This window comes from Erwinia mallotivora, assembly GCF_000590885.1.
In the GTDB taxonomy this organism is placed as follows: domain Bacteria; phylum Pseudomonadota; class Gammaproteobacteria; order Enterobacterales; family Enterobacteriaceae; genus Erwinia; species Erwinia mallotivora.
On sequence record NZ_JFHN01000018.1, the window covers coordinates 1 to 55,641 of the forward strand.

Annotated in this window: 58 protein-coding genes and 1 other RNA gene (1 of these 59 only partly in view); 27 read left to right on the forward strand and 32 right to left on the reverse strand. The window is 52.1% G+C overall.

Going from position 1 to position 55,641, the window contains the following annotated elements:
- Positions 1–19: 19 nt before the first annotated feature.
- From BG55_RS01190 to ykgO, 3 genes are all read left to right on the forward strand, one after another.
- Positions 20–1,236, forward strand: a protein-coding gene (locus tag BG55_RS01190; RefSeq protein WP_235192696.1) for an IS3 family transposase whose coding sequence is annotated in 2 segments (ribosomal slippage) — positions 20–364 and positions 367–1,236 — 1,215 coding nt in all. Because the reading frame shifts where the segments join, the coding sequence is not laid out codon by codon here.
- Between the two features lie 169 nt (positions 1,237–1,405).
- Positions 1,406–1,663, forward strand: coding sequence for a type B 50S ribosomal protein L31 (locus BG55_RS01195; protein WP_034933430.1), 258 nt, complete (start codon positions 1,406–1,408; stop codon positions 1,661–1,663).
- Positions 1,664–1,672: 9 nt separating this feature from the next.
- The gene (gene ykgO / locus BG55_RS21640) at positions 1,673–1,813 is read left to right on the forward strand and encodes a type B 50S ribosomal protein L36 (protein WP_034912820.1); all 141 of its coding nucleotides are present in this window, start codon (positions 1,673–1,675) and stop codon (positions 1,811–1,813) included.
- Between the two features lie 210 nt (positions 1,814–2,023).
- Here ykgO and BG55_RS01200 read toward each other — a convergent pair whose 3' ends face one another.
- The 3 genes from BG55_RS01200 to BG55_RS01210 are packed head-to-tail and all read right to left on the reverse strand — an operon-like array spanning position 2,024 to position 4,454.
- Positions 2,024–2,902: a metal ABC transporter substrate-binding protein gene (locus BG55_RS01200; RefSeq protein WP_034933434.1), complete on the reverse strand. Its 879-nt coding sequence runs from the start codon at positions 2,900–2,902 to the stop codon at positions 2,024–2,026.
- Positions 2,899–3,771 (reverse strand): metal ABC transporter permease, encoded by an 873-nt coding sequence (locus BG55_RS01205; protein WP_034933438.1) that lies wholly within the window; start codon positions 3,769–3,771, stop codon positions 2,899–2,901. The genes BG55_RS01200 and BG55_RS01205 overlap by 4 nt, the downstream gene beginning before the upstream one ends.
- Positions 3,768–4,454, reverse strand: coding sequence for a metal ABC transporter ATP-binding protein (locus tag BG55_RS01210; RefSeq protein ID WP_034933939.1), 687 nt, complete (start codon positions 4,452–4,454; stop codon positions 3,768–3,770). Before BG55_RS01210 ends, BG55_RS01205 begins: the two co-directional genes overlap by 4 nt.
- A 906-nt stretch (positions 4,455–5,360) precedes the next feature.
- Between BG55_RS01210 and tomB the strand changes: the two genes are divergently transcribed.
- Together tomB and BG55_RS01220 are read left to right on the forward strand one after the other, a co-directional pair.
- Positions 5,361–5,741, forward strand: coding sequence for an Hha toxicity modulator TomB (tomB, locus tag BG55_RS01215; RefSeq protein ID WP_034933441.1), 381 nt, complete (start codon positions 5,361–5,363; stop codon positions 5,739–5,741).
- A 27-nt stretch (positions 5,742–5,768) separates the two neighbouring features.
- Positions 5,769–5,987, forward strand: coding sequence for a hemolysin expression-modulating protein Hha (locus BG55_RS01220; RefSeq protein WP_034933443.1), 219 nt, complete (start codon positions 5,769–5,771; stop codon positions 5,985–5,987).
- 34 nt (positions 5,988–6,021) lie between these two features.
- On the opposite strand, the gene ffs is transcribed toward BG55_RS01220, so the two are convergent.
- Positions 6,022–6,118: signal recognition particle sRNA small type (gene ffs, locus BG55_RS21645), an RNA gene on the reverse strand.
- A 224-nt stretch (positions 6,119–6,342) separates the two neighbouring features.
- Between ffs and BG55_RS01230 the strand changes: the two genes are divergently transcribed.
- Complete coding sequence (locus tag BG55_RS01230; protein WP_052018641.1) at positions 6,343–6,690, forward strand: MGMT family protein; 348 nt, start codon at positions 6,343–6,345, stop codon at positions 6,688–6,690.
- Here BG55_RS01230 and BG55_RS01235 read toward each other — a convergent pair.
- Positions 6,677–7,234 (reverse strand): YbaY family lipoprotein, encoded by a 558-nt coding sequence (locus BG55_RS01235; protein WP_034933448.1) that lies wholly within the window; start codon positions 7,232–7,234, stop codon positions 6,677–6,679. The two genes, BG55_RS01230 and BG55_RS01235, sit on opposite strands and share 14 nt — an antisense overlap.
- 218 nt (positions 7,235–7,452) lie before the next feature.
- Between BG55_RS01235 and tesB the strand changes: the two genes are divergently transcribed.
- Positions 7,453–8,313: an acyl-CoA thioesterase II gene (gene tesB / locus BG55_RS01240; RefSeq protein WP_034933450.1), complete on the forward strand. Its 861-nt coding sequence runs from the start codon at positions 7,453–7,455 to the stop codon at positions 8,311–8,313.
- A gap of 91 nt (positions 8,314–8,404) precedes the next feature.
- Here tesB and amtB read toward each other — a convergent pair whose 3' ends face one another.
- The 5 genes from amtB to BG55_RS01265 form a co-directional block, all read right to left on the reverse strand.
- On the reverse strand, positions 8,405–9,694 hold the full coding sequence (amtB, locus tag BG55_RS01245; protein ID WP_034933943.1) for an ammonium transporter AmtB: 1,290 nt from the start codon (positions 9,692–9,694) through the stop codon (positions 8,405–8,407).
- 30 nt (positions 9,695–9,724) lie between these two features.
- Complete coding sequence (gene glnK / locus BG55_RS01250) at positions 9,725–10,063, reverse strand: P-II family nitrogen regulator (RefSeq protein WP_026742851.1); 339 nt, start codon at positions 10,061–10,063, stop codon at positions 9,725–9,727.
- A 267-nt stretch (positions 10,064–10,330) separates the two neighbouring features.
- The gene (locus BG55_RS01255) at positions 10,331–12,097 is read right to left on the reverse strand and encodes a SmdB family multidrug efflux ABC transporter permease/ATP-binding protein (RefSeq protein ID WP_034933452.1); all 1,767 of its coding nucleotides are present in this window, start codon (positions 12,095–12,097) and stop codon (positions 10,331–10,333) included.
- Positions 12,090–13,859 carry a SmdA family multidrug ABC transporter permease/ATP-binding protein gene (locus BG55_RS01260; RefSeq protein ID WP_034933453.1) on the reverse strand — a complete coding sequence of 590 codons (1,770 nt, stop codon included), beginning with the start codon at positions 13,857–13,859 and terminating at the stop codon, positions 12,090–12,092. Before BG55_RS01260 ends, BG55_RS01255 begins: the two co-directional genes overlap by 8 nt.
- Positions 13,860–13,905: 46 nt before the next feature.
- A complete protein-coding gene (locus BG55_RS01265) occupies positions 13,906–14,364 on the reverse strand; it encodes an Lrp/AsnC family transcriptional regulator (RefSeq protein ID WP_034933454.1) in 459 nt (152 codons plus the stop codon).
- 111 nt (positions 14,365–14,475) lie between these two features.
- On the opposite strand from BG55_RS01265, the gene BG55_RS01270 reads away from it, so the two are divergent.
- Together BG55_RS01270 and queC are read left to right on the forward strand one after the other, a co-directional pair.
- Positions 14,476–15,516, forward strand: coding sequence for a PLP-dependent cysteine synthase family protein (locus tag BG55_RS01270; RefSeq protein ID WP_034933455.1), 1,041 nt, complete (start codon positions 14,476–14,478; stop codon positions 15,514–15,516).
- A 66-nt stretch (positions 15,517–15,582) separates the two neighbouring features.
- The gene (queC, locus tag BG55_RS01275) at positions 15,583–16,278 is read left to right on the forward strand and encodes a 7-cyano-7-deazaguanine synthase QueC (protein ID WP_034933456.1); all 696 of its coding nucleotides are present in this window, start codon (positions 15,583–15,585) and stop codon (positions 16,276–16,278) included.
- Here queC and BG55_RS01280 read toward each other — a convergent pair.
- The 5 genes from BG55_RS01280 to lon form a co-directional block, all read right to left on the reverse strand.
- Positions 16,264–16,674: an acyl-CoA thioesterase gene (locus BG55_RS01280; protein WP_034933457.1), complete on the reverse strand. Its 411-nt coding sequence runs from the start codon at positions 16,672–16,674 to the stop codon at positions 16,264–16,266. The genes queC and BG55_RS01280 overlap by 15 nt on opposite strands.
- A gap of 105 nt (positions 16,675–16,779) precedes the next feature.
- Positions 16,780–17,178 carry a helix-hairpin-helix domain-containing protein gene (locus tag BG55_RS01285; protein WP_034933458.1) on the reverse strand — a complete coding sequence of 133 codons (399 nt, stop codon included), beginning with the start codon at positions 17,176–17,178 and terminating at the stop codon, positions 16,780–16,782.
- 139 nt (positions 17,179–17,317) lie between these two features.
- On the reverse strand, positions 17,318–19,189 hold the full coding sequence (gene ppiD / locus BG55_RS01290; protein ID WP_034933459.1) for a peptidylprolyl isomerase: 1,872 nt from the start codon (positions 19,187–19,189) through the stop codon (positions 17,318–17,320).
- A 200-nt stretch (positions 19,190–19,389) separates the two neighbouring features.
- Positions 19,390–19,662 (reverse strand): nucleoid-associated protein HU-beta, encoded by a 273-nt coding sequence (gene hupB / locus BG55_RS01295; RefSeq protein WP_034933460.1) that lies wholly within the window; start codon positions 19,660–19,662, stop codon positions 19,390–19,392.
- 217 nt (positions 19,663–19,879) lie between these two features.
- Positions 19,880–22,234 (reverse strand): endopeptidase La, encoded by a 2,355-nt coding sequence (gene lon, locus BG55_RS01300; RefSeq protein WP_034933461.1) that lies wholly within the window; start codon positions 22,232–22,234, stop codon positions 19,880–19,882.
- Here lon and BG55_RS22395 point away from each other — a divergent pair.
- Entirely contained in the window at positions 22,209–22,409 is a 201-nt protein-coding gene (locus BG55_RS22395; protein ID WP_152542575.1) for a hypothetical protein, read from the forward strand. The two genes, lon and BG55_RS22395, sit on opposite strands and share 26 nt — an antisense overlap.
- 18 nt (positions 22,410–22,427) lie before the next feature.
- Here BG55_RS22395 and clpX read toward each other — a convergent pair whose 3' ends face one another.
- The 4 genes from clpX to bolA all read right to left on the reverse strand — a co-directional run bounded on the left by clpX (position 22,428) and on the right by bolA (position 26,621).
- Positions 22,428–23,702, reverse strand: a complete 1,275-nt coding sequence (gene clpX, locus BG55_RS01305) for an ATP-dependent protease ATP-binding subunit ClpX (protein WP_034933462.1) — start codon at positions 23,700–23,702, stop codon at positions 22,428–22,430.
- A gap of 117 nt (positions 23,703–23,819) precedes the next feature.
- Positions 23,820–24,443 (reverse strand): ATP-dependent Clp endopeptidase proteolytic subunit ClpP, encoded by a 624-nt coding sequence (gene clpP / locus BG55_RS01310; protein WP_034933463.1) that lies wholly within the window; start codon positions 24,441–24,443, stop codon positions 23,820–23,822.
- A gap of 235 nt (positions 24,444–24,678) precedes the next feature.
- Entirely contained in the window at positions 24,679–25,983 is a 1,305-nt protein-coding gene (gene tig, locus BG55_RS01315) for a trigger factor (protein WP_034933464.1), read from the reverse strand.
- A gap of 323 nt (positions 25,984–26,306) precedes the next feature.
- Positions 26,307–26,621: a transcriptional regulator BolA gene (gene bolA, locus BG55_RS01320; protein ID WP_034933465.1), complete on the reverse strand. Its 315-nt coding sequence runs from the start codon at positions 26,619–26,621 to the stop codon at positions 26,307–26,309.
- Positions 26,622–26,788: 167 nt separating this feature from the next.
- Between bolA and BG55_RS01325 the strand changes: the two genes are divergently transcribed.
- Complete coding sequence (locus BG55_RS01325; RefSeq protein ID WP_034933466.1) at positions 26,789–27,367, forward strand: lipoprotein; 579 nt, start codon at positions 26,789–26,791, stop codon at positions 27,365–27,367.
- Between the two features lie 170 nt (positions 27,368–27,537).
- A complete protein-coding gene (gene ampG, locus BG55_RS01330; protein ID WP_034933467.1) occupies positions 27,538–29,016 on the forward strand; it encodes a muropeptide MFS transporter AmpG in 1,479 nt (492 codons plus the stop codon).
- An 18-nt stretch (positions 29,017–29,034) separates the two neighbouring features.
- Here the strand turns inward: ampG and BG55_RS01335 are convergent, their stop codons facing one another.
- Genes BG55_RS01335 through BG55_RS01360 form a run of 6 tightly spaced genes read right to left on the reverse strand, consistent with a single transcriptional unit; the run spans position 29,035 to position 35,354 of the window.
- A complete protein-coding gene (locus BG55_RS01335) occupies positions 29,035–30,996 on the reverse strand; it encodes a TonB-dependent receptor plug domain-containing protein (RefSeq protein ID WP_034933468.1) in 1,962 nt (653 codons plus the stop codon).
- 39 nt (positions 30,997–31,035) lie between these two features.
- A complete protein-coding gene (modD, locus tag BG55_RS01340) occupies positions 31,036–31,887 on the reverse strand; it encodes a ModD protein (RefSeq protein ID WP_034933469.1) in 852 nt (283 codons plus the stop codon).
- Positions 31,884–32,564 carry a class I SAM-dependent methyltransferase gene (locus tag BG55_RS01345; RefSeq protein WP_034933470.1) on the reverse strand — a complete coding sequence of 227 codons (681 nt, stop codon included), beginning with the start codon at positions 32,562–32,564 and terminating at the stop codon, positions 31,884–31,886. The genes modD and BG55_RS01345 overlap by 4 nt, the downstream gene beginning before the upstream one ends.
- Positions 32,558–33,337, reverse strand: a complete 780-nt coding sequence (locus tag BG55_RS01350) for an ABC transporter ATP-binding protein (protein WP_034933472.1) — start codon at positions 33,335–33,337, stop codon at positions 32,558–32,560. The genes BG55_RS01345 and BG55_RS01350 overlap by 7 nt, the downstream gene beginning before the upstream one ends.
- A complete protein-coding gene (locus BG55_RS01355) occupies positions 33,334–34,341 on the reverse strand; it encodes a FecCD family ABC transporter permease (protein ID WP_152542577.1) in 1,008 nt (335 codons plus the stop codon). The genes BG55_RS01350 and BG55_RS01355 overlap by 4 nt, the downstream gene beginning before the upstream one ends.
- On the reverse strand, positions 34,323–35,354 hold the full coding sequence (locus tag BG55_RS01360; RefSeq protein WP_034933475.1) for an ABC transporter substrate-binding protein: 1,032 nt from the start codon (positions 35,352–35,354) through the stop codon (positions 34,323–34,325). The genes BG55_RS01355 and BG55_RS01360 overlap by 19 nt, the downstream gene beginning before the upstream one ends.
- Before the next feature lie 85 nt (positions 35,355–35,439).
- Between BG55_RS01360 and BG55_RS23365 the strand changes: the two genes are divergently transcribed.
- The 7 genes from BG55_RS23365 to BG55_RS01390 all read left to right on the forward strand — a co-directional run bounded on the left by BG55_RS23365 (position 35,440) and on the right by BG55_RS01390 (position 42,482).
- Entirely contained in the window at positions 35,440–35,562 is a 123-nt protein-coding gene (locus BG55_RS23365; RefSeq protein WP_268745043.1) for a hypothetical protein, read from the forward strand.
- 486 nt (positions 35,563–36,048) lie between these two features.
- Positions 36,049–36,975: a cytochrome o ubiquinol oxidase subunit II gene (gene cyoA, locus BG55_RS01365; RefSeq protein WP_034933477.1), complete on the forward strand. Its 927-nt coding sequence runs from the start codon at positions 36,049–36,051 to the stop codon at positions 36,973–36,975.
- A 4-nt stretch (positions 36,976–36,979) separates the two neighbouring features.
- The gene (gene cyoB / locus BG55_RS01370; protein ID WP_034933478.1) at positions 36,980–38,971 is read left to right on the forward strand and encodes a cytochrome o ubiquinol oxidase subunit I; all 1,992 of its coding nucleotides are present in this window, start codon (positions 36,980–36,982) and stop codon (positions 38,969–38,971) included.
- On the forward strand, positions 38,961–39,575 hold the full coding sequence (locus BG55_RS01375; protein WP_034933480.1) for a cytochrome o ubiquinol oxidase subunit III: 615 nt from the start codon (positions 38,961–38,963) through the stop codon (positions 39,573–39,575). Before cyoB ends, BG55_RS01375 begins: the two co-directional genes overlap by 11 nt.
- Positions 39,575–39,904, forward strand: a complete 330-nt coding sequence (locus tag BG55_RS01380) for a cytochrome o ubiquinol oxidase subunit IV (RefSeq protein WP_034889739.1) — start codon at positions 39,575–39,577, stop codon at positions 39,902–39,904. Before BG55_RS01375 ends, BG55_RS01380 begins: the two co-directional genes overlap by 1 nt.
- 14 nt (positions 39,905–39,918) lie before the next feature.
- Entirely contained in the window at positions 39,919–40,806 is an 888-nt protein-coding gene (gene cyoE, locus BG55_RS01385; protein WP_034933482.1) for a heme o synthase, read from the forward strand.
- Between the two features lie 314 nt (positions 40,807–41,120).
- Positions 41,121–42,482, forward strand: a complete 1,362-nt coding sequence (locus BG55_RS01390; RefSeq protein WP_034933483.1) for an MFS transporter — start codon at positions 41,121–41,123, stop codon at positions 42,480–42,482.
- A gap of 74 nt (positions 42,483–42,556) precedes the next feature.
- On the opposite strand, the gene BG55_RS01395 is transcribed toward BG55_RS01390, so the two are convergent.
- On the reverse strand, positions 42,557–43,471 hold the full coding sequence (locus BG55_RS01395) for a LysR family transcriptional regulator (RefSeq protein WP_034933486.1): 915 nt from the start codon (positions 43,469–43,471) through the stop codon (positions 42,557–42,559).
- Between the two features lie 121 nt (positions 43,472–43,592).
- Here BG55_RS01395 and hpxD point away from each other — a divergent pair, with 121 nt between their 5' ends.
- Together hpxD and BG55_RS01405 are read left to right on the forward strand one after the other, a co-directional pair.
- Positions 43,593–44,630, forward strand: coding sequence for a molybdenum cofactor-independent xanthine hydroxylase subunit HpxD (gene hpxD, locus BG55_RS01400; protein WP_420889600.1), 1,038 nt, complete (start codon positions 43,593–43,595; stop codon positions 44,628–44,630).
- 11 nt (positions 44,631–44,641) lie between these two features.
- Positions 44,642–45,607, forward strand: a complete 966-nt coding sequence (locus BG55_RS01405) for a PDR/VanB family oxidoreductase (RefSeq protein ID WP_034933488.1) — start codon at positions 44,642–44,644, stop codon at positions 45,605–45,607.
- 4 nt (positions 45,608–45,611) lie between these two features.
- On the opposite strand, the gene BG55_RS01410 is transcribed toward BG55_RS01405, so the two are convergent.
- From BG55_RS01410 to BG55_RS01420, 3 genes are read right to left on the reverse strand one after another with little or no spacing between them, the layout of a single operon-like run.
- Entirely contained in the window at positions 45,612–46,118 is a 507-nt protein-coding gene (locus tag BG55_RS01410) for a DUF1543 domain-containing protein (protein ID WP_034933490.1), read from the reverse strand.
- 14 nt (positions 46,119–46,132) lie between these two features.
- Positions 46,133–46,774 (reverse strand): LysE family translocator, encoded by a 642-nt coding sequence (locus tag BG55_RS01415; protein ID WP_034933491.1) that lies wholly within the window; start codon positions 46,772–46,774, stop codon positions 46,133–46,135.
- Positions 46,771–47,556 carry a YqcI/YcgG family protein gene (locus tag BG55_RS01420; RefSeq protein WP_034933494.1) on the reverse strand — a complete coding sequence of 262 codons (786 nt, stop codon included), beginning with the start codon at positions 47,554–47,556 and terminating at the stop codon, positions 46,771–46,773. Before BG55_RS01420 ends, BG55_RS01415 begins: the two co-directional genes overlap by 4 nt.
- A 113-nt stretch (positions 47,557–47,669) precedes the next feature.
- On the opposite strand from BG55_RS01420, the gene BG55_RS01425 reads away from it, so the two are divergent.
- The 4 genes from BG55_RS01425 to BG55_RS01440 all read left to right on the forward strand — a co-directional run bounded on the left by BG55_RS01425 (position 47,670) and on the right by BG55_RS01440 (position 51,284).
- Entirely contained in the window at positions 47,670–48,581 is a 912-nt protein-coding gene (locus BG55_RS01425; RefSeq protein ID WP_034933497.1) for a LysR family transcriptional regulator, read from the forward strand.
- A gap of 237 nt (positions 48,582–48,818) precedes the next feature.
- Positions 48,819–50,162, forward strand: a complete 1,344-nt coding sequence (gene hutW / locus BG55_RS01430) for a heme anaerobic degradation radical SAM methyltransferase ChuW/HutW (RefSeq protein WP_034933500.1) — start codon at positions 48,819–48,821, stop codon at positions 50,160–50,162.
- Positions 50,143–50,637 (forward strand): heme utilization cystosolic carrier protein HutX, encoded by a 495-nt coding sequence (gene hutX / locus BG55_RS01435; protein WP_034933502.1) that lies wholly within the window; start codon positions 50,143–50,145, stop codon positions 50,635–50,637. The genes hutW and hutX overlap by 20 nt, the downstream gene beginning before the upstream one ends.
- Positions 50,637–51,284 (forward strand): SDR family oxidoreductase, encoded by a 648-nt coding sequence (locus tag BG55_RS01440; RefSeq protein ID WP_034933505.1) that lies wholly within the window; start codon positions 50,637–50,639, stop codon positions 51,282–51,284. The genes hutX and BG55_RS01440 overlap by 1 nt, the downstream gene beginning before the upstream one ends.
- Positions 51,285–51,419: 135 nt before the next feature.
- On the opposite strand, the gene BG55_RS01445 is transcribed toward BG55_RS01440, so the two are convergent.
- Positions 51,420–51,911 carry a YajQ family cyclic di-GMP-binding protein gene (locus tag BG55_RS01445; protein WP_034933508.1) on the reverse strand — a complete coding sequence of 164 codons (492 nt, stop codon included), beginning with the start codon at positions 51,909–51,911 and terminating at the stop codon, positions 51,420–51,422.
- Positions 51,912–52,049: 138 nt separating this feature from the next.
- Here BG55_RS01445 and panE point away from each other — a divergent pair, with 138 nt between their 5' ends.
- Positions 52,050–52,970, forward strand: a complete 921-nt coding sequence (gene panE / locus BG55_RS01450; protein ID WP_034933509.1) for a 2-dehydropantoate 2-reductase — start codon at positions 52,050–52,052, stop codon at positions 52,968–52,970.
- Entirely contained in the window at positions 52,930–53,529 is a 600-nt protein-coding gene (yajL, locus tag BG55_RS01455; protein WP_034933946.1) for a protein deglycase YajL, read from the forward strand. The genes panE and yajL overlap by 41 nt, the downstream gene beginning before the upstream one ends.
- A gap of 129 nt (positions 53,530–53,658) precedes the next feature.
- Here yajL and BG55_RS01460 read toward each other — a convergent pair whose 3' ends face one another.
- Positions 53,659–53,994 carry a nuclear transport factor 2 family protein gene (locus BG55_RS01460; protein WP_034933511.1) on the reverse strand — a complete coding sequence of 112 codons (336 nt, stop codon included), beginning with the start codon at positions 53,992–53,994 and terminating at the stop codon, positions 53,659–53,661.
- A gap of 254 nt (positions 53,995–54,248) precedes the next feature.
- Positions 54,249–55,641 carry the 3' portion of a tRNA uracil 4-sulfurtransferase ThiI gene (gene thiI, locus BG55_RS01465; RefSeq protein WP_034933512.1) on the reverse strand. Its footprint extends 56 nt past the window's final position, so only the last 1,393 of its 1,449 coding nucleotides appear in the window; its start codon lies beyond the right edge, outside the window; the stop codon is at positions 54,249–54,251.

Genomic DNA, 55,641 nt, shown 5'->3' on the forward strand with positions numbered 1-55,641 from the left:
CGATTCTGAGGAGAATGTGATGAAGCAATATGTTAAACGTACACAACGCGACTACTCTCTGTCCTTTAAACTGGCCGTCGTTGAGCAGGTTGAAAAAGGTGAGATGACTTATCGTCAGGCTCAGGAGCGCTACGGTATCCAGGGGTGCTCCACCGTTCTGAAGTGGCTGCGTAAATATGGCCAGCTGGACTGGCACTCTTCAAAGCAGCGCAGCGCACGTGGAGGACTCATGAAAAAATCCCTTCCCCTTACGCCTGAACAACGAATCAAAGAGCTTGAGCAGCAGCTGGCTGAATCCGAAGTGAAGGCGCAGTTCTTTGAGGCCGTCGTGAAGGTCATGAACACTGAGTTCGGTGCCACGCTGACAAAAAAGCAGTTAGCTTCGTTATCGCGCAGGCAAAAACACCCGGACTGACCATCGTCAGGGTCTGCCGGTTTTTAAAAATAAGCCGTCAGGCCTGGTATCAGGGGTGTCAGCGCGTGCAACGTAAGTCAGAGCAGGCCTGCCGCATTACTGAGGAAGTGAAAAACCTCAGGATGCAGCAACCGCGCCTGGGCACGCGCAAGCTGCACCATATCCTTAACTGTCGGGATGCACCTGAACTGCATATCGGGCGGGACAGCCTGTTTACCGTACTCCGGGAGGCCGGGCTGCGGGTACGTCCGGCCAGGGCTTATCATAAAACAACCCACAGCCATCATCGCTTTTATAAGCATCCAAACCTGCTGAAAGACGGGCCGGGGCGGACCGTCATCTCCGGCCCGGAGCAGGTTTGGGTGGCGGACATTACCTGGCTTCCGGTCAGAACCGGCACGGCTTACGTGAGCCTGGTAACCGACGCATTCTCACGGAAAATAGTGGGTTACCATGTGCATGAAAGTCTTCATACAGAGCACGTGGTGAAGGCGCTACAGATGGCACTGAAAAACCGGCATGGCAGGGCACCGCTGATCCATCACTCCGATCGCGGCATACAGTACTGCTCAGCGATGTACCAGTCGGTGCATGAAAGACACGGGCTAATCTGCTCAATGACGGATGGGTATGACTGTTATCAGAACGCCATTGCGGAGAGGGTCAACGGAATACTGAAAAACGAGCTGCTGATAACGCGCCCGGCAGACATCGTTCAGGCAGAAATAATGGTGGCGGAGTCGGTAAGAATCTACAATAGCCAGCGACCGCATCTGTCGCTGAAATATAAAACGCCAGATGCAGTACATCAGGCGTTTTGAGGGCGTAAAGTGTCAACCTATGCCAGGACTAGTCACGGTGAACAAAAAACCGTGGTTTAAAAGATCCCACTCATCATTTCCCCTACCCCGCTTTTAACGGTTGCAATTCTGAAATGCCATGCGCATAATATTTGTTATGTTATAACATAACTAAATTCAACGAGGATTCATGAAACAAGGTATTCATCCTGGCTACCGAACTGTGGCATTCCACGACACCAGTGCAGATACGTATTTTATCGTTGGTTCCACTATCAAAACTGAGCGGACAGTTGAACTCAATGGCAAGGTGCTGCCTTACGTGGCGTTGGATGTCTCGTCTGCTTCGCATCCTTACTACACGGGCAAGCAAAAAGAGTTTACGAAAGAAGGCAGCGCTCACCGCTTCAATCAGCGCTTCGGCCGCTTCTTCACCTCAGCGAAATAAGGATTCAACATGCAGGTACTCAGTTCACTGGCTTCAGCCAAAAAGCGCCACAAAGATTGCAAAGTCGTACGCCGCCACGGACGTGTCTACGTTATTTGCAAAAGTAACCCACGCTTTAAAGCCGTACAGGGCAGGAAGAAAAAGCGTTAAGTGTTAGTTCAACGGCTGCACCAGCTGCTTTAATCCGATACAGCTGGTGCGGTGGCTTGCAACACCCTCTCATCACAAGACTTCTATACTCTATCCACAGCGCTAAATGTGCTTCATGTCAGATTTTTAACTTAGCTTGATGCACTACCGTCAATGGCCCAGCCGGTGACACTTTACGTCTTAAAAGGAGCGTCCCTGCCCCCTTTCTGCTTATTTCATACTACTTATCATGGCATTAACGTTATGTTTAAAAGCTGCGACGTAGCTGTCCGCCTCACCACCTTTTTTAGTCAGTGCCTCCGGAAAGAGTTCGCCTCCCGGCTGAGCACCTGTTGCTGCGGCAATTTGTTTTACCAGCCGCGGGTCGGTCTGATTTTCAATGAAATAGCTGCGAATATGTTCTTTTTTCAGTTGCGTAATCAATCCCGCAACATCTGATGCGCTGGCTTCTGACTCGGTAGAGAAACCAACCGGTGACAGGAAGCTGACGCCATAGCGTTCACCAAAATAGCCAAAGGCATCGTGGCTGGTTAGTACTTTCCTTTTGGCAACCGGCACAGCAGCAAAGCTACTTTGCGCCCATTTATCCAGCTTCTCCAACTGCTCCAGATAAGCCGAGCCGCGTTGACGGAAATAAGCGGCATCCTGAGGATCAGCAGCAATCAATGCATTCATCACGTTACTGGCATACACCTCGCCGTTTTTCATGCTGTTCCAGGCATGGGGATCGGTAATGGTTTTACCATCTTCTTCCATTTTACGGGTGGTAATCCCGTCTGATGCAACAACCACTTTACCTTTGTATTCAGACGCAGAAATCAGACGATCCATCCATCCTTCAAGTCCCAGACCACTGACAAACACCACATCAGCTTTTGAGAGTGCCTGGCTGTCCTGAGGCGTGGGTTCAAAACTGTGTGGATCGCCATTAAAACCCACCAGGCTTTTCACTCTCACATGGTCACCACCGACCTCTTTAACAATATCGGCCAGCACCGAAAAGCTCGCTACTGTATCAACCGTTTTTGCCATCACCAGGGGCGTGACGAAAAACGCTGCAACCGCCAGCGCTACAGGTATTTTCTTCATACTCTCTCCTTACCAACTGAAAAAGGGCGCGTGCGGAAAATTCCGCCCTGAGGCCCAACTAAAACCGAGAAAAAAAACAGTATGGCGGCACTGAGCACAACCGCCGGACCGGCAGGAAGTGACCAACAGTAAGAGACGACTAATCCGCAACAGCTGGCAATCACCGCAATAATCATCGCTGAGGCAATCATGCCAGGCAGTCCGGCAGACCAGAAACGCGCAGCAGCAGCAGGCAGCATCATCAGCCCTACACACATCAACGTACCAAGCACCTGGAAACCAGCAACCAGATTGGTTACCACCAGAATGAGAAAAATGCCGTGAACCAATGCAGGCACCCAGCGGCTTTGCGCACGTAAAAATGTGGGATCAAAAGCATCCATCACCAATGGGCGATAAATCAATGCCAGCACCAGTAAGGTGCACCCGGCAATACCGCTGACCAGTAAAATCGACGGATTATCAACCGCCAGTAGAGAACCGAACAGGACATGCAACAGATCCACACTCGATCCACGCAGTGAAACCAGTGTGACGCCCAGTGCCAGCGAGCCCAGATAAAATCCGGCAAAGCTGGCATCTTCCCGTAGCGGCGTGTAGCGGCTTACCGCACCGGAAAGCAGTGCCACTGATAAACCCGCAATCACCCCGCCCGTGCCCATCGCCACCAACGACAAGCCGGATATCAGGTAGCCGATGGCGGCACCGGGAAGCACAGCATGTGATAGTGCATCGCCAACCAGGCTCATTCTGCGCAGCAGCAGGAAAACACCCAGGGGCGTGGCACTAAGCGATAAGGCAATACAAGCCACTAACGCACGGCGCATAAAGCCAAATTCGAGAAAAGGCTGAACCAGGATAAGGCTCATCTGCCCTCCCTGATATGCGTAAAATTAAGCCGGGTGATGGGTGCGCCCTGTGCTGACCATTCAGCATGGCTCTGTTTCAGCCGCAGAGTTTGTGGAAAATGCTTCTCAACAGCAGCCATATCGTGCAGTACCACAATCAGGGTGCATCCCGCCCGATGCCGCTCTTCCAGTAATGTCATCAGCAATGCCGTCGTCTGACTGTCGATGCCGGTGAAAGGCTCATCCAGCAACAAAAGCGCTGCATCCTGGACAAGCAAACGAGCAAACAGCACACGCTGCAACTGTCCTCCAGACAGGGTGCCCGGCTGAGCGGTAGCATAATCCAGCATATTGACCTTCTCCAGCGCACTCATCACCGTCCGGCGCATGTCACGGTTAATTGCCCCGAACCAGCCGCAACGCTTCCAGCCCCCCATGGCCACCAGATCGAAAACACTGATCGGAAAGGTTCGCTCAATTTCCGATTGCTGAGGCAACCATGCCATGCTGGAGCGAGGTTGATGCTTAATGACCTGTCCCGTGACCGGAGGCAGCATACCGGCCATTGTTTTAAGCAGAGTAGATTTTCCTGAACCATTGGCCCCAACCAGAGCCGTCATGGTGCCCCGTGAAAATTGACCATTAAGGGTTGGAGTGACAGCCCTGCCCCGGTAGCCAGCAGTAAGATTGTCGAGCGTAATCATCCGCAGACAGCCCAGTAAGTCAGGGTCAACAGCAGTAAAATCAGACAGCTGGCCAGAGAGAGTCGTAACAGAGCTGACTGTGTCAGCAAAGTTCCCTTGCGAACCAGAGATAAACAGGCAGACATTGCATGAACCATGGATGTTATAACGTAACAATACTCTACGCTGGCGTTGGTTAATATGCCTGCACAAAGTGTATCTAAGTATGTCCTGCTGTATTGGCGCAGATGTACAAAGATCATATAAAAAAATTTTAACTTAAAGACTTTTTCTATCGCAGAAAACGGTTTTATCTACTAAAATAATTAACAATAAAATCATGAAGATAGTTAAATCATAATTTCAGCCACTTGATAATTTAGCTTTTGAGAACAATTATCTCTATAGCGTTTATTATATCTGTGTAGAAAAAACACTCAGTATTATTACAGTTACGATATAATCTGATTGCCGGTGGACGTTTAGAGAGATGAAAATATTCAGCAGATAATTCTCAAAGTATAAATTGCGCAAAAGCTGGTATTGTTAAGGCTTTCACAAAATGCACAATATGTTCCCGGGCGTGTTAAATTTATTTTTATAGAATATTTAAATGAATCGCGTTATAAGTCATACATTGTCTGGCGGACATGCTTGGAATACCACTGTGGTATATTGACCATGAAATGGTAACCTCTGGAACAATAAATTTCGTATCTCAGTTCAACACGTTGATTTTGATTTCGTTACTTCATTTAGATACGTTTTTTTGGCTAACTGTAACTTTTAGTAAGGATAACAAAAATTCGTTTTTAAGCAGGCTATATTTAATTATGTCTGAGTAGGGTTTTAATATCGCTTCCTGGCACACCATTAGCAGAATGCCCAAACTGATGGCACCTCACACTCGCTATGGAGGGGAAAAAGATGGACGAGTACTCACCAAAAAGGCATGATATTGCCCAGCTGAAATTCTTATGTGAAAATTTGTATGACGAAAGTATGGCTACACTGGGTGACAGTCACCATGGTTGGGTTAACGATCCAACTTCAGCCATCAATTTACAGCTTAATGATTTGATCGAACATATTGCTGCCTTTACGATGAATTACAAAATCAAGCATATTGAAGATAGCGATCTGATTAGTCAGATTGATGAATATCTTGATGACACATTTATGCTGTTTAGCAATTACGGCATTAATGTTCAGGACCTGCAACGCTGGCGAAAATCAGCAAAGCGGCTGTTCCATATTTTTGCAGAGGAATGTGCTCATGCTGTAGTTCAGACGAGCCATTCGTTTTAAACACTCTATTTTTTCAACGGCTTAACAATGACAGATAAAGTTCTGACTAAAACCGATTATTTGATGCGTTTAAGAAAATGTCGCTCTATTGATACTCTTGAACGCGTTATAGAAAAGAACAAATATGAATTATCAGACAATGAGCTGGCGGTATTCTACTCTGCCGCCGATCATCGTCTGGCTGAACTGACCATGAATAAGCTTTACGATAAAGTACCGGTTTCCGTGTGGAAATTTATACGTTGAAGAAACAGAAGTGCAGGGCTTGAATTGGTGGAGGCCCTGCCAGCTACATCCCGGCACACACGACGTCTGCTGCGGCTGCTTCCTTCCGGACCTGACCGAGTTCACAGATTAGTGTTGCGGGAGAACCAACAGGGCCTCCATTGACAAACTCCAGTGACTGGAGCGAGGGCATTATCAATGAAGCCCAGGGTAATTGCAAGCCCGCACCTGGCAACCGTTTGTTTCTTGCGCAAATCCTTTATCTCTTTGTTTTGCAAGCCAAACTGCATTAATTTTTTTTTGCGGCATAACTGCATGAAATCACTTCAGATGTTTTCCATTTTCCATTACCCTGGCATCTGAAGAGGAAAAAACAATGAGCGAACAAGATAATTTTTGTCAGAGAATCTGGCAAATCGTTGCGGCTATTCCCTTCGGCAGAGTGACTACCTATGGTGAAATAGCCCGACTTGCGGGGTCTCCCCGTGCGGCGCGGCAGGTCGGCGGCGTACTGAAAAGATTACCGCGAGGCAGTAAATTACCCTGGCATCGGGTGATAAATCGCCAGGGTCAAATTTCATTGTCGGGAGATGATCTTCAACGCCAGCGTCAGGCGCTACTGGCAGAAGGGATTGAGGTCAGTGCTGAGGGCAAAATCGCCCTCAGCCAATACCGCTGGGATATAAATGCAGACCAGACGGATACCGGAATTACAGTGAGGTAGGCGCAGGCACGGAAGATGATGGGCTAACCTGGGTTGGTGAACCAGGAGGCACTGTCGTGGCAGCTCCGCTTTGCGTCGGCACCGCAACCGAAGGAACCGGGACCAGTATCAACTCCTCCTTGCTTGCGCCATTAGTAATAGCGGGTTTTACTGCCTCAGTAATAAAGGTCATTTTGCCGTCAACGGTAATTGCCGCACTCAACAAAATCCGCGCACCAGGCTGAATATCGCCCGGAGTGAAAGGCAGTATAAATTTGAATGGAGCCTGCTTTCCGTCAGTTCGAACTGCCCGCTGTGCAATAACTTTAGAAGGTGCATTGGCAACAGAGGCATCTGAAAGCGTCACGGTCAATACCGCGTCAGGCGGCAGCACTACCTTCTGTCGGATGTACACGGTGCCACTGACATTGGGCTGGCGCAGCGTAGTTTGTTGTCCCGCCACCTTAGACGCCAGCGTCGCGGTAGGAACATCTTGTCCTTTGTCAGAGCAGCCTGCAAGTGCAACAGCCACAGCTGCGCCGGTAAGTAATGGCCAGAATTTCATTGATTTATTCTCCTTTTGATCAATGTGCAAGGTTTATCTCATTGAGCCATGAAAGACAGAGGTTCCCTGTCACGTACCCGTTAAGTCTGGCACAACTTACTGAAATTGCCTGGAAGCCTGTTAAACGCCCACTGTAATTTGAAATCCCAGGTCGCCCATTGACGAAAACTGGTCGGATCTCGCAAACTGACCTGAAGATGACTTTTGAGGACGCCCTGATGAGCCGCGCATTGCATGACCTGTTAAATTTGTTGGATCTCGAAAAGCTTGAGGAAGGTCTGTTTCGTGGCCAAAGTGAAGATATTGGACTGCGCCAGGTATTTGGAGGCCAGGTCGTTGGACAGGCTATCTGTGCTGCGAGACAGACCATTCCATCCGAACGGATAGCCCATTCTTTCCACAGCTATTTTTTGCGTCCGGGCGACAGTCAGAAAGCGATTATTTATGAAGTTGAAACATTGCGTGATGGTCACAGCTTCAGTGCCAGGCGAGTCAGTGCAATACAAAACGGTCAGCCGATTTTCTATATGACCATCTCATTTCAGGCACCGGAAACCGGCTTTGAACATCAGAAAACCATGCCAAAAACGCCAGGCCCGGATCATCTTCCAGCCGAAAGTGATATTGCCAGGCAGCTCGCGCATTTAATTCCACCACAGGCACGGGAAAAATTTCTTGCGGAGAAACCGTTAGAAATCCGCCCGGTAAAATTCCATAACCCGTTGAAAGGCGAGGTCGATCAACCTTTACGCCATGTATGGTTGCGAGCGAACGGTACGCTTCCACCGGATCAACAGATTCACCAGTATTTACTGGGCTACGCATCTGATTTCAATTTTCTGCCGGTTGCACTGCAACCCCACGGCAAAGGCTTTCTTGAGCCAGGTATGCAGGTCGCCACTATCGACCATTCAATGTGGTTCCATCGCCCCTTTGATCTGAACCAGTGGCTGCTGTACAGCGTGGAGAGTACATCAGCCTCCGCGGCCAGGGGATTTGTTCGGGGAGAATTTTTTACTCAGGATGGGACTCTGGTCGCCTCAACGGTACAGGAAGGTGTAATACGTATGCGTCAGTGAACCAGATGGCAGGCGGGAATATTTAGTGGAAAATAACAAAACGGCCCTCTCAGGGCCGTTTGTTATTATGAACAATGCTTAGAAAGTGAACTTACTGGTTGTAAGCATTCTCACCGTGACTGTTCACATCAAGACCTTCGCGTTCCTGATCTTCCGGCACGCGCAACCCAACGATCATGTCAGCCACTTTGAAAGCAATAAAGGCAACTACGCCAGTCCAGACAATAGTAACGCCCACGCTCAGCAGCTGGATCCATACCTGATGGCCCATCGTCACACCCTGAGCATAACCCACACCGCCCAGAGAAGAAGATGCGAAAACACCCGTCAGGATACAGCCCACAATACCGCAAACACCGTGCACCCCGAAGACGTCACAAGGGTCATCTACGCGCAGCCATTTTTTCAGGGTGGTGACGCCCCACAGACCAGCAAGACCACCAACGATACCGATAATCAACGCCCCGCCGACACCAACGTAACCACAGGCTGGCGTAATGGCAACCAGACCGGCAATCACCCCGGAGCAGACACCCAGCAATGAAGGCTTGCCACGTAATGCCCACTCGCCAAAGGTCCAGCTCAGCATGGCACCGGCCGTAGCCATAACGGTATTCAGGAATGCCAGACCCGCAATTTCATTAGCCGCACTGGCTGAACCAGCATTAAAGCCAAACCAGCCCACATACAGAATGGCAGTACCGGTGAAAACCATAGGCAGGTTATGTGGTTTAAACGCTTCTTTACCGAAGCCAGCACGTTTACCCACCAGGTAAGCCCCCACCAGGCCGGCAACCGCTGCGTTAATATGCACCACGGTACCACCAGCGAAGTCCAGCGCGCCATCCTGTGCCAGTAAGCCACCTGACCAGACCATATGGGCGATAGGCAGATAGGAGAAGGTCAGCCAGATGGCAACAAAAATCAGCACCGCTGAAAAGCGAACACGTTCGGCGATGGAACCTACGATCAGGCCAACCGTGATGCAGGCAAAAGACGCCTGGAAAGAGACGTGAATATATTGATAAAACGTACCCACCAGCGCAGTGAGCTGAATGTTTTTCAACATCGCCATACTGAAGCCGCCGAAAAATGCGTTGCCTTCACTGAACGCCAGTGAATAGCCGTAAACCATCCACAACACGCAGACCATCGCAAAAGTAACAGAAACCTGGGTCATCATCGAAAGGACGTTTTTAGCGCGGATCAGACCGCCATAAAACAAAGCAATACCGGGCAGGGTCATAAACAGCACCAGCGCGGTGCAAATCATCATAAAGGCGTTGTCAGCTTTATCTGCCACTGGCGGGGTCGCGGCCATCGCAAGCGACGGTAACAGGGCCAGGCTGGCAAGGCCAAATACAGCAAGTTTTTTATTCATTTTATCCCATCCCATCACAATTCTTCGCTTCTACAGCGCAGCTTCGTCAGTTTCGCCAGTGCGAATACGGATCACTCGCTGTAGCTCTGCAACAAAAATTTTGCCATCACCGATTTTACCGGTGTAGGCAGCCTTGCTGATTACATCAATCACTTCATCAAGCTGATCTTCTGCAATGGCAATGTCTATTTTTACTTTTGGCAGGAAGTTCACGCTGTACTCAGCACCGCGGTAAAGTTCTGCATGCCCTTTCTGGCGACCAAAACCTTTTACTTCGGTAACGGTCAGCCCCTGAATGCCGATAGAAGAGAGCGCCTCGCGCACATCCTCTAATTTAAATGGTTTGATTACCACGGTAACCAGCTTCATACGATCCCCTCCAGGTATTGAAATAGTTGTTTCACCCGACACGGAATCAGTTAAGCAAAGGCTGTGCCATAAATTAAAAAGTGGAATTTTTCAGATGATTAGTCAGACAGGCCCTGAATCAGCCTGTTGCGACAAAAAAGCTGAGAGTGAGGTGAAAGCAGGCACCGGGCCACATCAGTGCACCTTAACAGTGCATTGTGACTCAATGGTGTGCAAAACTACTTTTCAACGCGCCTCTCTGCATGATGTTGGTGCAGCGAAGCGGCATTATTGTGCTGTTGCACTCGCTTCTAACTCTTCCCCCACCAGTTGAAGCTGATACATTTGCCAGTAGCGGCCTTGCTCTGCCAGCAGCTGTCGGTGATGGCCCTGCTCAACCACGCGGCCACGATGCAGTACATAAATGGTATCCGCCTCAATAATGGTAGAGAGGCGGTGGGCAATAACTATCAGCGTGGTTTGCTGGCGCACCAGCCGCAACGCTTTCTGAATCGCCTGCTCGGTACCGGAATCAATATTAGCCGTCGCTTCGTCCAGAATAAGAATCTGCGGAGAGTCAACCAGCACCCGAGCCATTGCCAGCAGCTGCTTCTGCCCTGTTGACAAGGTATTCCCCTGCTCACCCAGTCGGGTATGGATCCCTTGATCCAGACTTCTGGCCAGTTCTGCCAGTTGGACGGTTTCCAGCGCCTGCCATACCGCATCTTCGCTGATATCCCGTCCCAGCGTCACATTGGCAAAAAATGTATCGGCCAGCACCACGGGATCCTGCTGAACCAGCACCACCCCCTGTCTTAAAACAGGGTGAGACAGCGTATTCAGCGGCCTGCCATCAAGGCTAATCTCTCCCTTTATCACCGGGTAGTAGCCCATAATCAGATTGGCCAGCGTACTTTTTCCACTGCCGGTGTGCCCGACAAGTGCCACGAAATGGCGGGATGGAACGGTGAGATTAATATCACTCAGCACCTGCCGATCTTCACGATAGGCGAAGGCCAGATGACTGATATCAACACGGCCCGAGCACAACGGCCGATTGTCGCTGCCATAGGGTTGCCGTGGCGCATCCATCAACTCAAAAATTCGCTCCCCCGCCACCACGGCCTGTTGCAGCATTGACTGCTGCGTGGTCAGCTCGATTAGCGGTTCATTCAGCCTGCCCAGATAGTTAATAAAGGCATACAGCACGCCGACTTCGATACTTCCCTGTCCGGAAAAACCGAATAACATCATCAGGCCGCAAAGGATCAATGCGGAAAACAGACTGAGCAGAGGACGTAACAGGAAACCATCCAGCCGCAATGTTTCCATTCTGGCCAGATAATGCGAACGACTGGCCTCCCCCATCCGCTCGCCAAACCGTGCCTGCTGACGAAATTGCTGGATGACACTCATTCCGTTGATCACTTCATTAAAGCCGTTATTAATGTCGGCCAGATAACTGCGCACCCGCCGCACGATGGGTGTACTGAGACGTTGATAAATCAGCATGACGATAATGACCGCCGGGAAGATAGCTACAGCGACCAGCGCCATCTTCCAGTTGAGGCTGAACATGGCTACCAGCATCGCGCCAATCAGCGCTGCGCTGCGCAACACGGTTGCCACGACCGTCACATAGAGATCGCGTACCACTTCCGTGTCATTGGTGACACGCGAGATGATTTGCCCCACCGGCTGTGTATCGAAGGCGCTTAGCGGCTGGCGTAACGCAGCATCCATAACATCAGTTCGTAAGCGCTGAACGACGCCTACCGCAGCCCGGTTAAACAGCAGGGACTGGCAGTAATGCAGCAAACCGGCCAGCATCTGCAACAAAATATAACTGACCGCCAGCCCGCTGACTAAGCCCAGCGGCATACGATGTTTCGCCACCAGATGGTCGATAAAATAGCTGACCAGCACCGGACCCAGAACTTCAGCAGCTGCCGAAATCCACAGCAACAACACCGCCAGACCAAGAGATTTTTTCCAGGGCTTTCCATAGCTCAACAATCTTTTCAGCGTCGGCCAGAATTGAGTCAGATTAGCCATGAGGAACACCTTTCTCGGTTTCATCCTCGTCCAGTGCGGCCTCAAGCTGCTGATAGCGATACATGTCCTGATACCAGCCGGGGTGTTCTGTCAGCTCAGCGTGCTGGCCGCGTTGCACCACCATGCCGTTCTGCATCACCAGGATTTCGCTGGCTTCCTGTAACGCGGACAGGCGATGAGCGCTGATTATTACCGTTCTCCCCGCTCCCCACTTACGCAAATTCTGCAAAATGAGATGTTCTGTCCGACCATCCACTGCCGACAGCGCATCATCCAGCAACAAAATTTCGGCATCCAGCAGCAGCGCTCTGGCAATCGAAATACGCTGCTTCTGACCTCCTGACAGCATCACACCGCGCTCGCCCACTTCAGTTGCATAACCCTGCGGCATGCGCAAAATATCTTCGTGCACGTTTGCCATTCTGGCAGCCTGTTCTATTTCATGCTGACTGGCCGTTGGCCGCCCGAGCGCAATGTTATTCGCCACCGTATCGGAAAACAGAAAAGGTGTCTGACTGACAACGGCCAGACGGCTGCGCCAGCTGTCCAGATTGATCTCGGGCAGTGGAATACCGTGATAACAAATCTCACCGTTTTCAATATCAAAATGTCGCTGGATCAGACGGAGCAGGGTCGTTTTTCCTGAACCGGTCGGCCCGCACACCCCCAGCATTTCACCCGGTTTGAGACTGATATTCACCTGCCTTAGTGAAGAATGCTGAGTGCCGGGATAACAGAACTCGCCAACACCAATCTGCAACGGCCCTCGCTCTGCGGGTAGCACTTTACTGCCATCTGTCACCGCAGGCGTTTCAGCCAGCAAAGACTGGATCCTGACCCAGGCTGCACTACCCCGCTCAACAATATTAAACATCCACGCCAGAGCCAGCATCGGCCAGATCATCAGCCCCAGATACATGACAAAGCTGGTTAACTGACCAAGCGACATTTGCCCATGCCAGACCAGCCAGCTTCCCCCACCAACGGCCAGCAAATTAGACATTCCAATCGCGACGTAGATGGTGGGATCAAAACGCGCGTCAACGCGCGCCACCCGAAGATTTTTTTCTCCGGTATCACGAGCGATATCTGCAAACTGGCCGGACTGATGGTCTTCCAGTCCAAATGCTTTGATCATGCGGATACTGGTCAGACTCTCCTGAGTTTGATCATTAAGGGATGAGAATGCTGCCTGCGCCAGTTTAAAGCGGTGATGCAACTGTTGCCCGTAACCTTTGATTATCAGAGCCATCAGCGGCATTGGCAGCAGTGCCAGAAGGGTAAGTTGCCAGCTGATTTGCGTACTCATTACCACCAGAACAGCCAGCCCCATCACCAGCGAGTCCACCAGCGTCAGCACCCCTTCCCCGGCGGCAAACACCACGCGATCCACGTCATTGGTGGCACGGGCAATCAAATCTCCGGTTCGATGACGCAGATAAAACTCCGGATGATGGCGACTTAGCTGGCGATAAAAATCCTGGCGGAGTTCAACCGCCAGTTGGTAAGACGCACCGAACAATAATACCCGCCAGACGTAGCGCAGCAGATAAATAACCACGGCGGTTGCCAACATCACGCCTGCCCACATCATTAACCGGGATCCACTCATCTGCTGATGCGTGACACCGTCAACAATAGTCCCGACCACTTTGGGCGGCAGGAGCTGAAGCAGCGCAATGATAATCAACAGAAACACCGCGCCAAGGTAGCGCCGCCATTCCCGAATAAAAAACCAGCTTAACTGGCTAAACAGTCGCACAGTAAACGTCCTGGTTAAAATTGAGCGAAATTTTCATAAACAACCATCAGTTGAGCGGCAATGCCGTGGTGTATTTGATCTCTTCCATCGCGAAGCTCGACGTTACATCCAGTAAACCCGGAACCCCGTTAACCAGACGTTTATAAAAGGCATCATAGGATTTCATATCCGCCACCTGAATACGCAACAGGTAGTCATATTCTCCGGCCATACGGTAACAGCCCATGACTTCGGGCATTTCCTTAACAACCATGACGAACTGCTGATACCAGCTGCTGCTGTGTTGCTGCGTTTTAATCAGCATAAAAGCCGTCAGCGGCAGGGAGAGTTTCTCCGCATCTAACAGTGCCACACGGCCGCGAATATAGCCTTCATCTTCCAGCCTTTTCAAGCGTTTCCAACATGGGGTGGTCGTAAGATGTACCGCATCTGCCAGCGCCTGCAATGATAATGTGCAGTCATTCTGCAATAGTGCCAGTAACTTCAGGTCAGTTTTATCTGTCATTCCTCTCCCCACGAGAATAACTTTCTCCAGAAAGACGATTATAAAGTAAAAAGAGAAAACTTTTTTCCTGTGTATAGCTTACTCTCTAACAAATTTTACCAGGACATAAAAATGAAAAATCAGTGGGTTTCCCGTGCAATACAAGAGATTAATGCCGACATTCAACGTTCAGCGGATACTCACCTGATTCGCCTGCCATTACCTGGCTATCCCGGTATCTGGCTCTACCTGAAAGATGAAAGTACCCATCCCAGTGGCAGTCTGAAGCACCGTCTGGCACGTTCACTGTTTCTCTATGGTCTGTGCAATGGCTGGATCAAAGAAGGCACACCCATTATTGAGGCGTCCTCGGGGAGCACTGCGGTCTCAGAAGCCTATTTCGCCCGGCTGCTGGGTTTGCCATTTATTGCCGTGATGCCAGCCACTACCGCCAGACGAAAAATAGAGCAAATTACCTTCTACGGAGGCCGCTGCCACTTTGTCAGCGACCCCTGCCAGATGTATGCCGAATCAGAGCGGATGGCGCGTGATCTTAACGGCCATTTTATGGATCAGTTCACCTATGCTGAGCGTGCAACCGACTGGCGTGGTAATAACAATATCGCCGACAGCATTTTTCAACAGATGAAAAACGAACCGTTCCCCATTCCAGAAACCATTGTCATGAGTGCCGGAACGGGTGGAACCTCGGCAACTATTGGCCGTTATCTGCGTTACCAGGGCCACTCCACCAGACTGATGGTGGTGGATCCTGAAAATTCAGTATTCCTGGATTACTGGCATCAGCGTGACCGGTCACTACGTAACACCACTGGCAGTAAGATTGAAGGAATTGGCCGCCCACGGGTTGAGCCTTCTTTTATCGTCGATGTGGTCGACGAGATGATGCGAGTGCCCGACGGGGCGAGCATCGCTACTATGCTCTGGCTGGAAAAGCAGTTGGGACGCAAAGTGGGGGCTTCCACAGGCACAAACGTGTGGGGAGCGCTCCAGGTGGCAAAAAGTATGCTGGCAGCCGGACGCAAAGGCTCAATTGTTACTTTGTTATGTGACAGTGGAGAGCGCTATCTTGACACTTATTACCATCCGGACTGGGTTGCAGAGCACATTGGTGATATCAGCCAATGGCAGCAGCCAGATACGCTGGCATGAGCAGAACTACCCTTCATTGCTTTCAGCAAGTAGTATACCGCGCAGAAAATTAAGAAGGTGAAGAACATGAAACGTGCAGTAATGGTTTTCAGTGGCGGTCAGGATTCAACAACCTGCCTGATTCAGGCAGTACAGCAATATGAAGAAGTACACTGTGTCACTTTTGATTATGGTCAGCGGCACCGTGCAGAAATTGAAATTGCACAACAGCTCAGCCAAAAACTGGGAGCAAGAGCGCATAAGGTACTGGATGTTACCCTGCTAAACGAACTGGCTATCAGTAGCCTGACCAGAGACAGCATCCCGGTTCCGGCCTGGAATCCCGACGCCAGCGGCCTGCCCAGTACTTTTGTACCGGGCAGAAATATTCTTTTTCTGACTCTGGCATCCATCTATGCATACCAGGTCGAGGCTGAATCGGTTATTACCGGGGTATGCGAAACAGACTTCTCAGGCTATCCCGACTGCCGGGATGAATTTGTTAAAGCGCTCAACCAGGCAGTAACCCTGGGGATGGCTCGCCAGCTACGCTTTGAAACGCCGCTTATGTGGCTGAACAAAGCAGAAACCTGGGCGCTGGCCGACTACTGGCAGCAGCTCCCGCTGGTACGCGATGAAACCCTGACCTGTTATAACGGCATCAAAGGTAGCGGTTGCGGCAAGTGCGCGGCCTGCAATTTACGTGCTAATGGCCTGCGTGAATATCAAAACAACACCGCCGCCATTATGCAGAGCATGCAAAGTAAGTCAGGCCTTGATTGAGAACATCTCTTCCATTCTGCGTTTAAGCTCTCCTTCCACAGGCTGAGCTTTTTGTGTCAGCAAATCGATACAAACAAAGGTGAGTCGCGCATCTGCCACCGCTTCACCACCGGAAGCCAGCGTGACTGTCTGAGCTATTACGCCACTTTTACCACTCAGTTCCAGTAGCTCACTGTTTATATTCAGCTCGTCGCCCAACACGGCCGGGCGACGATAGTTAATATTGATGTTGACCAGCACAAACGCCAGCCGGTTTTCCGTCATCCAGTTAAAAACGTCCAGCTGCTCAAGCCAGGCCCAGCGGGCTTCCTCAAGAAACTCCAGATAACGAGCATTGTTGACGTGCTGATAAACATCAAGATGGTAGCCGCGAACCTTTATCGTGGTCTGATGCATGAATCTGCTCCTGTAAACTGAGATCACCCAAACTGGTATGACCTCATACAGGCTAGCAGAGTGGTGATGCTCAGGAGCCGCCCGGCAACAGACTCACGAGAGCGATCACAATTTTAACCGGGAAAGATTTCGCTCCACCAACGCATTCCCGATTCCCGGCACCTCCTTCAACTGTTCAACCCCCGTAAAATCGCCATACTCTTCACGATAACTCACGATAGCCTGAGCCTTTTTCAGGCCAACGCCATTCAGTGCCGCAGCCAGTTCTTCCGCTGAAGCCTGATTGATGCTGACCTTGCCTGCTTCCTGATCTGCCGTTTCGTTTGCAGAGAGAGTCTGACCGTGTAGCGAACCCCGTTGAACTGACTGGTTCTCAGATATCGGGTTGGACTGCTGAGGCCGATCGGCTGTTGCCAGCGTACTGGTTGACTCTGCCTGGACGTTGCATGCCGCCAGACCAATTAACATCGCCAGGCCTGTAGCTGAAAATCCCCTCTTCTTCATGCTGTTTTCCTCCATGTGTTTGACAGCGAATCCAGGGTACGTCACTCCCCTCAGACGGGCAAATACCAGAAAACAGAAATGGAAAAGGCCGCAGAAGCGGCCTTTGATTTTGCAAAACGTTGCAGAAAAATTGCGAGGCTTACTGCGCCTGAGCTGCTGCACCGTATTTAATTTTAGCGTCCTTACGGAGGTTGCTCAGCAGCGCAGCGAAGGCAATTTGTGCATTATTCTGCGTCACACCCTGCACCATCGCTTTCTTTTGCCCTTCAGCCATGGTGCCGCTGTTGACCTTATCCAGCGCCAGCAGAACCACATTCCCTTCGCCGTCTTCGCTGATCGCATAGCCAGGCTTGTCTTTTTGCGGCAGCGGCATGGCAAATGCGGCCTGGGTAATAGCATCCTGCCCCGCGCGGCTTAACGTTTTCTGTGCACTAAAGCTTAATCCAGCCGCTTTCATCGCTTCATCACCTTTGCCGGCTTTCAGTTCGGCCAACAGTTTTCCTGCCTGATCCTGCGCCTCTTTTTGCGCTTTTTCAGTTTTCAACGTATCGGTGATTTGCGCTGTGACTTCACTGAGCGGTTTAACCGTTTCAGGCTTGTGTTCAGTGATACGCAGGACGAAAGCGCGATCGCCATCAACAGTGATAATGTCAGAGTTGCTACCCGGCGCACCGTTTTCTCCCACCAGGCCGCCGTTGAAAATGGCCTGCTCAACCGGTTTAAAGTTAAGCTCTGCTGGCAAAGAATCGTGGCTGAACCAACCCGTTTCTACAGCTTTAGTGCCTGCTGCGGCTTCAGCACCTGCCAGCGACTCATTATCATTGCTGGCGGCATCACTGACTTTTTGCTGCAATTTGTACCAGGCGTCCAGTGCTTTTTCCTGTTTCACCTTAGCAGCGATATCATCATGAACCTCAGTGAGAAGCTTGATTTGTTGCGGCTTCACATCATCCAGCCGGGCGACAATAAAGCCAACCGAAGACTTAATTACACCTGAGAGCTGGCCTTTACTGGTCAGCCCGGCATTTTTGAGTTCATCAGGGGTGGTATCCGGTTCCAGCCAGCCCATATCTCCCCCCTGACGAGCAGAGATGGGATCGGCTGATTTCTGTTTTGCCAGCGCAGCAAAATCAGCGCCTTTATTCAGCTCGGCCAGCACGTCTTTGGCTTCAGCCTCAGTTTTGCTCTGAATAATACTGAAACGACTACGTTGAGGCTGGGTGTAATCCTGCTGGTGCTGATCGTACCAGCTCTGAATATCCGTTTCGCTGACCGGTTGCTGCAATGCAGCGGCGTCCAGTTTGATATAGCTGACGCGGAACTGCTCTGGCGACATGAAATTGTTTTTATTCTGCTGATAGTTGTTACTGATTTCCTCTTCGCTAACCGCCTGTTTAGCGGTCAGCGCAGCAACATTAATCGTTGCTTCGCGTACCAGACGCTGCTGAGAAACCAGTGAGGCCAGCGCATCCGTTTCACTGGCAAGCATGAAATCGGTGCCGGTAACGGCAGTAATCAGTTGTTGGGTGGTCAGCTGATTACGTAATGCTTCTGCATAACGATCAGCAGTAAATCCCATGTTGTTGATAATGCCAAGGTATTTGCTGTTATCAAATTTACCGTCAGTCTGAAAAGCAGGCTGGCTGAAAATGGCCTGCTTAACCTGGTCATCGCCAATTGCCAGTCCCAGATTTTTGGCATATTGATCCAGCAAACGCTCATCAATAAGTTGTGAAAGGGCCTGCTGGCGAATTTGCTGCATGTAGCCGGGGTTGCTGGCCAGTACAGAGAACTGATCGCCAAGCATCTGCTGCTGGCGGTTACGCTCATTAGAAAATGCGCTTTCAAGCTGACTACGACTGATTTCCTGACCGTTCACTTTTGCCGCAAAATCGCCATTGCCGCCGATCAGGTAGTTGCCCACCCCGGTCAGAACGAAAGACAGGATGATCAGACCCAGTATAATTTTGAGCACGACATGGTTCGACGCCGCGCGTAAATTGTCCATCATGGTGTGACAACACTCCGCTGTAGTGTGAATGTAAACCTTGAGCTTCGTCCCACATTCCCAGGAACGCTCCACGCCGCTGCGTATCAGGCTCGTTTGTCATTAAACATAAAAAAGGCACATCAGAATTCTGACGTGCCCTTATGGTACAGGAGAACACCTTAACAGTCCTCACTACAACCCGAGAAATTACTCAGAATGCCTTAATTAACGGCATCTTTCAGTGCTTTGCCCGCACGAAAACCGGGCACTTTGCCAGCAGGGATAGTAATTTCTTTACCTGTTTGTGGATTGCGACCGGTACGCTCTGAACGCTCACGAACAGAGAAAGTGCCAAAACCGACCAGTGCGACTTCATCGCCCGCTTTCAGAGAATCAGAAACCGAGTCCATGAAAGCATCAAGCACACGTCCAGCAGCTGCTTTAGAAATATCAGCACTGGCGGCGATTTTGTCGATCAATTGTGACTTATTCACTCAATCATCCCCTCTTAAATTATCCACCTCGCAATCGGGTTTACCCCATCACGGATGCGCATCAGTTATATAAGTTTTGTCTGTTGAGCCATAGCAAATATCGCGAGCTCTGGCCTTCACTGGCTAAACAGCACTCTAAATTAGCGGCACAAAAAAAAGCTGGCAAGCCCGAATTTACCTGCCAGCGGTGGTTTTAAGGTGTTTTTGTCTTAAATCACTATTTTGCAGTGGCTACCTGCATGCCATAAGGGGCATTCTGCAACGCCAGCGCCAGCACTTCTTCAATCCGTTTAACCGGATGGATCTCCAGATCGGCAATCACGTTATCCGGGATTTCTTCCAGATCGCGTTTGTTTTCATCCGGGATCAGCACGGTTTTGATTCCGCCGCGATGTGCCGCCAACAGCTTCTCTTTCAAGCCACCGATAGGAAGAACCTGACCACGCAGGGTAATCTCACCCGTCATGGCCACATCGGCACGCACCGGATTACCGGTCAGGCAGGAAACCAGCGCGGTGCACATCGCGATACCGGCACTCGGTCCATCCTTCGGCGTAGCCCCTTCAGGGACATGCACATGGATATCACGCTTTTCGTAAAAATCACCGTTGATACCCAGTTTCTCAGCTCTGGCCCGCACGACGGTCAGCGCAGCCTGAATCGATTCCTGCATCACTTCACCCAGCGATCCGGTATAGGTCAGTTTACCTTTACCCGGCACGCAGGCGGTTTCAATCGTCAGCAGATCGCCGCCGACTTCAGTCCATGCCAGCCCCGTCACCTGACCTACACGGTTTTCGCTATCGGCACGTCCATAATCGTAACGCTGTACACCCAGATAATCTTTCAGATTATCGCCATCGATCCTGATGTGTTTGACCGCTTTGTCCATCAGCAATGATTTAACGGCCTTACGACACAGCTTGGACAGTTCACGCTCAAGGCTACGTACTCCTGCCTCACGCGTGTAGTAACGAATGATGCCCACTATCGCACTGTCATCCACCGTCAGTTCTGTCTGCTTCAGCGCGTTGCGCTCAATCTGCTTGGGCAGAAGGTGTTGCTTCGCGATATTCAGCTTCTCGTCTTCGGTGTAGCCAGAAAGACGGATAACCTCCATGCGATCCAACAGCGGAGCCGGAATATTCATGGAGTTTGAGGTTGCAACAAACATCACATCAGAGAGATCGTAATCTACTTCCAGATAGTGATCGTTAAAGGCAATGTTCTGTTCAGGATCAAGCACTTCCAACAGGGCGGATGCCGGATCGCCACGCATATCCGACGACATTTTGTCGATCTCATCCAGCAGGAACAGTGGGTTTTTCACCCCGACTTTTGCCATTTTCTGAATGAGTTTACCCGGCATAGAGCCAATGTAGGTACGGCGGTGACCGCGAATTTCGGCCTCATCACGTACACCACCCAGCGCCATACGCACATACTTACGTCCGGTTGCTTTGGCAATAGACTGGCCCAGAGAGGTTTTACCCACGCCTGGAGGCCCCACCAGACAGAGGATAGGCCCCCTGATTTTACTCACGCGACTCTGTACCGCTAAGTATTCCAGGATACGGTCTTTTACCCGCTCCAGCCCGAAGTGGTCGGTATCCAGTGTTTCCTGCGCCTTGACCAAATCCTTCTTGACCTTACTACGCGCATTCCACGGAACCTGCACCATCCAGTCGATATATCCGCGAACGACGGTTGCTTCTGCTGACATCGGTGACATCATCTTCAGCTTCTGCAATTCGGCTTCCGTTTTTTCACGGGCTTCTTTTGGCATTTTCGCCGCGTCAATTTTGCGTTTCAGCGCTTCATTTTCATCCGGGGCATCATCCATCTCTCCCAGTTCTTTCTGAATCGCCTTCATCTGTTCGTTCAGATAATATTCGCGCTGACTCTTCTCCATCTGTTTTTTAACGCGGTTACGGATGCGTTTTTCAACCTGTAAAAGGTCGATCTCCGATTCCATCATCGCCATCAGATATTCGAGACGCTCGTTGACATCAGACATTTCGAGCACTGACTGTTTATCGGCCAGTTTCAGCGGCATATGGGCAGCCACCGTGTCAGCCAGGCGGGCCGCGTCTTCAATGCTGTTAAGCGAAGTCAGTACTTCCGGAGGAATTTTTTTGTTGAGTTTGATGTAGCCCTCAAACTGATTAATCGCCGTGCGCACCAGCACTTCCTGTTCGCGCTCGTCAATTTCCATTGAGGCCAGGTACTCTGCCTGAGCAGTGAAGTGATCGCCATTATCTGCAAGAGTGGTGATATGCGCACGTTGCAGGCCCTCTACCAACACTTTTACCGTGCCATCAGGCAATTTTAACATTTGCAGGATGGAAGCTACGGTGCCAACAGAGAAAAGATCGTTAATGCCAGGTTCATCCGTTGAAGCCTCTTTCTGAGCGACCAGCATGATTTTTTTATCATGATCCATGGCGGCTTCGAGACAGCGAATTGATTTCTCACGACCAACAAACAACGGAATTACCATGTGCGGATAAACCACTACGTCACGCAACGGCAACACAGGGATTTCAATGCGTTCAGAACGCTCAGCATTCATAGAGCTCTCTCTCAGTTTAATTTCCGCCAGGGTGATGGGGACTGCTAAAAACAATGTAAAAGGCAGTTTTACCCAACAGGTTTCTGAGTATATGGGGATGGATGCGACACATTCAATGTTAAGTGCGCGAGAAAAACAAAAGGGAGAAAATTTTCTCCCTTTTTGCGATAACTGACTGGAAAGGTTTGGTTAATTATTCGCCAGAAGCCTGCTGTGCCTCGTGCTTACCATAGATCAACATCGGTTCGGTCTGACCGTCGATCACCGAATCGTCAATCACCACTTTTTCCACGTCATCCATTGATGGCAGGTCGTACATGGTGTTTAACAATGCGCCTTCAACGATCGAACGCAGGCCACGTGCGCCGGTTTTGCGGGACATGGCTTTTTTAGCAATTGCCGTCAAAGCTTCATCACGAAATTCCAGTTCCACACCTTCCAGATTGAACAAGGCCTGATACTGCTTGGTGAGCGCATTCTTCGGTTCACGAAGGATCTGAATTAATGCTTCTTCACTCAGCTCGTTCAGGGTGGCAACCACCGGCAGACGGCCAATAAATTCAGGGATCAGACCGAATTTGATCAGATCTTCTGGCTCTACCTGCTCCAGCAACTCACCTTCTGTCGCCTTTTGCGATTTACCTTTTACCGTAGCGCCAAAGCCGATTCCGGTACCCGTTTCCACTCGCTGAGAGATGACTTTATCCAGGCCGGCAAATGCGCCACCGCAAATAAACAGAATTTTAGAGGTATCAACCTGCAAAAATTCCTGCTGTGGATGTTTACGTCCACCCTGTGGCGGAACGGCCGCAACCGTACCTTCAATCAGTTTCAGTAACGCCTGCTGTACACCTTCCCCTGATACGTCACGGGTGATGGAAGGATTGTCTGATTTGCGGGAAATTTTATCGATTTCATCGATATATACGATCCCGCGCTGCGCTTTTTGCACGTCATAGTCACATTTTTGCAGCAGTTTCTGAATAATGTTTTCGACGTCCTCGCCGACATAACCCGCTTCGGTGAGGGTGGTGGCATCCGCCATAGTAAAGGGGACGTCCAGCAGGCGGGCAAGCGTTTCAGCCAACAGCGTTTTACCACTACCGGTCGGCCCAATCAGCAGAATGTTACTTTTGCCAAGCTCAATGCCATTGCTGGTATCACCATTACGTAGACGTTTGTAATGGTTGTAAACCGCAACCGCCAGCACCTTCTTCGCTCTTTCCTGACCGATAACGTAGTCGTCAAGATGATGGCGAATTTCATGTGGCGTTGGTAAGGCACTGCGCTCACGATGCGGTGCAACTTCTTTTATCTCTTCGCGAATGATGTCGTTACATAAATCCACGCACTCATCGCAGATATACACTGACGGGCCGGCAATCAGCTTACGCACTTCATGCTGGCTTTTGCCGCAAAAAGAGCAGTACAGCAGCTTTCCTGAACCGTCTTTGCGCTTATCTGTCATCAGTTAACCTCTTCTGTTATCTTCGTCCGCTTTGTACGCGGCGATGATGCCTTAAGTCGGCATCCTCATTCGTCGCTCATGCCCCTCAATAACTATAGACGACAGAGGGGCTATGGCTTAGCTGCGATGCGTCAGAATTGAATCGACCAGACCATACTCTACAGCTTCGTTGGCAGACAGGAAACGATCGCGTTCAGTGTCACGCTCTATTTCTTCAAGAGTTTTGCCCGTATGTTCCGCCATCAGCTCGTTCATTCGCTGTTTGACCTTGAGAATTTCACGCGCATGGATTTCAATATCCGTCGCCTGGCCCTGATAGCCCCCCAGCGGCTGGTGGATCATCACGCGTGAATTTGGCAGACAGTAACGCTTGCCTTTTGCACCGGCGGTCAACAGGAAAGCACCCATTGAACATGCCTGGCCCATACAGATGGTGCTGACGTCTGGTTTAATAAACTTCATGGTGTCGTAAATCGACATGCCTGCGGTGATCACACCACCTGGCGAATTAATATAAAGATGGATATCTTTTTCCGGGTTCTCGGCTTCCAGAAACAGCATCTGGGCGACGATGAGATTTGCCATATGATCTTCAACCTGACCGGTCAGGAAGATGATACGCTCCTTGAGCAGGCGAGAAAAAATGTCGTAAGAACGCTCTCCACGAGAGGTCTGTTCTACCACCATCGGCACTAATGCCATATGAGGTGCTGTTTGTTCACGTTCGCCACTGTATGACATTATCTGTCTCCTGGATAAATTTCACTTGGCCGGACTCCTATCTGGGGATGCTGCCCCACTGATTCAAGCATAACAACGTTTTTATCAACTGCTAACCAGGAAAAATAGCTTAGTCGATAATTTGCCGGTTTAATGAGCGAATAACGTCAGGAATGTCGCTGTGCGCAATGGATAAAACAAAAAGCCCGCGGTTGTCACAACCGCGGGCTTTTATTTATCCTTGAGAATCAGTGAATCAGGCAGTCTGTACCTGGTTCATCAGTTCCTGGAAGTTTGTTGCTTTTTCCGTCACTTTAGCTTTTTCCAGTACGGCTTCAACCGCCTGTTCTTCCAGAGCAACATTACGCATATTGTTCATCAGCTCGTTGTTTTTGCTGTAGAACTCGACTACTTCAGAAGGATCTTCATAAGCTGAAGCCATTTCTTCAATCAGTGCTTTAACACGGTCTTCGTCGGCTTTCAGCTCGTGGGTGCGAATAACTTCACCCAGCAGCAAGCCAACCACGACACGGCGCTTAGCCTGCTCTTCAAACAGCTCACGAGGCAGTTCCAGCGCCTGCTTCTCGTTGCCACCAAAACGCTGCGCGGCCTGACGCTTGAGCACGTCAATTTCGCTGTCAATCAGAGCAGCAGGCACGTCGATGGCGTTAGCATTGACCAGACCATCGATAGCCTGAGTCTTAACACGGTTACGCACAGCGCCTTTCAGCTCGCGCTCCATGTTTTTACGCACTTCAGTGCGCAAACCTGCGACTGAACCATCTTCGACGCCGAAACGCTTGATGAATTCTTCAGTGAACTCGGGCAGTTCACGTTCTTCAACTTTTTTCAGCACGATATCAAACTTCGCTGCTTTACCTTTCAGGTTTTCAGCGTGGTAATCTTCCGGGAAGTTGACGTCGATAGTGAAACTTTCGCCCGCTTTGTGACCCACAACACCTTCTTCAAAGCCCGGGATCATCCGGCCCTGGCCCATGGCCAGAACGAAATCAGAAGCTTTACCGCCTTCAAACTCTTCGCCGTCTACAGAACCGGAAAAATCCAGGGTAGCACGATCTTCAGCTTCAGCCGCACGGTCGGTCTCTTTCCAGGTCGCCTGCTGTTTACGCAGGGTTTCCAGCATCGTGTCCACATCAGCATCGGTCACTTCTACCAGCGGTTTTTCAACCTCGATTGCTTCCAGACCTTGCAGCTCGACTTCCGGATAGACTTCGAACTCAACGGCATAGGTGAAATCTTCACCCATTTTGTAATCGCCCGGAACATAAGAAGGCGCACCGGCTGGATTGATTTTTTCTTTGATGATGGCGTCAACAAAGTTGCGCTGCATCAGGTCGCCCAGAACATCCTGGCGAACGGAAGCGCCATAACGCTGTGCAACGACGGTCATCGGCACTTTCCCTTTACGGAAACCGTCGATACGAACTTTTTTTGCTACGTTGACCAGCTCACTTTTCACCGCGTTCTCGATTACATCTTTCCCGACGGTAATCGTAACGCGGCGGCCCAGGCCCTGAGTTGTTTCTACTGAAGCTTGCATCTTAATTACCTCAAAAAATCACGTGCTCGGTCAACTTCAGACCCTACCCGCGCTATGAAAAGCGGAGTTAGAGACTAAGAACCGGGGCGGCTTCTGATATCAGAACCGCACTCCCTGTATCAGAAGCGTCCCGAAGACATTCCGGAAAAAAACAGACGCAGCATTATAGCGGCAACGTCAAAGCGAGTCGAGGCCACACCCACACCCGATTTCAGTATCCCGACAAGTTTTGTCTGATAAAACCGTTGAAACCCCAAATCGGGGGGATTTTGTGGCAGGCAGAAAAAAGCGGCCCGCAGGCCGCCAGAGGTAGTGATACGGGATCACGCCAGAGTACTGGCCCCGCGACAATTGGGTGAGGCCGGAACCGTATCCTGCAACCCCTCCCACTCCTTCCTGGTGTAGGTATGCAGAGCCAGCGCATGGACGCTGCCAGCCAGTTCATCCGCCAGTACGCCGTAAATAGCACGATGGCGCATCAGAAAACGCTGATTAGTGAAACTGTCGCTGACAATTACGACTTTGAAATGGCTTTCTGCACCTGCGGGAACATTATGACGATAGCTCTCGTCATGGACTTCCAGGTGCACGGGAGCAAACGCTGCACTTAACTTTGCTTCTATTTGTTCGCGAACCATACCTTTACTCCTCATGACCGTGAATGACGTGCCTTAACAAGGCGTTACTGGCTGAAAATGCAGGACGATGAATTTACGTCTTATCAGGGCTTCAACTTGTGAAAAGCGATGTTATGATGACCGCCGTAGTGTCTGCACCACACCTTTAAGTCACCGAGAAAATAAGCATGTTAAAAAAAATCATTTTCCCTCTGCTGGCCATCTTCGTTCTGGCCGGTTGTGCAAACAACAGCAACACGCTGACTATTTCCCCAAAAATTCAGTTGCCTCAGCAGGATCCAAGCCTGGGCGGCGTCACCGTCAGCATTAACGGTGCCGATCAGCGCAGCGATCAGGCGCTGGCAAAAGTGAATCGCGATGGTCAGCTGGTGACGCTGACCGCAACCCGCGATCTGCGCTTCCTGCTTCAGGAAGTGCTGGAGAAGCAAATGGGCGCACGTGGCTACATGATTGGACCAAACGGCGCAGTTGACCTGCAAATCGTCGTCAATAATCTGTATGCCGATGTCACCCAGGGCAACGTGCGATACAGTATCACTACCAAAGCGGATATTTCTATTATCGCCACCGCCAAAAATGGCAACAAGCAGGTTAAAAATTACCGTCAGACCTACAGTGTTGAAGGCGCATTTAATGCCACCAACGATAAAATCACCAATGCGGTTAACTCCACCCTCAGCGACGTAATTTCAGATATGGCTCAGGACACCAGCATTCATCAGTTTATCAGGCAGAATGCCCACTGACAGAGGATAGTTTAGTCCTGTTTAGCCAGCCCGGGCGGGATATCAGCCGTTACCGCAGTGGGCTTAAGGGATCGTCAGGGATGACGCTTAATCTTTTCAAGTTGCCGTCGCATTCTGAGCCAGTAATCCTGTGACGTCTTACGCCTGACGCAGCGTGCTTTAAGGTTCTTATGACCCGTCATTATCTGCAAATTTTTACCCAACGTAATGCCGCCCTGCTGCTGGTGCTGGGCTTCGCTTCTGGTTTACCCCTTGCACTGAGTTCCGGCACCTTGCAGGCATGGATGGCCGTGGAAAACGTCGATATTAAAACCATCGGTTTTTTCTCGCTGGTCGGTCAGGCTTATGTTTTCAAGTTTCTCTGGTCGCCGCTGATGGACCGCTATACTCCGCTTTTTTCAGGGCGGCGTCGCGGCTGGCTGTTGGTGACGCAAATCCTGCTGATAATCGGCATTGCGCTGATGGGGTTTATGCAGCCCTCGCGTGATTTGACGCTGCTGGCCGCGCTGGCCGTGCTGATTGCCTTCTGTTCCGCATCCCAGGATATCGTTTTCGACGCCTGGAAAACCGATGTGTTGCCCGCAGAAGAACGGGGCAGCGGCGCAGCGATTAGCGTACTGGGCTATCGTCTGGGCATGCTGTTTTCCGGCGGGCTGGCCTTGTGGATTGCCGATCGTTATCTCGGCTGGCATGCCATCTGGTGGCTGATGGCGTTGATGATGGTTCCGGGCGTTGTCGCCACCCTTATCGCCAGAGAGCCGGATAGCGCCATCGCCGTACCGGCAACGCTGGAAGAAGCGGTCATCGCCCCGCTGCGTGATTTTTTTAATCGCAATAATGCCTGGCTGATCCTTTCGTTAATTGTCCTTTATAAGCTGGGAGATGCTTTTGCCCTCAGCCTCACCACGCTGTTTCTGATTCGTGGCATGGGATTTGATGCCGGAGACGTTGGCCTGATTAATAAAACGTTGGGGCTGAGCGCGACCATCCTGGGTGCGTTAACTGGCGGTGTGCTGATGCAGCGCATGAGCCTTTTTCGTGCGCTGATGCTGTTTGGCATCCTGCAAGCCGTCTCTAACCTCGCTTACTGGGGACTGTCGGTCACCGACAAACATCTGTACAGCATGGCTGCGGCGGTATTTGTGGAAAATCTGTGCGGCGGTATGGGCACGGCAGCTTTTGTCGCCCTGTTAATGACATTGTGCAATAAATCCTTTTCAGCCACGCAGTTTGCCCTGCTCTCTGCACTGTCAGCGGTGGGCCGGGTGTATGTTGGTCCCCTCGCGGGCTGGCTTGTCGAAGCCTGGGGATGGTCGAACTTTTATGCCTTTTCAGTGCTTGCGGCCCTGCCGGGTCTGATGCTGTTAGCAGGATGCAAAACCACGCTTACACGGGCACAAAGCGGCGAGGATTTTGCCGTCCGTACGCATTTCCCCCAGGGCTACCGTTGGGCATTACACGCGCTGAAAACGGGGGCAATGCTGATAGCGGTGGGGCTGATAATGCTGGCACTCAGGGCAACCGGGCTGTTCGATGCAGGTAAAGCAATTGGCCTGCTGTGGCAAAGCGGCATGGCGCTGGCAACGCTTGGGATTGTCTGCGGTAGTATGCTGGACTATCTGGCCCTGCAAAAACCATCTTCCCGCTGAATACCGGGCTGGCAGCGTTTAAAAACGGTATTCAATGCCAGCCCAAAATTGCCTTCCCGGTTCGACAAAGCCTTCGGTCAGTTCATATTTTCTGTCGAAGACATTTTTAATTGCCGCGTTCAAAGTAACCCCTTTGCCCGTCAGCAGATCCATGCGCAGATGGCTTATCGCATAGCCTGCGGCCCGACGTGTGCCCCCACTGTCACTGTCGCTGGCAGAGCGCGCTTCTTCGGTCAGCGTCAGGCTCCAGTTATCATTTGGGGCAAAGGTCACCCAGCTGGTCAGCGTCTGCGCAGGCAGATCGGTGATATTACCCGCTGAACGCTGTTTTACCCGATGATTGATGCCGCCATAATTCAGGCCCACTTTTACTTTTTGCCCGACAGCGCCGTGCAGACCGATATCCAGACAGTAATAGTCCACCTCGCCACTGTTGCGGTTCTGGACCGTTTGCGCATCAATATCAATACTGAGAATGGCCCGACTCAGGCGTTGGTAACAGGTGCTGAGTTCAAGACGCCACGCCGGTGTAATCACGGCGCTCCAGCTTAAATCAACACCGAGCGCGCGCTCTGGCCTGAGATGTGGATTGACTAGCGCACTCAGGGCATAAGCCGGACGCGAGGTGGTATAGCGTTCCTTCAGCGTCGGAAAGCGAGTGCGATCAAACAGCGTAAAGGAGAGCGCATCCCCACCCGTAAAGTGGTATCTGAACATGCTTTGCCAGTTAAACGCTCGCTGACGGTTAGACGCGTAACGAGTGATGCTGCCGTCACTTTCATGTTTCAGACCTTCCCGGCTGTCCCGCCAGTCATAGCTGAAGCCCGCCACCACCTCCAGCATCTCCGTTGCTGCCCACTGATATTCCGTCGCCAGCGACCAGGTTCTGTCGGCATAGCGATCGACCGGCCCTTTTTTAGCGCTTTTTTCCCGGTGAACGTCATCTTTCCAGTGAGCGGCAAAAGAGAGCAAATCGCCGTCACGCAGTCCGGCAGAGAGCTGTAACGCAGCCCCGTTGCTGTAGTCATCATAATGGCTGTAACTTCCCTGCTTTTTTTGTCGGGCGGCAGCGGAGTTATACATCAGCAGGGTATTCCTGAAAGTGTCGTGATAAAGGCGACTTTTCAGTGAAAAAACGTCGTTGAGGCGTGAATTTCCCTGATAGTAAAGGCTTTGTTTGTCATATTCCGGCCACTGCCAGTAACGCGACTGAACATTGCCGTTTCCGGCCCAGGGCGGACTGTTTTTTTCACCCTGTTGGTTATTCCAGCTGAAAAGATACTCATCACCCTCACGAGGGGTCCACCCGAGCCTGACCAACCCATGATTATCCTCAGAGGCCGAATTATCCCGTCGGCCATTTTTTCCGGCAGTTCGATTGCTGATCCCCTGAGGCAGAGCGGTAAAGTCCGTTTTTAACTGGCTGGCGCTGAGTTGCAGAAATCCGCTTTCGCCTTTCATTCCCAGCGAGGCATGACTTTCTCTGGCATTCGCTCCCGCCCGGCTCCATCCCTGACGAACGCCAACGCGTCCCTCAAGGCTTTTCTCTGGTTTGCGGCTGGCGAGATTAATCGATCCGCCCAGCTGATTCGGCCCCTGCAATAACGAGGTGTAGCCTTTGGAAACCTCCAGCGAGGAGAGATCGGCGCTCAGGAAGCGTCCCAGATCGAGATTGCCATCGTAGGGGATATAAACCGGAATACCGTCGAGGTAAACCGGTACCTGGCGGCTGTTGAAGCCCCGAACCCTGACCTGCATTTCGTTACGGTTTCCCGATTTCTCCAGCGTTACTCCGGCTACGGTCGCCAGTGCTTCCGCAGCATTATGTTTTTCCAGCTGGGTTATGGTCTCTGCGGTCAGTATGTCCCGACTGGCGGCAACCGGGCTTGACCAGACTTCCAGGGTCGGTTCCGCCGCCAGCAGCCTGCCGAAAGAGGCCAGAGCGAGGATGAGAAACAGATTGAAAAATGACGTTTTCATGATCTTTTCCCTGATCGATGGCGGCCACCCGCCCAGGCGTTATCCGTCTGAGGGTTCCATCACCACAGCAAGATCTGCCGGAGCCGCATGATAAGGCGCCGAAGTCACCAGCAACCCCACACCGGTCTGCGCCCAGGCTTCAACGTTATCCAGCGTAATCCCCCCCGCAACGGCAAGCCGACAGGAAGGCGCAATTCTTGCCGCAAGCGGCTGTAGCTGTAATACCTGCTGCGTGGTGAACTTGTCCATTTGCAACACATCCGGCAGAGCCTGCAAGGCCGTCTCTGCCTCCTCCGGGGTGGCGACTTCAACAACGATCGCCTTTTCCGGTGCCTGCTGGCGCAGTCTGACCATCATCGCCCCCCAGTCCTGTGGCTGAGGGTAAAAACGGCGATGGTTGGCGAACAGCAGCACCGTTTCCGCGCATCCTGCACGATGAATAATGCCGCCACCGTCCAGCACTGCCTGCATCGACAGCAGCCGGGTGCCGGGGATGATTTTACGGGTACAGGCGATCTGCCCGTGTGCCACATAACGTTGCAGCCGCTGGCGTAGCTGATAAACATAATTTGCCACGCCACAGCTCCACTCGAGCAGATTCTGGACTGCTTTCCATCCCTGATGCAGAGCCGCTGCCTGGCCGGTTGCACACAGCAGGCTGGCCCCTGCTGCCACCACCTCACCATCACTGACCGCATATTCAATATGCAGATCCAGACGCTTGAGTATGCGTTGTGCCAGAGCCAGCGCACTGACACAGCCGCCCTGCCGGTGAATAAAGGTCATTCTCCCCCGCTGCCCGCCAATACCCAACGCCCGGCAGGTCAAATCACCCCCCTGGATATCCTCCAGCAACCACAGGTCAAGCTGAGCGTCGGGTATAAAAATCATTCTGCCTCCCGTAAAGCACAGCGTTGCGGTTGCCAGGAGAGCACCGCCCAGTCGCGATGCGCAGGGTCGCGGATAAAATCCACCTGCGCCTGAATACCCATCTGCCAGAGCACGTTAACCGCATAGATATAGTTGGGCAGCTCATCATCCTTGTTTCCCTCCCCCGCTGAGCACGTCGAACCAAAAAAGCCACTGACGCTGTGAGTGGTAACGACCCACAGACGGGCATGTTGATTCAGCTTTAACATGGCCGCACGCAGATCGCCGACCAGCGTGGAGCGCGATGCGACCGCAATATCACACACCGGCACATCGTGCCAGCTGTCCTCCCAGGCACGGTGCAGCAAGGTAACGTTGTTTAATCCCATTGCGGCCGCCTTCTGCCTGGCGACCGCCAGCATCCCTGCGCTGTAATCGATTCCCCATACCTGCTGCAATCGTGAAGCGACATGCAGGCAGACCGTTCCTGGCCCACATCCCGCATCCAGCAGCGTGGTGGCTCCGGTGAAATCAATGCGCGAAAGCAATTGTTGCAGATAGGGACTGTCAGGGCGGGCGCAGCTGACCGCCATTTCTACGGCTCTGCTGTCCCAGTACTGCGGACTTTTTTCGCTGCGTTTTGCCTGTCGCAGCTGCTGCTGGTAAAGCGCAGCGAAATCAATATTATCAATCAGCATGATATTTTCTCCCGCGGTCGATCGTGCAGATTCAGATGCCGGCAGATCTCTTCTGCCTTTACCTGATAAAGATGCGCCAGCGAGGAACTGGTTAACATGACATCCGGCGATCCCACCTGTACGCCTGCCGTGGGACTGACAAACGCCACCCGATCGGCAATGATCCGCGCATGAACAGGGTGATGAGTGGCAATCAGCAACGTCATTCCGCTGACTTTCAGCTGACGGATTTTCTCCAGCAGGGCAATCTGATGACCAAAATCCAGGCTGGAAGCGGGTTCATCCAACAGCATCAGCACAGGCTGCTGCACCAGCGCACGGGCAATCATTACCAGCTGACGCTGGCCGCCACTCAGGGTGGAATAAAGACGCTGTTCCAGTCCGGCAATCCCCAGCGCGGCGAGGGTGTCACGCGCCTGTTGCCGCTGCTTTGCTCCGGGCGATGCCAACCTGCCCAGTCCGGCGACGCTCCCCATCATCACCATATCCAGCACGCTGAAAGCAAACGGACTGGTATGCGACTGAGGCACCCAGGCAACCATCCCGGCCCGCTGTCTGGCTGACCACTCGCGCAGTTTTTTTCCGGCAAGGATAATCTCACCGGCCAGCGGCTTCAGCACACCCGCCACGCTACGCAACAGGGTACTTTTCCCGCTGCCGTTTCCGCCTAACAGGCAACAGACCTCCCCTGAGCGGATACTGAAATTCACCTCATGCAGGATGCTGACATCCTGATAACCCAGGCTTACGCGATCAAACTTAACTAAGGTCATTTTCTCCCTCCCTGAAGCAGCAACAGCAGAAAAAAGGGGGCTCCCACAGCAGAAGTCAGGATCCCCAGCGGCAACTCTATGGCCCCGATACTTCGTGCCAGGGTGTCAGTCAGCAGCAAAAAAATCCCGCCTGCATACAAAGAAGCCGGAAGCAGCCGCAGATAACTGGCTCCCACTATCAGCCGACAAATATGCGGCACCACCAGCCCCACCCAACCGATGATTCCGGCAATGGAAACCGCACTGGCCGTCACCAGGGTGGCACTAACGATAAACAGGACGCGCAGGCCAGAGACATTCATTCCCAGCGACTGTGCTTCTTCATCCGGCAGACTGAGCAGGTTGATGCGCCAGCGCAGCAGCAATAAAGGAAATAATCCGCTGATGATCCCCGCGGCCGCCACGCTCAGATCATCCGGAGTAATCGCCGACAGTCCTCCCAGCAGCCAGAAGGTGATGGTGGCCAGCTGCGTATAGGGATCGGCAATAATCTTAATCAGCGAAATGGCCGCGCCGCACAACGAGGCCATTGCCATACCGACCAGCACCAGCGACAACACCGCATCATGACGGCGAACCGTGCCCGCAATCAGACTGGAGAAGGTGACAGTCAGTAACCCGCCGATAAAGGCCAGCAACTGAACAATCATCATCGGCATCGCCAGCCAGATAGCCAGACTGGCACCCAGTCCGGCTCCGGCGGCAACGCCGAGAATATCCGGTGAGACTAAAGGGTTGCGAAAGATCCCCTGATAGGCCGCACCGGCAGCCGACAAACCCGCCCCAATCAGTAACGCGGCCAACACTCGCGGCAGACGGATTTGCCAGAAAACTACCGCCAGTTGTGGTGGCTGAGTCGTTACCTCCGGATTAAAAACCAGGCCGATCATTTGCGTCAGCGTCAGCGGAAATGCCCCGGTCCCCAGCGAAATAGCCAGGCAAAACAGCAGGCCCGCTGCGGCAGACAGCCAAATCAGAACCCGGCTCATACGGTATTCAGCCATTGCTGCCACTGACTGCTCTGCGGCTCAGACTGCCAGAACACCCTGAAAAACAGCGCAAGATCCCCGGCAAGCCGGGCTTTTATCTGTGGGTCAAAATGGGCATGTAAACGACGTAATCCCATCAGTCGGTTTACCCCGGGCGGCGCGTCCAGCCAGCCGAATGGATGATGGGGTAACAGCAACACCTGTTGGTGCTGTACTGCGCTGATCTGCTGCCAGAGGGGATCACGGGTGATGTGTTGCCAGGCCGGACGACTTTGGGTGATCACCAGCTCCGGTTGCCAGTCCAGCAACTGCTCCATGGATACCTGAGCAAGGCGGGATTGGCCCACCTGTTTTGCGACATTTTCCAGCCCAAGAAACTCAGCGGCGGCCGTGTGTAATGAGCCTTCCAGCCCGGTTTCCTGCCCTTTCAACCCGCGAGCCGAATAAAATGTGCGCCTGACCGTCTGCCGGGCGGCAAAATCCGCTGCCTCGTTGAGGAAACGTTCTGCCAGCCGGGCCTGTCTCTCAGCCCTGTCAGCCACCCCAAGTAGCGCGCCCAGCTGTCGCAACTGGCGTGGGGTGGAGGCCAGACCGCCTTCCACCAACACCCACGGGATACCGGTTTGCGCACTGACCCGCCCCGCCAGAGAGAGATACGTGGCATCGGTCATACCACAATCAATAATCACATCCGGCGCGATTGCCATTACCCGTTCCAGTGACAGGGTGCTGGCTCTGCCCGCCAGGCGACCCGTTTTGGGCAACCGGCGCATCTTCTCTGGCAAAAATTCATTACCCGGCTGTGCCAGTTGATAAAAAGACAATCCGACCAGTTTTTCTGCCGCCAGCGCCAGCAGCAGGGGATCACCGGGCGCACCGGCGCTCAGCACAGTGTGAATACGTGAAGGAGGAGGAAGCCTGCCAAAAATGAACAGACCAGGTTCAGCGGCCAGGAGGTGTGCGGGCAGAACCGAAAGCAGGGTGCTGGCAGCGAGAAAGCCAGCGAGTCGACGTCGGGTGATATCCATATCAGCTCCAGTAAATCGTTCGCTATATAGCGGAATACATAATGGTAATCACTTTTGCCTGTTGTCAATGGTGAAATGATAACGGATGTCATCAGAAAGTGATCTCCGCCACAATCCGGATATTGCCGGAGAAATCTGGCTGTACGCTGCGGTTCCAGCGCGGAAAAATCCGGGCGAAGGACGCGAAATGAAGGACGAATTGGCCTGATGCAGGCTGATATAAAACCTGGCAAATTGCACGCTTTCTGGTCAGCCAATGTGACCATGCTGACGGGTAATCAGCAATTGTTAACATTTTTCCCGCTGGCGTAATCGGTCGCACGCCAGGTTATTTCTTAAAAGATTTTACAGTTTTACCCCATTTCAAAGAGAATATTAAAAACCGGTGCGTTATTATTCCGCTTTAATTTTCCCCATTAAATGATGCAGATTTGTTAAATATTTGAGTGGTAAATTCTCTGGTTATAGCAACCGCTTTTTCATAAAGGGTTTTCACATCATTTTTTGTTATATTCATGCCAACCCCCTGCGTTTATTAATATTTTGTCACCTAAAGCAACATCTGTGACAGCCTTTGCAAAAGGTGTCTACACGCCGCTGACACAAGTTTCTGCTGGTTTACAGTAATGAAACCTTCCCGTAAAATGCCGCCACACTTAAACGACAATAGAGCCCTTGTCATTGAGGTCGTTAAATGAGACTCAGGAAATACAATAAAAGTTTGGGGATTTTGTCATTAATTGCAGGCACTTTATTGTTAAGTGGCTGTGATAGTGCATTGTTAAATCCCAAAGGACAGATTGCACTGGAGCAACGTTCGCTGATACTGACAGCCTTCGGCTTGATGATGATCGTCGTAATTCCGGCAGTCTTGATGGCCGTGGTCTTCGCCTGGAAATATCGGGCATCGAATACTGAAGCCAAATACAGTCCGAACTGGTCACACTCTAATAAAGTGGAAGCCGTGGTCTGGACCGTTCCCATTTTGATTATTCTCTTCCTTGGCGTTCTGACGTGGAAATCAACTCACGCGCTTGAGCCGAGCAAACCGCTGGCATCCAATGTCGAGCCGGTTGAAATCGATGTGGTGGCACTGGACTGGAAATGGCTGTTCATTTACCCGAAACAGGGTATCGCTACCGTCAATCAGATCGCTTTCCCGGCCAATACGCCAGTAAATTTCAAGATCACCTCAAACACCGTGATGAACTCCTTCTTCATCCCAACGCTGGGTAGCCAGATTTACGCGATGGCAGGAATGCAGACCAAACTGCATCTGATTGCCAACGAACCTGGTACATTTGACGGTATCTCCGCTAACTTCAGCGGTCGAGGCTTCTCCGGTATGAAGTTTAAAGCGATTGCCACCCCGGATCAGGCTGCCTTTGATCAATGGGTTGCAAAAGCAAAACAATCATCCAACACGCTTATGACAATGGATGATTTTGAGAAACTGGCTGCGCCGAGCGAAAACCATCCGGTTGAGTTCTACTCTGCTGCTAATCCTGAACTGTTTAAACAAGTTATTGGCAAGTTCAAGATGAGCCACGGGAAAATGGACATGCCCGGACACGAAGGCATGGACATGAGCGAAGCCTCTCACGCGGGAGCCGAGGAATAATACGATGTTGGGAAAATTAACCCTTGATGCAGTTCCGTACCACGAACCGATTATCGTGGTGACGGTTGCCGCCATCCTACTTGGTGGACTGGCTATTGCTGGAGCAATCACTTATTTCGGTAAGTGGCAATACCTGTGGTCAGAATGGCTGACGTCTGTTGACCACAAGAAACTCGGTATCATGTATATCATCATGGCCTTCGTCATGCTGCTGCGTGGCTTTGCCGATGCAGTGATGATGCGTAGCCAGCAGGTGCTGGCTTCTGCGGGTGAGGCCGGATTCCTGCCGCCCCATCACTATGATCAGATTTTCACCGCCCACGGCGTGATCATGATCTTCTTCGTGGCGATGCCATTCGTGGTCGGCCTGATGAATATCGCCGTTCCTTTGCAGATCGGTGCGCGCGACGTTGCTTTCCCGTTCCTTAACAACCTGAGCTTCTGGTTCACGGCTGTGGGCGTGGTGCTGGTTAACCTGTCGCTGGGCGTGGGCGAATTTGCTCAGACCGGCTGGCTGGCCTACCCTCCCCTCTCCGGCGCGGAATACAGTCCGGGGGTAGGCGTTGACTACTGGATATGGAGTCTCCAGCTGTCGGGTATTGGTACGACATTAACCGGGATTAACTTCTTCGTTACTATCCTGAAAATGCGTGCGCCAGGCATGACTATGTTCAAGATGCCGGTATTTACCTGGGCATCTCTCTGCACCAACGTATTGATTATCGCCGCCTTCCCGGTACTGACCGTGACGCTGGCGCTGCTGACTCTTGACCGTTATCTGGGCTTCCATTTCTTCACTAACGAAATGGGCGGCAACATGATGATGTACGTCAACCTGATTTGGGTATGGGGTCATCCGGAAGTGTACATTCTGGTGCTGCCGGTGTTCGGTGTGTTCTCCGAAGTAGTGGCAACCTTCTCCAAAAAGCGTCTGTTTGGTTACACCTCGCTGGTATGGGCAACGATCGTTATTACCATCCTGTCCTTTATCGTCTGGCTGCACCACTTCTTCACCATGGGTGCGGGTGCCAACGTGAATGCCTTCTTCGGTATTATGACGATGATCATCGCCATTCCGACCGGCGTAAAAATCTTTAACTGGCTGTTCACCATGTACCAGGGACGCATTCAGATGCACTCTGCCATGCTGTGGACCGTCGGCTTCCTCGTCACCTTCTCCGTTGGGGGAATGACCGGGGTACTGCTGGCAGTGCCAGGTGCTGACTTCGTTCTGCACAACAGTTTGTTCCTGATTGCTCACTTCCATAACGTCATTATTGGTGGTGTGGTATTTGGCTGCTTTGCCGGCGTGACCTACTGGTTCCCGAAAGCCTTTGGTTTCTGCCTGAACGAAAAATGGGGCATCCGTGCCTTCTGGTTCTGGATTATCGGCTTCTTTGTTGCCTTTATGCCGCTGTATGCACTCGGCTTTATGGGCATGACCCGTCGTCTGAGCCAGAACATTGACCCGCAGTTCCATCCATTGCTGGTGGTGGCTGCCTGTGGTGCCGCGCTGATCGCCTGTGGCGTGCTCTGCCAGGTGATTCAGTTCTGGGTTTCTGTCCGTGACCGTGAGCAACTGCGCGATCTGACAGGCGATCCATGGGGCGGACGTACGCTGGAGTGGGCAACCTCTTCACCACCACCGTTCTATAACTTTGCTGAAGTGCCGGTTATCCACGAGCGCGATGCGTTCTGGGAAATGAAAGAAAAAGGTGAAGCTTACAAACAGCCTGCTCAGTATGCCGAGATTCACATGCCGAAAAACAGCGGCGCAGGTGTGGTGATCGGTGCATTCAGCCTGGTATTTGGTTTCGCCGCTATCTGGCACATCTGGTGGCTGGTGGGTCTGTCATTCCTTGGCATGATTGTCTCCTGGGTCATCAAGAGCTTTGATCAGGACGTTGATTACTACGTTCCCGTTGCCGAAATCGAAAAAATCGAGAATCAGCACTTTGACGAAATTAGCAAAGCAGGTCTGAAAAATGTCAACTGAAACTCTGGCTAAACACCACGACGCCCATGCGGAGCATGGGCATCACGATGCAGGAGCCAACAAGGTTTTTGGCTTCTGGATCTACCTGATGAGCGACTGCATCATCTTCGCCACCCTGTTTGCCACTTACGGCGTAATGGTAAACAGCACGGCGGGTGGTCCCGCAGGTAAAGATATTTTTGAACTGCCCTTCGTTCTGGTCGAAACGGCGCTGCTGCTGTTGAGCTCCATTACCTATGGCTTTGCTGTTATCAACATGAACAAAGGCAGCAAAGGGGCGGTTATTGGCTGGCTGGCACTGACCTTCCTGTTTGGTCTGGGCTTTATCGGGATGGAAATCTATGAATTCCATCATCTGATTATGGAAGGCTTCGGCCCGCAGCGCAGCGGCTTCCTGTCGGCATTCTTCACGCTGGTTGGTACTCACGGTCTGCACGTAACCTCAGGTCTTATCTGGATGGCCGTGCTGATGTATCAGATTTCCCGTCATGGTCTGTCTGATACCAACCGTACTCGCGTGATGTGCCTGAGCCTGTTCTGGCACTTCCTGGATGTTGTCTGGATTTGCGTATTCACCATTGTCTACCTGATGGGAGCCATGTAATGAGTCATTCTGCAAACGAACATGGTGCATCACACGGTAGCGTGAAGTCTTATATGATCGGCTTTATTCTGTCGATCATTCTGACGGCAATCCCGTTCTGGATGGTGATGGATGGCGGTGCTTCTAAAGCAACCATTCTTGGTGTGGTGCTGGTGTGTGCCGTGGTCCAGGTGCTGGTGCATCTGGTGTACTTCCTGCACCTTAACACCTCTTCTGAAGAGAGATGGAACCTTGTGGCGATTGTCTTTGCCGCAATCATCATCTTGATAGTTGTTGTTGGCTCGCTATGGATCATGTGGAACCTCAACTACAACATGATGGCTAACTAACCGAGCTACCTGTGATGATAAAGCAATACCTGCAAGTAACAAAACCAGGAATTATTTTCGGAAATCTGATTTCTGTTATCGGGGGGTTTCTGCTGGCCTCTAAAGGCCATATTGATTACGCCCTGTTTCTCTTCACCTTAGTTGGCGTCTCGCTGGTGGTCGCATCGGGTTGTGTTTATAACAACTTTATTGACCGTGACATCGACGTAAAAATGGAGAGAACCAAAAATCGGGTGCTGGTTAAAGGCCTCATTTCTCCGACAGCATCCCTGGTTTATGCCACCTTTTTGGGTATTGCAGGATTTGCGCTGCTGTATTTCGGAGCTAACCCGCTGGCCATGTGGCTGGCGGTCATGGGCTTTGTGGTGTATGTCGGCGTCTACAGCCTGTATATGAAGCGTAACTCTGTTTACGGAACGCTGATTGGTAGCCTGTCAGGCGCTGCGCCGCCGGTCATTGGCTACTGCGCTGTGTCCGGTCAGTTTGATGCCGGTGCGTTGATTCTGCTGGCGATTTTCAGCCTGTGGCAGATGCCGCATTCATACGCCATTGCCATCTTCCGTTTTAAAGACTATCAGGCGGCCAATATCCCGGTGTTACCGGTGGTGAAAGGCATTTCCGTTGCTAAAAACCATATCACGCTGTACATCCTGGCGTTTATGATTGCCACGTTAATGCTGACTCTGGTGGGCTATGCGGGCTACAAATATCTGGTGGTCGCCGCAGCGGTCAGCGTGTGGTGGCTGGGGATGGCGTTGTCAGGCTATAAGACGCAGAACGATCGCGTCTGGGCCAGAAAGCTGTTTGTCTTCTCAATTGTCGCCATTACTGCTCTGAGCGTGATGATGTCGGTAGACTTTATGACGCCAGCATCAAAAGACCTGCTGACTTACCTGATGTGAGTTAAATCCTGTTTCAATAAGGGCACCGGGTGCCCTTTTTTTTGCCTGAAATCCAGTGAAAAGTGACTTCAGTTTACCCTGAGCCTTGATGATAAAATATGCCAATGGTTTCTGACAGCAGAAACGTAACCTGCCATTTCACATCATTCGACGACGTTCTGGACGTCCGTCGCTTCCCTTAGTGCCAGTGATTGTCAGCCATCCGGATCATACGATGCTCACCCCTTTCTTTTTGTTACGACTTTAATTAATAAAAATTTTACCCACCCCGCCCTGCCACATAAAATGCGCATAACAGATAATTTGAGGTTGTAATGAACGATAACAAAATGACTCTGGTGGAGCTGCGGGCCACCTGGGGCTTAGGAACCGTTTTTTCTCTGCGTATGTTGGGCATGTTTATGGTTTTGCCCGTTCTGACCACATATGGCATGGCCCTCCAGGGAGCCAGTGAAGCCTTAATTGGGCTGGCTATTGGCATCTACGGCCTGGCGCAGGCTGTTTTTCAGATCCCTTTCGGTTTGCTGTCAGATCGCATTGGACGCAAGCCATTGATTGTGGGTGGATTACTGATCTTTGTTTTGGGCAGCGTGATTGCCGCCTGTACCACCTCCATCTGGGGTGTAATCCTTGGCCGTGCCCTGCAAGGCTCAGGCGCTATCGCCGCCGCCGTGATGGCGCTACTTTCCGACCTGACCCGCGAACAGAATCGCACCAAAGCAATGGCATTTATCGGTATCAGCTTTGGCGTGACTTTTGCGCTGGCAATGGTGCTGGGACCTGTCATCACCCACGCTCTGGGCCTGCATGCACTGTTCTGGATGATTGCTATCCTCGCCACCAGCGGCATTCTGATTACCCTGTTGGTGGTGCCCTCGACACCCAATCATCTTCTCAACCGTGAATCCGGCATGGTAAAAGGCAGCTTTAAAGCAGTGCTGATGAACAGCCGTCTGCTGAAGCTGAATGTGGGCATTATGTGTCTGCATATCTTGCTGATGTCGAGTTTTGTCGCCCTGCCTGGAGAATTTGAACAGGCAGGCTTCCCGGCAGAACAACACTGGAAAGTCTACCTGATTACCATGCTGATCGCTTTTTGCAGCGTGGTGCCGTTTATCATTTATGCCGAAGTGAAGCGCCGGATGAAGCGGGTTTTTGTCTGCTGTGTCGCGCTGATGTTAATTGCGGAAGTGGTGTTGTGGGGAGCAGGTAACCATTTCTGGACTCTGGTGGTCGGTGTACAGCTGTTCTTTATCGGTTTCAACCTGATGGAAGCCATATTGCCTTCGCTGGTCAGCAAAGAGTCACCGGCAGGTTATAAAGGAACGGCGATGGGGCTTTACTCCACCAGCCAGTTTATTGGCGTGGCCATTGGCGGCAGCCTCGGCGGTTGGATTTTTGGTCATTTCGATGCGCAGACGGTGTTTCTGGTCGGTGCAATCATTGCGGCCGGCTGGCTGCTGCTCAGCTGGACTATGCAGGAGCCGCCTTATGTCAGCAGCCTGCGTATTGTCCTGAGGGATGACATCGACATCCCGGCGCTGGAAAAAAGATTAAACGCACAACCCGGTGTCGCCGCCGTCTTTATTGCTCAGGAAGAGAAAAGTGCTTACGTAAAAATAGACAGTAAGGTGACCAGTCGTCCCGAGCTGGAAGCGCTGGTTGCCAGTTGCTGACATCATCAAAGTGTTAACACAGGCCCAGGTCCGGGCCTGTTTTAAGTAAAAGTCGCTGGATGTTTTTTGTATTGTTAGTCTTTATGCCTGTGCAGCGCTTCAATTACCGCACAAAGTCGCTGAATGACGTGCTGAGCCGCTCGCGATAACTGTCGGGAAGGTGCGGTGCATAATGCCAGCGTAAGCGGGCGCAACTGGCTGTTTCGGAGGGGGACAAAACGCAGATTCCCTCGCCTGACATCCGTCATCACATCCAGGCGACTCAGGACACAGACCCCGGCCTTCTGCATAATCATGTTGCGGATAAGACCAATATCATTGCAGGAGATGAAATTATCCGGAAATTGCCCGTTGCGGTGATAAAGCGAGATAACCCGTTCGTGAACCACCAGAGAGGCCTGCGGGATAATATGTCGTTCACCGCTCAGTTCACTCAGGCTGAGGCTGGTTCTGGTGCTCAGTTGATGATCGACAGGTAGCACGACCCCCATCTCCAGTTCGGCAAAAGCCAGTACTTCAAGCCCGGTGACAGCACCAGGATCGAGTATCAGACCAAAATCAACCTCAGAATCGCGGATCATCCGGCAAATCTCTGCGCTGTTTTCCACCGCCAGTTTTAGCGTCAACCATTCATTTTCAACCGCAACCGTTGCCAGTTCCTCAGCAATATCCCCCTCGGTCAGCGCCTGGACCAGCCCTGCACTGACCTGACCACGCTTCATCCCCTGAATTTCATCAAACCGTTGACGGGTGACGCTGAACTCACGCTGCCAGCGTATCAGGTCGCCATACAGCAGCTCTCCGGCTGTTGTCATCCGCATTCCTTCCGGCAGACGTTCAAACAGCGCGATAGCGAAACTCTCTTCCGCCTGCAAAATCTGTCGGTTAATCGCCGAGGCGGAGACGTGTAGCTTCTCAGCGGCCTTCCGCAAACTGCCGCTGCGCGCAACCTCAATAAAATAAACCGCGAAACGGGAAAAGGGACTCATCACCCGCCTATCTCCTTTTTTGCAACACAACAGTGAATTAATGCTGATGGATTAGAACACATTAAAGCATTAACAATATCCGGACAAACATAAAGGCAAACTGCTAAGCGAATCACGGGATATGGGTATGAACAAAATAACGCCTCCTGCACACTGTACTTTTGAACCTGACGACTGGCTGCGACTGGCGCAGCAGTGGCATCCCGTTGCCCGTTCATCAGATATCACCAGTGCGCCATCCAAAGCCGTGCTGCTCGATGAGTCGCTGGTGATTTACCGCATTAACAACAACGTCGTGGTGGCGCGTGATATCTGCCCCCATCGCGGCGTTCCATTGACGCTTGGCTTTCATGACGCAGAGGGCATTGTCTGTCCTTATCATGGACTTCGCTTCGGTGAAGGTGGCAAGTGCAACCGTATTCCCTCCAGTCCCAATCAGCCCATCCCGGCGAAACTGAACCTGCTGACCTTTCAGGTTGAAGAACGCTATGGTCTGGTATGGGTCTGCATGATCCCGGATGCGGAGAATCCTGCCCTGCTGCCGGTAATGCCCCACTGGACAGACGACGGTTTCCAGCAGATTAACTGTCCGGGATTTGACGTAAACGGTTTTGCCGGACGCCAGGTGGAAGGATTTCTTGATGTGGCCCATTTTGCCTGGATACATACCGAAACCTTCGCCGACGCCAATAATCAGGTGGTGCCCGCATACAATCCGGTTGAAAAGGCATTCGGCTTTGAAGTCGACTACTGGAGCACGGTTGGCAACTATCCGGCCAGCGCACAGCACCAGGCTACGGAAGGATTCCAGTGGCTACGCCATTTTGAAATGCATCTTCCCTTTACCGCCACGCTGACTATCCATTTTCCGGGAGACTCGCGGCTGGTCATTATGAACGCCGCTTCGCCCGTTTCAGCGCGAAAAACCCGCATGTTTGCGCCGATAGCGAGGAACTTTGATCTGCATGTTCCCGTGGAAGAAGTCCATGCCTTCAACCAGCGGGTGTTTGAAGAAGATCGTCTGATGGTGGAAACCCAGATGCCGGAAAGATTACCGCTTGATCTGACACTGGAGGCGCATATTCCCGCCGATCGCAGCTCGATTGCCTATCGCAGAAGCCTTAAGCGTATGGGCTTTGGTGAATTTTTCCTGGTCTGAGGGAGATAACGATGACGAACCTGATCAAGGTAGTGGTGGACGGCATATGGCGTCAGGGCGATCGCAATCTGGGGATCAGCCTGGTTGCAGAGAACGGGCAGGCGCTGCCTGACTGGCAGCCAGGTGCGCACATTGATGTTTATCTCAGGGAGAATCTGATACGGCAATACTCACTGACCGGAGCAGCAGGTCATCCCGGTGAGTACCAGATCTGTGTAGCGCGGGAACAGCAGTCGCGCGGCGGCTCAGCCTGGATACATGATGTGCTGCGTCCTGGGCAGAGCCTCAGTATCTCCGCTCCTCGCAATCTCTTTCCTCTGCAACCCGCCGGTAAGGTTATTCTGCTGGCTGCGGGGATTGGCATCACGCCACTGTATGCGATGGCAGAAGCGCTTGAAGCCAGTGGCATCCCCTTTCATCTGCATTATTATGTCCGCAAGCGAAGCGATGCGGCATTTCTTGCACCGTTATCGAGAGCTTTCCGCCATGGAACCTGTGAAATCTGGTCCGGCAGCGACGGGCAAAGTCCACGTACCCATACGCCTGCCGCGCTCAGCCAGCCTTCAGCGCAGACTCATCTCTATCTTTGTGGCCCTGAAGGCTTTATGACACAGATGGCAGATACGGCCGTCGGCGCTGGCTGGCAGGAAGAAAATATCCACATCGAAGCCTTCAAACCACCGTCATCCGCGACGAGTGAAAGTGGCGATAACTTCACGGTCACCCTCTCTTCCACAGGCCAGCAGTGGGTTGTACCGGCGGAAAAGTCGATTGCCTGCGTGTTAATTGAGAACGGCATTGATGTGCCGCTTTCCTGTGAAATGGGCATGTGTGGCGCCTGTCTGACGGCGGTGAAGCAGGGGATGGTTGATCACCGGGATACCGTTCAGTCAGAAGGCGAAAAACAAGCAGAGCAGCAATATGTTGCACTTTGCTGCTCGCGAAGCCTGTCGCCAGAGCTGGTGATTGATCTTTAGCCCGTCAGACGCCGATGGGCTGATAGCCCTGCCATTCCGGCACAAACCGCGCACCGGATTCAGACGGGGTGAGATGGATGTAAAGATTGCCGAGCTTTTCCAGCAGCAGGCAGTCATCGACATCTTTAAGGTTATCTTTGTGCTGTTGCAACGCGCCATTCAGCAGGCTCGCCAGGCCACGGGCTTTCGCTTCTTTCATGTTTTTTGCCACAAAAAAATCAAAAGCATGTAACTCTGCCAGGCTGGAAGGATGATAACCTCCGGCGTTGACAAACCAGAGTCGCATGGCCTGATCATCCGGCGGCGTCGCGCGCAGACTGATCGTGTAACCATCCGCCCATCTCACTCTGGCGTAACCATCGATGTGTATCTTATCGGGGTCGCCAAACCAGGCTTCACGCAGTGCAGGCCAGGCATCTTCCGGCTTGTCAGCCGCAACAAACTGGATGTCATGAACTTCAATATTCGATTTCCCGGCATTACCACCCAGGTAAAAAATATACAAATACACGTCAGCTTCCTGTATCAGAGGGACCTGTGCGAAATCAGGCTCGCTATTTCGAGTACGTTGTATATCACCCCACATAACGCCACGCCAAGTAAAAACAGGGAAGAGGTCAGCTCAATGGTTCTGCCGTGACGGGATGGCATCCACCGTTTAACCGTCAGAATATAGAGCGTAAGAATGGCAAAATCGAAGAAAATCCACACCACGCACAGCGTCATGATACTGGTGCTGAAATCACGCGTTACCGCAATAAACTGTGGGAAGAAAGAGACGAAGAACAGAATATCTTTCGGATTGGCAATGCCGGTCATGAAGCCGCGAAAGAAGCCGCCGCGGTGGTTTATTGCCGGTTTGACCGTCGGGCCATCCTGTGCTGGGCGGCTCAACAGGCTCTGAAGCGCGGTATAGCCAATGTAAAGCGATCCGGCCACGCCGGTCAGCCACAGCCAGACCGGCGAGAGTGAAACAACCCCTTTCAGGGTCAGCGTAGCCAGTGCAATAAGCACCAGCGATGCGCCGTTAGTGCCCACCGCCGTGGCAAAAGCGCTGCGATAGCCATAACGGGCAGCCGTGCCGGTAATCAATGCCACTACCGGGCCGGGCGTCAGCAGCAGCATCATGACCGAAAGAATATACGCCCCCAAAAGAGTGATGTTCATTGCAATTTTTTTTCCTTATGGATGTGAAGTGGACAGCCGGAAAAACTGGCCGAACCGGGTTCGTTTAACTGATATTGTTTCCATTCCAGACTGCCATCATCGCCATAAAATCCGAGTTCACCAGGCACATAGCCCTGATTGTAATCACTGACTCTGGCGCGGATTTTCTCGCGGATTTTGATCCCTTTAGGGTCGCGATGACTGGCAAGAATGTCGAAATGGGGCCTGGGGTTAATGACAAATACCACCCTTTCGCCGAGATTCCGGCTGCGTAGCCGGGCGTGTCCGGGACAGCTGATGTTGATAAAGAGTTCTGTGCCACCAAAACAGAATGACCAGGCACTCTCGTCAGGCGAAGTAGGAATATGTTCCGGCCAGGGACGGGCATCGTGGTCATGCAGCATTTGCAACTGCTGCCATGCGAACCGGTGAGCCTCGTCGAGAGAAGAGAATTCGTTCTGCTCAAAGATCAGGATCAACGGGCTGTACAGGCGTTGCTCCTCCGGCAGGGTCTGTGTCCGCCTGATAAATAAATTCATCACCGAGAGCATCTCACTGCTGGCCTGTTGCCGGCTGATAAATCCAAACAGCAGGCTTTCAGATTTCCATGCATGACGGGCGAATAAGCAGGGAAAATGCCGGTCTTCCAGTTTGTCAGCGATATCGCTGAATCCGTCCAGCCTCCAGCCTTTGCGTGCCCGCGCACCCACTATATCTCTGTGCAGCATCATTAAATCGGTCTGCCTGAGTATCGCCCCGTTGCTGAGTAACCTGTCTTCCATCTCGTTTCTCTGTTAAGCCTGATTGCCGGACGGAATTATTCATTTCCGGACAGCACTTGAAAAACGGATAAAACTCGCGCTTAATGTGACAAAAAATCAAAATGAGAAAAATGATGTCACTTCCACCGCTCTACGCATTACGCGCATTTGAGGCAGCAGCAAGGCTCGGCTCATTCAGCAAAGCCGCAGATTTACTCAATGTTACGCCAGGGGCTATCAGCCGACATATCCGTACCCTGGAAGCCTGGTTTGACTGCGAACTGTTCAGGCGAAACGGTCCCCGAATCATCGTTACCGACGCGGGCCGGGTGCTGGCAAATCAACTGACTGAAGGTTTCTTTTGTATCGAACGGGCCTGCTTTGCCTTTCGCAGCAATAATCACAATCTACGGCTGAAAGCGCCCTCCACCCTGACCATGCGCTGGCTTCTAGACGTGCTGAACGCCTTTCGTGAGAGCAACGCCACGCCGCATGTGGAAATTACCAGCGTCTGGATGGATACCGATGTGGTGGATTTCAGCTTTGAGCCCTATGACTGTGCAATCCTGCTGGGCAATGGCAATTTCGGCGAGACAACAGCCAGCAAACTGTTGTTTGATGAGTGGTTAATTCCGGTGTGTACACCGCTGTTGAAGACCGCTGCTCAGGTCAATCTGGCAGGCTGTGAGCTGATTCACCCTTCTCCCGATCGACGTGACTGGCGAAGATGGCTCAAGAAAACCGGCAAATATCCGGGCCTGAACCTCTCAGGCGGTAAGGTCTTTGACACCCTCGAACAGGGCAACCTCGCGGCTATCAGCGGGCATGGCGTTTCTGTTGGCGATCTTCTGCTGAGCCTCGAAGCCATTAATAACGGCCTGCTTTCGCTGCCTTTTGAACAGGCCGTTGCCACCGGCGACGGTTACTATCTGGTCTGGCCAGCTAATTCACCCAGGCTAAAAAATATTGAGTTGCTGTTTGACTGGCTGAAAAAATCGGTGCCTGTCTTACCACAAAAAGGAATCCTTTACAGCGACCCTGTATGACAGCGATAGCCTGCGTTCGGCATGGCATCCGGACAATATACCCGCAGGTTTTCTGTTAACCCTTTCTGTCATCATCCCTGAGCTGGCGGCGGCGTTCTTATGCCGCCTTAAACACGCTTAACAGTGATTAATTATCAATCCCCTTCGCTCATCCTTGACTTAAATCATCGTCATCATGCTGAGAAATGATAATGATTATCTTTTGACTCTCTTCCCTCTGCCTTATGGAAAAGGACTATGCAAATTGATTTAACCCCGTGGTTTGCACAACCCGGCGTTCAGGCTTTCACTGAACGTCGGACTGCCATGCCGTGGCGTAACAAAACGCCATTAGCGGCTGACGCAATTCAATCCGCCTGGCAAAGGTTATTGCAGCAATCCTTGCCGCCCCGTAAACGTCTGCTCTATCTCCACATTCCGTTTTGCGACACCCGCTGTACATTCTGCGGCTTTTACCAGAATAAATTTCACGCCGATGAGGCCGAAAAATATGTCAGCTATCTGCTACGTGAAATCGAAATGGAAGCCGACAGTCCGTTACATCAGTCAGCCCCAATCCATGCAATATATTTTGGCGGCGGCACCCCGACATCACTCTCAGCGCAAGGACTGTACCGTATCATCAGCCTGCTGAGGAGCAGGCTGCCACTGGCACCGGACTGTGAAATCACCATCGAAGGCCGGATTCTTAACTTTGATGATGCGCGAATTGATGCCTGTCTGGACGCCGGGGCCAATCGCTTTTCGATTGGCATACAAACGTTTGACAGCCGTATTCGTAAGAAGATGGCGCGGACATCCGATCGTCAGCAATCCGTCGCTTTTCTGGAGGCACTGTGCCGTCGTGACCGGGCCGCAGTGGTCTGCGATTTGATGTTTGGCCTGCCCGGACAGACGGCGGAAAGCTGGCAAACCGATCTCGAAACGGTCAGGGACATTGGCCTTGATGGCGTGGATCTTTACGCCCTGAACCTGCTTCCTACCACGCCGCTGGCTAAAGCCGTGGAAAATCAACGCACGGATCTGCCGGATGTCACTGAACGGCGGGATCTTTATCTTCAGGGTGCCGCCCTGCTGGCAGATTATGGCTGGCGACAGTTAAGCAACAGCCACTGGGCCAGAACGACCCGAGAGCGCAACATGTACAACCTGCTGATTAAGCAGGGTGCCGACTGCCTGGCGATCGGCTCTGGCGCTGGCGGTAACCTCAATGGTCAGGCGTATATGATGCACCGCCAGCTGGAAAACTATTACCAGGCGCTGGACAACGACCAGAAGCCCATTGGCATGATGACGCCAGCTACAGAGCATCCACAGCAATGGCGTCACCAGTTGCAGGGCGGAATTGAGGCAGGACGGCTGGATCTGACGGCGCTCAGCCCGGATGCCGCCACCCTTCAACCCCTTGTTGAGCAGTGGCATCAGTCAGGGTTGCTGACTGACAATTCGCTCTGCCTGCGTCTTACCGACAGCGGGCGTTTCTGGGCCAATAACCTGATGCAGTCACTGGCAGAAATTTTTATGCAACTTAACGCCACCCCATCCGAAAAAGGAAGTCATTATGCAACCCACCCTCTCTGAATTTATGCAGACAAATCCGGACGGTACGCTGGAAGAGATTGCAGAGCGTTATGCCGTGCCGCTCCAGACGGTGATTACGGCATTACCTGTCAGAACATTGATCGACGGTGCGCACTTTGATGCAGTCTGGGACAACATCACCCGCTGGGGAGATGTGACCACGCTGGTAAATAATCAGGATATTATTCTGGAGTTTCACGGGGAATTACCTTCTGGTCGTCACGGCCACGGTTATTTCAACCTGCGCAGCAAACAGGGACTGAGCGGTCACATTCGTGCCAGCCACTGTCAGCACATTGCCTTCGTCGAACGTCCTTTTATGAGCATGGCAACCGCCTCGGTTATTTTCCTTAACGCGCAGGGCCAGGCTATGCTGAAAATCTTCGTGGGTCGCGACAGCCATCGGCAGTTGCAACCCGACCAGCTCAACGCTTTTCGCCAACTGGCAGAAGCCCTGCAACAGGGAGAGAATTAATGGCAAAGTGGCTGATTTTTGGCGCTGCCAGAGGAACCGGCGCGGAGTTGTTGCACTTTGCCGTCAGGCATCAACAGCCGGTGGTGATAATGGTGCGTAAACTGGAAGATGCAGAGCGGCTGGCCGCAATGAACAACGTACAGGTATTCGTCGGCGATGCCTGCGATACCCGCAGCGTGATACAAGCCTGTCAGGCTGCCGGACCTGATGCCGTAATTATTTCTACTATAGGTGGTCATCACGACTATCTCGCCCACCGGAATATCATTGACTGCGCCGAGCTGACCGGCATCAGCCAGATGCTGATGGTGACATCGCTTGGCTGCGGCGACAGCTGGCCGACATTGTCCGAGCGGGCCAGACAGGCATTTGGTCAGGCGGTCAGAGAGAAGTCGCTGGCAGAAAGCTGGCTGCAAACCAGTCGGCTGGCCTGGTGCATTATCCGGCCCGGCGGTCTGCTGAATGGTGAAGCGACCGGAAAAGGCCAGCTACTGCAAAACAGAGAGGTTCATGGCCTGATACGTCGTGCAGATGTGGCCCTGGCCATTATTTCCCTGCTTGAAAACCCGCTGGATAATCAAATCTACAGCCTGGTCGAACCGGGGTTAACGCCCGAAAACAAACCAGTCAGCGGCGAAACGAAGTAGCCGCTGCACAAATCCTGCCTGCCAGGGAATCGGCACCCGGCCCGCATGGAAGCGGCTGAATGCCTGAACCGCGTCCGCAAACAAAGAAAAGCGTGAGTCTGTGACACCGGGGGCGAATCAGTTCGCCCTGTTTGCTCAGTCGCGGAAGTTTTTGAACTGAAAAGGCTGACCAAGATTACCACCGCGCACCACAGCCATGGCGCTTTGCAGATCGTCACGGGACTTGCCGGTAACCCGCACTTCTTCACCCTGAATTTGTGACTGCACCTTCAACTTACTGTCTTTGATCAGTTTCACCAGTTTTTTTGCCACGTCTGTAGGGATACCTTTTTTCAGCTGGGCATCCACCGCCCAGGTCTTGCCGCTGTGTTCAATTTCTTCCGGGACTTCCAGCGCGCCGCCCTCAATCCCACGCTTCAGCAATTTTTCACGCAGAATATCCACCAGCTGTTTCACCTGAAAATCAGATTCGCTCAACACCCTGATTGATTCATTTTTCTCGTTCAGTTCGTAACTGGCGGTCACATTGCGAAAATCGAAGCGGCTGGACAGTTCACGGTTAGCATTTTCAACGGCATTTCTCACTTCCTGCATGTCGATTTCTGAAACAACATCGAAAGATGGCATGATGTATTCTCCTGATTCTAAAGTGACAGGCATAATACCGACTTAGCTGGCTTAAAAAAACCACCCGCGTCTGAAGCTGTAGCAGAAAAACCAGGTGCCGGGGGCGGGCCATATTTCACCCGTATGCGGAGAGGATCAATGAAGATTACCGTCTTAGGATGCGGAGCCTTAGGGCAAATCTGGCTGGCTGCCCTTGCCGCCCGTGGACATGATGTTCAGGGCTGGTTAAGGGTGCCACAGCCCCATTGCGCGGCAGAGGTGGTGACGCCGGATGGCGAAGTCATTAACAAAACCTTTATCGCCAACAGTGCCACGTTTCTGCGAGCCAGCGAGTTGTTGCTGGTAACGCTGAAAGCCTGGCAGGTATCCGGGGCGGTTAAAAACGTGCAGTCTCTCCTGCCTGAAGCCTGTCCGGTTCTTTTACTGCATAACGGCATGGGCACCCTGGAAGAGCTGAAATCTCTGCAACAACCGCTGCTGCGCGGCATTACCACACATGCCGCCACGCGCGACGGCTCGCGGGTAGTCCATGTTGCAACGGGGATTACGCATATTGGCCCGGTATCCCCGAACGGCGAACGCTTCAGCGATCTGGCAGAAATGCTGCACCAGGCCTTGCCGGATGTCGCGTGGCACAACAATGTCGCATCCGCAGCCTGGCAAAAACTGGCGGTCAACTGCGTGGTGAATCCGTTAACGGTGAAATATGACTGTCCAAATGGATTACTGCTCAACCATCAGCAGGAAGTGGCAACACTGTGTGATGAAGTGGCCAGCGTAATGGAACGTGAAGGCCACCATACTTCGCGTGAGGCGCTACTTGATTATGTGATGGATGTCATTAACAGCACCGCAGCCAACACCTCTTCGATGCTACAGGACATCCGCGCGGGAAGACGGACCGAGATAGACTACATTAACGGCTATGTGATTCGTCGTGCCAGAGCGCAGGGCCTGGTCACACCGGAAAACAACCGGTTATATGAACTGATTAAGCATAAGGAACAAAATGATGAGCATCAACGCATCGGTACTGGTCTGCCTGGCCGCTGGCAGTGAAGAAATGGAGGCGGTGACCACCATCGATCTGCTGGTGCGGGCAGGCTTATCGGTGACCACCGCCAGCGTAACCGAAGATGGCAGTACGGAAATCCGCTGCTCACGCGGCGTCAGACTGATAGCTGATGCGCCACTGATTGAGGTCGCTGATAACGATTTTGCGGCCATCGTTCTTCCGGGCGGTCTTAAAGGCGCTGAAGCGTTCCGCGACAGCCCCCTGCTGGTTGAAACCGTTCGTCAGTTTCACCTTTCCGGGCGCATCGTGGCCGCTATCTGCGCAGCAGCCGGTACGGTACTGGTGCCGCATGACCTGTTTCCGGTGGGCAATATGACCGGATTCCCTGGCCTCAAACACACCATTCCTGAGTCAAAATGGATGGATAAGCGGGTCGTGTGGGATCCCCGCGTTAATCTTCTCACCAGCCAGGGACCCGGAACCGCCATTGATTTTGCCCTGAAACTGATCGACCTGTTGTTAGGAAAAGAAACAGCCCATCAGGTTGCCAGCCAACTGGTGCTGGCCGCCGGGATTTTTGATTATCGTGAATGGGTGGAATAACTGCCGCTGAGGTTTGTTAAGACAAATTTTCAGACCACTAATCCTGTGCAGCCACCATCCGCTTTGTACTCAATCCCGATTCTGACCGCAGAGAATCGGGATTAAATCGCAAAAGCCCCCTCAGTTTTGTCAGGGAAAATAAAACCAGGCGGTGCTAATCAGACCGTCGTTGACCTCGAAGACGGCAACGCTCTCCAGTGGATTGGCAGATAAACCATAAATAAGCTCATGGTCGAACACTTTATTGCCCAGTACGATTCTGGAAATAAGCTCGGCCTTCAGCTGAGGATTATTAAAACGGTTATTGATGTAGAACTCCCTCAATGCGGCCTTACCCGTTGTTGACGGTGTTTCAGCAGGCATACGATATCCGCGAAAGTCATCAGCAAAACACGCGATAAAAGCCTCAATATCATGCGCATTGTAAGCAGCAAACTGCGCCTTAACTGGCAAATCGACCGACATAACACCCCTCCACATTGACTATTTATTCAAATTAATAGCATTAAAATTCATAATTTAACAGCGTAGTTTGCTGCCGTTTTGCTGTTGCGTCGGAGAGAGTAATCAGATTTTTGTCGGTATCGCCGTTCAGGAGAACAATAATGACCCTGTAAAAATGATTTAATTCATATTGTTACAGGAATTGCATTACTGAGGTGAGCATGGCGGATCATCAATTACTGCGGGCAAGGGGCGAATGAGTTCGCCCCGGCAATTTATGGACGGTAAACCCTGACGTTGGTAAAACCCTGTTCATGCAGGTACAGAGCCTGTAAGCGGCTCATCACGCCACGTTCGCAGTAAAGGAGCCAGGTTTTGCTCTGATCGAGATCGCCAAACTGGCTGCTGAGCTTGTAAAACGGCAGGCTTTTCACCTCGACACCCTCCAGCTCCAGCGGCCTGTCGTCCTGCTCATCGGGGGAGCGGATATCCAGCACCACATCGTTGGGGCTGAAAGACACCACGGTTTCCACCTCCACCACTTCCTGCTGCGTTTCTTCAGCAATCTGACGAATATCAACATTGGTCGCTTCTGCCACCACCCGGTCCAGAATGGTAAAGTCGAAGTTTTGCTCTTCCGCCTCAATTTTCGCCTTCACTGCCTTCACCGTCGGGCTTTTTGAAATAACGCCACAGTATTCCGGCATGGTGCGGGCAAAATCTTCCGTGCCGATTTGCCGCGCAAGGTCAATAATCTGCTCTTTGTCATGGGAAATCAGCGGACGCAGGACGAGGGTGTCAGACGCATTATCGATCAGCCGCAGGTTGGTCAGCGTCTGGCTGGATACCTGACCAAGCGCTTCCCCGGTAACGATGGCCTGCACACCATAGCGTTCTGCGATGGTTGACGCCGCACGGACCATCATCCGTTTCAGCACCACCCCCATCTGACCATCCTCCACTTTTTCGAGGATCTCCCCCACCACCGGCTCAAAGTTAATGGCCACGAAACGCACCTTGTGTGAGCGGCCAAAACGGTGCCACAGATAGTGCGCCACCTGACGGACACCAATCTCATGCGCCGCGCCGCCCAGGTTGAAGAAGCAGTAATGCACACGACAACCACGACGGATCAGCATGTAGCTGGAAACGCCGGAGTCAAAGCCACCAGAAATCAGCGACAACACCTCTTCCTGGGTGCCAATAGGGAAACCGCCAATGCCGGCAAAACGCCCGGTGACCAGCAGCAGACGATCGTCGTCGATCTCCAGATTGACCGTCACTTCAGGATGATTGAGCTTAACCTGAGCGCTGGCAACATGCTGATTAAGACCGCCCCCCACATAACGCTCAACGTCCTGCGAACTGAAGGCCTGTTTGCCACGACGTTTAACCCGGACACAGAAGGTTTTTCCTGCAATCCTGTCGCGATTCAGCTCCAGCGTTTGTTCAAAAATATGATGAATATCGTTATAAGCACGATCTTCCACCGCAAGGATATGATGAATACCGGGAATACGGGTCAGTTCCGCGACGATATTACCGCGCTGGCTTTCATCTTTCGCCCGCACCTCGATATGGTCCCAGTGACGCACAACGGCGAGGGCCTCGTCGTACTGTTTCAGCACGTTGCGGATATTAGTGGTCAGAATTTTAATAAAACGCAGA

Coding starts and splice junctions, on each gene's coding strand:
- lon (WP_034933461.1), bottom strand. CDS start 22,234: ATGAATGCTGAGCGTTCTGAACGCATTGAAATCCCTGTGTTGCCGTTG.
- cyoA (WP_034933477.1), top strand. CDS start 36,049: ATGAGACTCAGGAAATACAATAAAAGTTTGGGGATTTTGTCATTAATT.
- hpxD (WP_420889600.1), top strand. CDS start 43,593: ATGGGTATGAACAAAATAACGCCTCCTGCACACTGTACTTTTGAACCT.
- BG55_RS01325 (WP_034933466.1), top strand. CDS start 26,789: ATGTTAAAAAAAATCATTTTCCCTCTGCTGGCCATCTTCGTTCTGGCC.
- BG55_RS01205 (WP_034933438.1), bottom strand. CDS start 3,771: ATGAGCCTTATCCTGGTTCAGCCTTTTCTCGAATTTGGCTTTATGCGC.
- BG55_RS01350 (WP_034933472.1), bottom strand. CDS start 33,337: ATGACCTTAGTTAAGTTTGATCGCGTAAGCCTGGGTTATCAGGATGTC.
- amtB (WP_034933943.1), bottom strand. CDS start 9,694: ATGAATAAAAAACTTGCTGTATTTGGCCTTGCCAGCCTGGCCCTGTTA.
- clpX (WP_034933462.1), bottom strand. CDS start 23,702: ATGACAGATAAGCGCAAAGACGGTTCAGGAAAGCTGCTGTACTGCTCT.
- BG55_RS01420 (WP_034933494.1), bottom strand. CDS start 47,556: ATGGAAGACAGGTTACTCAGCAACGGGGCGATACTCAGGCAGACCGAT.
- tomB (WP_034933441.1), top strand. CDS start 5,361: ATGGACGAGTACTCACCAAAAAGGCATGATATTGCCCAGCTGAAATTC.
- BG55_RS22395 (WP_152542575.1), top strand. CDS start 22,209: ATGCGTTCAGAACGCTCAGCATTCATAGAGCTCTCTCTCAGTTTAATT.
- BG55_RS01285 (WP_034933458.1), bottom strand. CDS start 17,178: ATGAAGAAGAGGGGATTTTCAGCTACAGGCCTGGCGATGTTAATTGGT.
- BG55_RS01395 (WP_034933486.1), bottom strand. CDS start 43,471: ATGAGTCCCTTTTCCCGTTTCGCGGTTTATTTTATTGAGGTTGCGCGC.
- BG55_RS01220 (WP_034933443.1), top strand. CDS start 5,769: ATGACAGATAAAGTTCTGACTAAAACCGATTATTTGATGCGTTTAAGA.
- BG55_RS01460 (WP_034933511.1), bottom strand. CDS start 53,994: ATGTCGGTCGATTTGCCAGTTAAGGCGCAGTTTGCTGCTTACAATGCG.
- BG55_RS01230 (WP_052018641.1), top strand. CDS start 6,343: ATGAGCGAACAAGATAATTTTTGTCAGAGAATCTGGCAAATCGTTGCG.
- BG55_RS01265 (WP_034933454.1), bottom strand. CDS start 14,364: ATGACAGATAAAACTGACCTGAAGTTACTGGCACTATTGCAGAATGAC.
- BG55_RS01270 (WP_034933455.1), top strand. CDS start 14,476: ATGAAAAATCAGTGGGTTTCCCGTGCAATACAAGAGATTAATGCCGAC.
- BG55_RS01345 (WP_034933470.1), bottom strand. CDS start 32,564: ATGCTGATTGATAATATTGATTTCGCTGCGCTTTACCAGCAGCAGCTG.
- BG55_RS01425 (WP_034933497.1), top strand. CDS start 47,670: ATGTCACTTCCACCGCTCTACGCATTACGCGCATTTGAGGCAGCAGCA.
- BG55_RS23365 (WP_268745043.1), top strand. CDS start 35,440: ATGTCATCAGAAAGTGATCTCCGCCACAATCCGGATATTGCCGGAGAA.
- bolA (WP_034933465.1), bottom strand. CDS start 26,621: ATGGTTCGCGAACAAATAGAAGCAAAGTTAAGTGCAGCGTTTGCTCCC.
- BG55_RS01405 (WP_034933488.1), top strand. CDS start 44,642: ATGACGAACCTGATCAAGGTAGTGGTGGACGGCATATGGCGTCAGGGC.
- BG55_RS01380 (WP_034889739.1), top strand. CDS start 39,575: ATGAGTCATTCTGCAAACGAACATGGTGCATCACACGGTAGCGTGAAG.
- panE (WP_034933509.1), top strand. CDS start 52,050: ATGAAGATTACCGTCTTAGGATGCGGAGCCTTAGGGCAAATCTGGCTG.
- queC (WP_034933456.1), top strand. CDS start 15,583: ATGAAACGTGCAGTAATGGTTTTCAGTGGCGGTCAGGATTCAACAACC.
- BG55_RS01375 (WP_034933480.1), top strand. CDS start 38,961: ATGTCAACTGAAACTCTGGCTAAACACCACGACGCCCATGCGGAGCAT.
- clpP (WP_034933463.1), bottom strand. CDS start 24,443: ATGTCATACAGTGGCGAACGTGAACAAACAGCACCTCATATGGCATTA.
- BG55_RS01280 (WP_034933457.1), bottom strand. CDS start 16,674: ATGCATCAGACCACGATAAAGGTTCGCGGCTACCATCTTGATGTTTAT.
- BG55_RS01445 (WP_034933508.1), bottom strand. CDS start 51,911: ATGCCATCTTTCGATGTTGTTTCAGAAATCGACATGCAGGAAGTGAGA.
- ampG (WP_034933467.1), top strand. CDS start 27,538: ATGACCCGTCATTATCTGCAAATTTTTACCCAACGTAATGCCGCCCTG.
- tig (WP_034933464.1), bottom strand. CDS start 25,983: ATGCAAGCTTCAGTAGAAACAACTCAGGGCCTGGGCCGCCGCGTTACG.
- BG55_RS01360 (WP_034933475.1), bottom strand. CDS start 35,354: ATGGATATCACCCGACGTCGACTCGCTGGCTTTCTCGCTGCCAGCACC.
- BG55_RS01200 (WP_034933434.1), bottom strand. CDS start 2,902: ATGAAGAAAATACCTGTAGCGCTGGCGGTTGCAGCGTTTTTCGTCACG.
- BG55_RS01210 (WP_034933939.1), bottom strand. CDS start 4,454: ATGATTACGCTCGACAATCTTACTGCTGGCTACCGGGGCAGGGCTGTC.
- ppiD (WP_034933459.1), bottom strand. CDS start 19,189: ATGATGGACAATTTACGCGCGGCGTCGAACCATGTCGTGCTCAAAATT.
- modD (WP_034933469.1), bottom strand. CDS start 31,887: ATGATTTTTATACCCGACGCTCAGCTTGACCTGTGGTTGCTGGAGGAT.
- glnK (WP_026742851.1), bottom strand. CDS start 10,063: ATGAAGCTGGTTACCGTGGTAATCAAACCATTTAAATTAGAGGATGTG.
- BG55_RS01235 (WP_034933448.1), bottom strand. CDS start 7,234: ATGAAATTCTGGCCATTACTTACCGGCGCAGCTGTGGCTGTTGCACTT.
- ykgO (WP_034912820.1), top strand. CDS start 1,673: ATGCAGGTACTCAGTTCACTGGCTTCAGCCAAAAAGCGCCACAAAGAT.
- BG55_RS01390 (WP_034933483.1), top strand. CDS start 41,121: ATGAACGATAACAAAATGACTCTGGTGGAGCTGCGGGCCACCTGGGGC.
- BG55_RS01415 (WP_034933491.1), bottom strand. CDS start 46,774: ATGAACATCACTCTTTTGGGGGCGTATATTCTTTCGGTCATGATGCTG.
- hutX (WP_034933502.1), top strand. CDS start 50,143: ATGCAACCCACCCTCTCTGAATTTATGCAGACAAATCCGGACGGTACG.
- tesB (WP_034933450.1), top strand. CDS start 7,453: ATGAGCCGCGCATTGCATGACCTGTTAAATTTGTTGGATCTCGAAAAG.
- BG55_RS01440 (WP_034933505.1), top strand. CDS start 50,637: ATGGCAAAGTGGCTGATTTTTGGCGCTGCCAGAGGAACCGGCGCGGAG.
- BG55_RS01195 (WP_034933430.1), top strand. CDS start 1,406: ATGAAACAAGGTATTCATCCTGGCTACCGAACTGTGGCATTCCACGAC.
- BG55_RS01255 (WP_034933452.1), bottom strand. CDS start 12,097: ATGGCTAATCTGACTCAATTCTGGCCGACGCTGAAAAGATTGTTGAGC.
- cyoE (WP_034933482.1), top strand. CDS start 39,919: ATGATAAAGCAATACCTGCAAGTAACAAAACCAGGAATTATTTTCGGA.
- BG55_RS01335 (WP_034933468.1), bottom strand. CDS start 30,996: ATGAAAACGTCATTTTTCAATCTGTTTCTCATCCTCGCTCTGGCCTCT.
- hutW (WP_034933500.1), top strand. CDS start 48,819: ATGCAAATTGATTTAACCCCGTGGTTTGCACAACCCGGCGTTCAGGCT.
- BG55_RS01355 (WP_152542577.1), bottom strand. CDS start 34,341: ATGGCTGAATACCGTATGAGCCGGGTTCTGATTTGGCTGTCTGCCGCA.
- cyoB (WP_034933478.1), top strand. CDS start 36,980: ATGTTGGGAAAATTAACCCTTGATGCAGTTCCGTACCACGAACCGATT.